This is a genomic window from Acinetobacter sp. CY73, from assembly GCF_059515865.1.
Genome location: NZ_JCAKMZ010000031.1, coordinates 1 through 41,017 on the forward strand (window position 1 = coordinate 1; position 41,017 = coordinate 41,017).

The window sequence follows — 41,017 nt, forward strand, 5'->3', positions numbered from 1 at the left end:
TTTATAAGATTTGGCTATGATTCATTTATCAAATAAACATTTACTCCTTTGGAGACGTTAGCAATGTTAGATCAAAATACTTCAGCACAACTCAAAACACTTCTTGAACGCCTTGAAAGCCCAATTGAAATCGTGGCAACCTTAAATGGCACAGATAAATCAAATCAAATTAAAGAACTGGTTGAAGAAGTGGCGGCATTGTCTGCACTGGTGACTGCGCGTTTTGACGGAACTAACAGCCGTGCACCAAGTTTCGGAATTGCAAAAGTAGGTGAACAACCACGTGTATTCTTTGCGGGTCTTCCAATGGGTCATGAGTTCACCTCTTTGATCTTGGCCTTGCTACAAGTTTCTGGTTATGCACCGAAAGTTTCTGATGAAGTGTTGGCTCAAATTAAAGACTTAGGCATTAAATCAAACTTTGATGTGTTTGTATCACTCAGCTGCCATAACTGTCCTGACGTGGTTCAAGCCTTGAACTTAATCGCGATCAACAACCCAGGCACTACAGCTACCATGATTGATGGTGCATTCTTCCAAGACGAAGTCGAAGAACGTAAAATCATGGCCGTTCCAATGTTGTTCCAAGATGGCGCACACATCGGTCAAGGGCGTATGACTTTGGAAGAAATCATTGCCAAGTTAGACACCAACGCTGCTGCGAAAGATGCGGAGAAGCTCAATGCCAAAGAAGCCTTTGATGTATTGGTGATTGGGGGTGGTCCTGCGGGCAATACCGCAGCCATCTATGCGGCTCGTAAAGGCATTCGTACTGGGATCGTGGCTGAGCGCATGGGCGGTCAAGTGATGGATACCATGGACATTGAGAACTTCACGTCAGTTCAAAAGACTCAAGGTCCTAAGTTTGCAGCTGAAATGGAAGCACATGTCCGTGAGTATGGTGTCGACATCATGAATCTACAACGAGTGAAATCGATTGTGGGTGCAGACCAAACCACTTACGGTAATGTTGAAGTGACTTTGGAAAATGGTGCAAAACTTGAATCGAAAACCGTGATCCTGTCTACAGGTGCGCGTTGGAGAGAGATGAATGTACCGGGTGAAGCTGAATACCGTACCCGTGGTGTGGCGTACTGCCCACACTGTGATGGTCCACTGTTTAAAGGCAAACGTGTTGCAGTGATCGGTGGGGGTAACTCGGGTGTAGAAGCGGCAATTGACCTTGCGGGTATTGTTGAGCATGTAACCTTGGTTGAGTTTGATACCAAACTACGTGCGGACCAAGTACTTCAAGACAAATTGAACAGCTTACCGAACACCACTGTGATCAAAAATGCCTTATCGACTGAAGTGGTCGGTGATGGCAAACAAGTCACAGCACTAAAATACAAAGACCGTACAACTGATGTTGAGCACACTGTAGAGCTTGCCGGGATCTTCGTTCAAATTGGTTTGTTGCCAAACACGGATTTCTTAAAAGACTCGAAGGTTGAGTTAAGCAATCGTGGTGAGATCATCATCAACGAGCGCAACGAAACCAATGTCAAAGGTGTGTTTGCTGCGGGTGACTGTACCACTGTGCCTTATAAGCAAATCATCATTGCAACGGGTGAAGGTGCAAAAGCGTCTCTGTCTGCTTTTGATTATATGATCCGTTCTGGGCAGTAATGCTTAAACTGCATGGTCAATATCCCAAGGATGTTGACCATGAAACAAATTAAAAAGTATCAGATCTATTTGATACGCTCATTTTACAGGAACTTCGGACGCTAACATCCAAGTTCCTTTTTTTATGCCTTAGAGTTTATTCTTGATTTGTAAATGTTTTACTAGCTCATTCACTTTGGCTTCTGCTTCTAAAATAGATTCAGCGAGCATATCGCCGCCATATTCTTGGTATTCAATTGCGATTTCGTGAAATTGCTGAATCCCGATAAAGTTGAAAGCGGTTTTAATCGAAGGCTCTACATGGTTTTGAAATGGAGCATCATCATCAAAGTCATGTCCACCTCGCGAAGATAAGATCACCATGACTTTGTTATTATTTAATAAGCCAATATAGGGTTGATTAAGTGCTTCATCAAAACGATAGGTGATATTGATACGAACAATATTATCGATATATGCCTTTAGATGCGCTGGCGGTCCAAAGTTATACATCGGTACGCCTACAACAATAATATCTGCCCAATGAAGTTCTTCAATCAATTCATCACTGAGTGCAAGATGCTGTTGTGCTTCAGTTTTAGATTTTGCATAACCAAACTGAGAGATGAGCCATTGTTCATCAATTAACTTAGGGGGATTCTTTCCTACATCACGATGCTTGATTACGCTATCAGCTGCTTTGGATAACCAAGTATTGACAAATAATTCGGTGAGTCTTCTTGTTTGAGATCCATGAGGAACTTGACCTGCAATGCCTGTACGTGGGCTTGCATCAATTCTTAAAATATTTGTCATATGCTTTTACTCGAATGAAAATTTCAGTTCAAGTATGGGATTCAGATCATCAGGTCACAAACGATTAAAATGTATGTTATAACTGAATTTGATTCATCTATAAAAATTAAAACCGCTATGCAAATCCAATATTCCCTTGAGCAATTACTGGCTTTTCAATATGTCGCGGAGCAATTAAGTTTTAAACAAGCTGCGGAGCGTTTACATTTAACACCGACAGCACTCAGTCATAGAATCAAGAAATTAGAGTTAGCTTTAGAGCTCAAATTATTTGAAAGAAGAACACGAAAAATTATTTTGACTGCTGAAGGGGAATTCTTACTTAAACATGTTCAAGCAGGTTTTGCACAGATTCAGCAAGCCATTGACCATCTTCAAACACATAAACAACGATTATTTACGATTACGACGATTCCAACTTATGCAACAGAATGGCTGATTCCCTATTTACCAGAGTTACAAAGGCTTTATCCTGAAGTGATGTTTAGAGTTCATGCCAGCTACGATGTGATGAATATGCATACTGGGCAATATGATCTTGCTATTCGGTATGGTATGGGGGGCTATCAAGATCTCAGATCAAACTTATTGGCGAAAGATGAATATATTGCAGTGAGTCATCCTTCCTTACTCAAAGAGCCAGTTCAATGGGATGCTGTGCCACTGATCCACTTTTCATGGGGAGATGAGTACTGTCCTAAACGTATAAATTGGCAAAAGTGGTATCAACAACAGGATCTACACATTGATTCGTCACAACAACAGGTTTTCTACAATGAAGAGGGTCACGCTATACGAGCAGTATTGGCAGGTCAAGGCGTTGCATTGTTGAGTAAAGTCGCAGTGGCACACTATCTTAAAAATGCAAGCTTAGTTCAGGTCTCTCCATTGGGGCTGGAAGCCTTAGATTATTATTTTGTGAGTCCGCTAAATGTAGATCAATTGACGCTAGACATTGAAGCATGGTGTAGAGAAAAATTGGTGAAAACCTTAGAGATATGAAGAGTTCATAATGATGCGAGTTGTTCATGCTAAATCTATTGCTAATGCATCAGTGTAAGCATGAAGGATTTTAGTTTAGGTTTCAGTTTACGTTTAAGTTGGTCATTATTTCTATTTTTAAAAAAATTAAGCCAATTGCATCTCAAATCATCTGTTTAATATAACTCTAAAATAAAGATAATGAGAGCATGGCTTGAATACTCCTGCAATTAAAATTACCCCGCGTGCTGTTGATTTTAACTTTGATCAATCTTCAATACATTGGATTCCTAATGATCCATTTTCATCGCACACTTATAATGCGATAAATTTGCTTTTACCGGCAGGTGAATTCTGGTTTTGCCGTGTGTTCAATAAAGCATTGAGTTCAATCACTGATCCAAAGTTAGCAGAAGACGTTCGTGCTTTTATTCGTCAAGAGGCCATTCATGCACGTGCCCATATTGTCGGTCAAAAGTTTATGCAAGCGAATGACTATGATTTAGAAAAAGGGTTAAAAACAGCTGAAACTATTTTTGGTCAATTGCTTGCTGATCGTCCTTTTGATTTGTCTATTTTCAATTATAAATGGGTTGAATCACATTGGTTGATCGCACGTGTAGGGATTATTGCTGCCATCGAGCATTTTACGGGGATTATTGGTCAATGGACTTTAGATGAAAGTGGCAATTGGGATAAGCATAATGCTGATCCGGAAATGAGTGATTTGTTTCGATGGCATTTAGCTGAAGAAGTTGAACATCGAAATGTCGCGTTTGACTTATTTCATCATTTGCTCCAAAACAAACTCGGTTTCTATATTTCTCGACAAGTGTTGATGGCTGGCGTATTTCCGATGTTCATCTATTTAATGGTGGATATCGTGAGAAGTCTCGCTCAACAAGACAGCTTGGAAGACATGCAGAAACTTGCAAAAGCCAATATATTCAAAATACTTTGGGAATTACAGCGTACAGGGCGTAAAACTGGAAATGTGCCGACATTTACCTTTTTAGCAAAGTCGGTTTTAAGATGGGTGTCGCCAAGTTATCATCCTGAAACAGAGGGCAATACTGCTCAAGCATTAGCTTATTTTGAAATTTCTCCAGCTGTCAATGCAGCCAAGATGAGACATTAATCGAATTTGTTCATCAGCGATTAGATCTAAGTCTAAATCTTCATACTTTTTTGGATCAAAATAGGCGATTCAGAGAATAGATAAAGAAAAGGTCAGCGTATCCCCACGTACGCTGACCTTTTTCTAAGCTTTTATTGATTTTTATTTTTCATGTTGTAGGAACTTGGGTCGCTGTATCCCAGTTCCTATTCTTATTATCGTTATAAATGAAAGTGTCCCCACGCACTTTCATTTTTCTTTCCTCTTTCATTATTTTTATGCCAGTTATTATTCTTTAACTGGTTTTGACTGCGTTATTGTTCATGTTAAACATGCTTTATTTTAGTTTTCACTTTTCTTCTACTTTCCCTCAGGACGTTATTAAGTGATTATGATCAAAACCTTTCCATTTAATGCAAATCCTATAATGCAATGACCATACCGCATTGCTTAAAACTGAATATAAATCTCTTTAAGTGATAGCTATTTAATCAAATAAAGGTCTTATACATTCAAATAGCCTACGAACCAAACAAACTTAATGATTTAAACTTTTCCAATAACTGAACTTTCGTTTCGACGTGTTCAGGATGTGGAATAATGCACTCAATTGGACAAACATCCACACAAGTTTGGTGTTCATAAAATCCTACGCATTCAGTGCAACGATTTACATCAATTTCATAGACTTTTTCGCCTTCAAAAATAGCTTGATTGGGACATTCAGCGACACACATGTCGCAGTTAATGCATTTGTCAGTAATGAGCAAAGCCATTTTTCAATCCTAAACCGCTTGATAAGCCAAAGATGACGCTGAAATATCAGCAGTAGAATTTGGTAAGTTACGAATAAGCAAGGCGAAATTCATATCAACATCAGCGGGAACAGGGATTTCAACAATATGTCCTGAACCTTTGGCATCTTCAATCAGATTGCCTTTTTTGTCTTTGATCTCAGTTAATGTGAACGTAATATTTCCCGAAGTCGTCATGAGCTCTAAAGAATCACCGACCCGAAAGCGGTTTTTCACATCAATTTTGATGTAATTACCATGACGTTCTAACACTTCACCACAGAAAATTTGATGATCAAAACTGGAGGAGCCGTGTTCATAGTTTTGATACTCGCTATGGACATGGCGACGTAAGAAACCTTCGGTATAACCACGGTTTGCTAAACCCTCTAACTGAGTCATCAGCGCTGGATCAAAACTTTTTCCTGCTAAAGCATCATCTATCGCTTTGCGGTAAATTTGTGCAGTACGGGCACAATAGAAATATGATTTTGTACGACCTTCAATTTTAAGCGAATGCACACCCGCTTTCGTTAAACGATCCACATGCTGTACAGCACGTAAATCTTTTGAGTTCATAAAATATGTACCGTGCTCATCTTCTTCAGCGGCAAACATATCTTCTTGATTGCGTTGTAATAAGACAGGCTGATCAAATTGATGCTGTTGTTGCATGTGCATTTCATCTGCATCTTTTGAGCAACAGTTTGATTCAATATTGTGAACAGGAATCACATCACCCGTTTCATCTTCTTTTGCATCTAAAACTTTGTATTCCCAACGGCATGCATTGGTGCAAGCACCTTGGTTGGCATCACGTTTATTCATGTACCCTGAAAGCATGCAACGACCTGAATACGCCATGCACAGTGCGCCGTGCACAAACACTTCGATTTCCATGTCTGGAACTTGGTTTTTAATTTCTTCAATTTCATCAATGGAGAGTTCACGAGACAAGATGACACGCGTCAGTCCCATGTTTTTCCAAAATTTAACGGTTGCCCAATTCACCGCATTGGCTTGAACTGAAAGGTGAATGTCCATCTGCGGGAAATGTTCACGCACCATCATAATCAGACCTGGATCTGACATGATGAGCGCATCGGGTTGCATAGCAACAACGGGTGTTAAGTCTCGAATGAAATTTTTGAGTTTCGAGTTATGCGGTTGAATGTTGACCACCACATAGAATTTTTTACCTAAATCATGTGCTTCCTGAATGCCAATCGCTAAGTTGTCATGATCAAATTCATTGTTACGAACACGTAAGCTATAACGCGGTTGTCCTGCGTACACGGCATCTGCACCATAGGCAAAGGCATAGCGCATATTTTTAAGTGAACCAGCAGGAGAGAGAAGCTCAGTGACATGTGAAATAGTCATTTCAGTAAAGGCTTAGAAAATTTATGGCTTTATTGTAGGGAACAAAAAAAATGATTCAACCTAGTAAATTAGTCGGTATTCGCATGATTTTTAAGCTTCAAGTCGCTTTAAAATTTCACAGTCCATAATCTGAGTGGATTGATTACATGAAGCGCGTAGTGACTCTAGTTGAGATTTGAAATTATTTAATTCCTTAATTTTTTCAGTAGTTTGCTGAATATGTAGATCAATCATATGATTCACTTCATGACAGCTTTGTTGAGGATTTTGTTCAAGTTCGATCAATCTTTCGATCTCATTTAAGCTTAAATCCAAAGCTCGACAGCGTTTAATAAAAATAATTCGTTTGAGCATATTTTCATCATAGTAACGATAATTGTTATCTCCACGAAAGCTCGGTTGGAGTAATTTCCGTTTTTCGTAAAATCGAATAGTGTCGGTACTCAAGCCACTTAAATTAGCGAATTCTTTAATCAAAAAATATTTTTTCATGAGTGATTGACCTTGGACTTACTCCATAGTTTTGAATAAGACTAATACAAGCAAGATCAATTTAAAAGAGGTCAATTATGGCATGTACTTGTAGTCACGAACCTGTACCACAGAAGCCCAGTAGTCGATTTAGAACTGCACTTTGGATTGCCTTGTGGATCAACGTTACCATGTTCTTTGTGGAGATGATTGGTGGAGCATATGCACACTCTTCAGCACTTTGGGCAGATGCTTTAGACTTTTTCGGCGATGCTGTGAACTATGGGGTTTCACTGGCAGTGCTTGGTGCGAGTTTATATTGGCGTGCAACTGTAGCCTTGATCAAAGGTATTGTGATGGCGACATTTGGTTTAGTCGTCATTGCTAAAGTCATTTATGCATATAGTCTTGGTATTCCACCTGAAGCGATTACGATGGGTGCAATTGGTGTCTTAGCTTTAGTGGCAAATGTCGTGTGTGCATTTTTTCTCTATGCTTTTAGAGATGGAGACTCAAACATGAAGTCTGTATGGCTGTGTAGTCGTAATGATGCCATAGGGAATATTGCTGTGATTTGTGCTGCCATTGGTGTATTTGGCACAGGCAGTATGTTACCTGATTTAATTGTTGCAACGATTATGGCCGTTTTAGGTTTAACGGGCGGATATCAGGTGATTAAGCAAGCACTGGCTGAACGTCAGCAAAATAAAGTCATAGATGTCTGAACAATTCCATTAAAAGAAAATTGAAAACCGAAGTAAAAACTTCGGTTTTTGTTTATAGAATTGTCGGTGGAAGATAAATCGTAAATTCATTGATAGGTTCAATTAATACACTATAAGGTTTAAGTTGATCTTCAAAATTCACGAATCCCATACGCTCTAATAGTTCAAATTTTGCATGCAAAAGTTTGGCAGGTTTTGGCTTTAAACGGTCATGCCAAACTCTATACGTTCCTAATTTTCCATCTAAACGATGATAAAATCCAGCAAGAGGATGAGTTAAGAAAACTTGATAAGTTTCTTGATCTGGAAAGCCTTCAAATTGCCATGAATCTGTTTCTGATTGTTCTAAATGAACCACAGATGCAGCCCAATCGCTTAAAGTTTTCATTTTATATTGAGAGTACAAACCTTCTTCATTTTGAATGCAATCGAATTTAATTGATGCTTTATACCAAGGTAATTGCCATATATAACGTGGTACAGCAACTGTCCATGAATCTAAAGTTGTACCAATAAACCAAACGCAACGTTCTTGAGTTGTTTGATCGATTACATATACGCGATAGTTGGTTTGCCCCATGGTAAAATTAGGGAAAGGATAAACCGCTGAAGTAAAGTCGATATCTATAAATGGTACAACAGACATCAGTGCACAAGTTTTACCTTGATATTCAATCGTGTCTAATTTAAAGCGTTTAGGAATAATATGTTCAAAACGAGTAGGATCAATTGCATATGTAATTAAAGCAAAATGTTGAAGGCTACACTTAACATCTATGCCTTTAGGTTTTGGGCGGGGGTGTAAGTAATGTTCAAAACTAAGATCTGGAAATGTCATGAAGTTTTATATTCTTTATATTTGTGTATTTACCATTCTATGTAAAAACAAAAATATCGTCCAATAAAAAACCGAGCTAATAAGCTCGGTTTTTCAGATATTTAAATCTTATTTTTCTACGAAAGCACGTTCAATCACGTAATCGCCTAGAACGCCCATTTTTGGAGATTCTTTCAGACCGTGTTGGTCAAGAAGTGCGGCAACATCGTCAAGGAAAGCAGGGCTACCACAAAGCATCGCACGGTCAGTTTCAGGGTTGAAACGTGGAAGACCAATCTTCTCGAACAAATCACCAGATTCAATCGCTGTTGTTACACGACCTTGAGTGTGGAAATCTTCACGAGTCACGGTTGGGTAATATACTAGTTTTTCTTTAGCGCCTAACTCACTGAAGAATTCGTGATTTGGAATTTCATTTTCGATTAAGTCTTGATACGCCAACTCAGAGACAAAACGCGTCCCGTGAACCACGATAATTTTTTCAAAGCGTTCATACGTTTCAGGATCACGAATCGTAGAAAGAAACGGTGCAAGACCCGTACCTGAAGAAAGAAGATACAAGTTTTTACCAGGATTTAAATCATCTAGAACCAAAGTACCTGTTGGTTTTTTAGAAACTAAAATCTCGTCGCCTACTTTTACTTTTTGTAAGATCGATGTTAAAGGACCATCTGGAACTTTAATTGAGAAGAATTCAAGTTCTTCTTCATAGTTCGCGCTAGCGATGGAATACGCGCGCATTAAAGGCTTACCATTGACTTCAAGACCAATCATCACAAATTGACCATTTTTAAAACGTAGCGCAGTGTCACGAGTCGTTTTAAAACTGAATAACGTGTCATTCCAGTGGTGAACGTGAGTAATCTTTTCGACGTTGAAAGCAGCCATTAAAGGTCTCAATAAATTATCAAATTAGAACAGCTTACTATTCTAATCTAAAATCATTCTCGATAAACTGAATATATTTAATTGAACTTATCAGAAAAAGTGATTATGACTGAAGTAAAAATGCCAATAATCGGGTATACAAGATCTCCTTACCGTGAAAAGTTTGGAATTCCACGGCAACCGAATTTGGTTCAAGTGGAATCCTTCATCGAAATGGTTGAGCCTTATAACGATTTATTGGCTTTTGAAGGGATTAATGAGTTCAGTCATCTTTGGCTGATTTGGCATTTTCATGAGAATAAAAATCTGCATACTGAAAATAAATTCAGACCACAAGTTCGCCCACCGCGTTTGGGTGGGAATCAGAAAATAGGGGTGTTTGCGACACGTAGTATGTATCGACCATCACCGATGGGATTGTCTGTGGTTCAGCTCAAAGAGGTCAAAAAAGTCGGTAAATCTGTACGTGTCTATGTTACGGGGAGTGATTTGTTAGATGGTACGCCTATCTTAGACATTAAGCCTTATATTCACTACTCTGATGCTGTGATAGATGCTCAAAGTGGTTATGCACAGCAACAGCCGATCCGTAAAGAAGTGATATGGTCTGAAGAAGCGATCTTGCAACAACAGTTACTCGTACAAATGAAGCAACTCAGTTTGCAAAATATTGCAGAACTTGAAGCGGTTCTATCACTCGACCCGCGACCTGCTTATCAACATGATGAAACAAGAGTCTATGGAATGTTATTTGCAAATTTGAATGTCAAATTCAGTGTAAGCGCTGAACATATTCAAATTTTGGACATTGTATATACTCAGCTTTAACTGAAAATTTCTCTCAGTGACTAAGGTCAATATTCTTTAATTAATGACGTTTATCATTTAGACGTGGAGTTAAGGTTTTAGGGTATCACCAACTTCTTTGGCATAGTCACTTCACTTCACTTCACTTCACTTCACTTCACTTCACTTCACTTCACTACGCCAAGCTAAGCTATGACGATGTATTTGTTCAAAATCACCTTGGTTTAAAATATACATTTTGATCATAAGCATAGGTTTTTAACTTAGATTAATCTGATGACGGTTTAGAATGAGGCGTAGGATATTTGAACTTAAAGATATCTATGCAAATTAAAGATATCTATGCAAATGGTTTTATTGTATCTCCAACAATTTGTTATAGTTTGCATAAGTTTTGGGGCGAATAAAAATGAACTTTAATTTTGAAATAGATACAACATGGTGTTTAGAACAATTACAACGCGATGGGCGTATTTCTGAACGCGATAAATTATTAGTTCAAACCACACATCGTCAAAGAGAACAGTTGAAATGGCACCCATTACAGTGGATAAGCCATTTTAATTTAAGTGATCAGGCACAACCTGAAAAGCGTTTGACCTTATCTACACTGTGTCAATGGTTGTCGCTTAAAACAAATATTCCTCTATACGTGATTGACCCACTAAAAGCAGATGTTGCAGCTTTAACCGCTGTCATGTCACAAGAATTTGCGGTTAAAAATAAGATTCTGGCTGTTGAAGTCACAGCGGATAAGGTATTGATTGGAACTGACCAACCTTATATTGGGGATTGGCTAAACAATCTGCAACAAAGTTTAAGCCCCAAAAAAATTGAAAAAGTCTTACTCAGCCCTGAGCAACTACAACGTTATCTGATTGAATATTATCAAGTCAGTCGTGCTGTAAATTCATCACAAAATTCATCTGCTTATGACCGTGAAAATAAAGGTGTGGAAGCGTTATTACAATTGGGGGATACACAAAACCCAGACGCCAATGATCAGCACATTGTTAAGCTGGTCGATTGGGTACTCCAATTTGCTTTTGAGCAAGGCGCGAGTGATATTCACCTTGAACCGCGTAAAGAAAAAGGCAAAGTGCGTTTTCGTATCGACGGCGTATTACATACGATTTACAACATGCCTGCAAATACACTGACTGCGGTCATTTCACGCATTAAAATTTTAGGTCGCATGAATGTCGCAGAAAAACGCCGTCCTCAAGATGGTCGCTTAAAAACACGTACGCCTAAAGGTCAAGAAACAGAGCTTCGTTTATCGACGTTGCCGACAGCTTTTGGCGAAAAGTTAGTGATGCGTATTTTTGATCCTGAAGTGTTAGTTCGAAGCTTTAAACAGTTAGGTTTTGGCGATAAATTACTGAATCAATGGAATGAAGTAACCAAACACAGTCATGGCATTATTTTGGTGACTGGCCCAACAGGTTCGGGTAAAACCACCACCTTGTATTCGTCTTTAAAACAGCTCGCGACTGAGCAAGTCAATGTTTGTACTATTGAAGACCCAATTGAAATGATTGAACCCAGTTTTAATCAGATGCAAGTGAATACGGGCATTGATTTAGGTTTTGCAGATGGTGTTCGATCACTGATGCGCCAAGACCCAGACATTATCATGGTCGGGGAGATTCGTGATGCAGATACAGCGAATATGGCGATCCAAGCTGCATTAACTGGGCATTTGGTTTTATCGACCTTACATACCAATGATGCGCCTTCGAGTTTGACACGTTTGCATGATTTGGGTGTACAGCCATTTTTAACCTCAGCAACGATTCTGGGAATATTGGCTCAGCGTCTAGTACGTCAGCTTTGTCCACTTTGTAAAGAGATGGGCAATATTGATGCTCAACAATGGGAACATTTGACCTTTGATTATGTGATGGAAATGCCAAGTCAGATCTATCAAGCTAAGGGTTGTGAAGCCTGTCGACATACAGGTTATAAAGGGCGCATCGGTATTTATGAGTTTATGCCTGTCACTTTAGACACCAAGCAAAAAATTAGCTCAAATGCGACTTTGGATCAACTCCGCCAACAAGCGAAGAAAGAAGGCGTTGAACCTTTGCGAATCGCTGGCGCACGTAAGGTTTTGGCAGGGCAAACCACATTAGAAGAAGTATTAAGGGTTGTGCCATTAAATTAGATGTTTTGAAATGACCAAAGTTAATGTGGTGAGTACTCATTAACCACATTTTTGTTTTGAAATTAATTCTTTGATTAAGTTATTTTCATTGTCTCTGAATGTTGAAAATTCTTTTTTTCCTAATGAATAGTCTTTTGAAACATGACAATTTTCTTCACCATCAGCTGAAGAGTAAACATAGGATTCATTTACGATATAGGCTTGATTGGTTTTAGGTGAAAAACGAATTTTAAAATTGCCTATTGAATTAGCTAATGCATGATTTTTGCCTTCACGACCAACATCTAAGACGAGATATTTATTATCATCTGTTCTAAAAAAAGTCGTATCCACATTTTGGATATAATCAATATCCTCATCAAGTGCTTTTAAAAGGAGTGAATTCTTAGCAATCAATTTCCATTGTTTTTGATCCTGATTCTGCAAAATATATATTTTTCTAGGGTATTTGTATAATTTAGTAAAATCATAGTTTAATTGTTGAGCATCTTTAGATGCCATGGAAACAATCACGGCATCTAAAGCTTTGGAATCTGTAAGTGGTCCGTAAGTAATCGATAAAACAGTTTCTCCTTGTGCAATGAATTTTTGAATATCTTGCGGAACATAGACGTAATTTTGGGCGTGGTTTGTTTTACTTAGGAGTAAGATTGAGAGTGCTAAGATTAATTTATACATTACTCTTCTATCTCCATATGTGTTTCTTCAGAAATTCTTGGAGTTGAATAATGTTGAGGGTTTAAATTTACTGTATCTGCAAATTGAGGATGTTCAATATAGAAGTTATCAATGGTGATGATGTTTTTTCTATCAGCAGGAAGTTCCCACGTGCGGTTCAGGATATTGTAGTATTCATTTGGTTTGTTCTCTTCATTTTTATATGAGTGGACAAATGCTCCTTCATACACGAGATTATTTAAATCATTGTCCCAAATAAACCTGATTGCATAACCATACTTTTTAAAAGATTGCATAAGGTTAAAACCACCTGTTGCATTACGTAAACTATGGTCAGATGTCGGTATCCCAATTTGGCTTTTTTTGGGATAATAAATTAAATTGTCAGTCCCAATACTGTAAAAGTCATAGTAGGAGCTTTTGATACGTTCATCTTCATTTCGAAATAAATAATAATATTCATTATAAAGTTTCCAATTCTCCCCATTGCCTAAGAATATTTTTAAGGTTCGGTGTTGAGGTAGTCTGTTTTGTTGTTTGGCTAGCTTTAATTCACTGTTTGAAACTGTTGCTAAAACAACATCCCAATATTGATCTTGATTTACATGTCCAACACTAAAATCAACAATAAACTCCTGAGTGCTCACGAGTTTTTTAATTTCTAGAGGCAAATGCCTATTTTTCACAAACTCATAATAATTATAAACCTGAGATGCATAACTGAAATGAGAGGATAAATTCAATATAATCAATAGTATTGAATATTTAAAAAAACTTAATGGGAATTTTATTTTCATTATTAGAATTTTAATTACGAATTGAATTTAGTTTAACATTTTATTTAATCAAAAAAGCATTGTCTTAAGATTCACCTCATCTTGCTTTGTTTTAATAGCTTCATCAAATAGACAAACAACACAAGAGGTAAATCACATGAACTTATTTTCTAAAACGTTGATGACTACAGCTTTAATTGGTGCAACGACTTTTGCAATGGCGAATACCACAGTGAACCAAGGGGCGATTGCACCAACCACGACACAGTCGGTTAAACATGCATTGACGTTGAAAGATGATAACAAAGTGAAATTAAAAGGGTATATCGTGAAGTCAGTGGGTGATGAAAAATATCAATTCCGCGATAACACAGGAACGATCACTGTCGATATTGATGATGAATTATGGCAAGGTAAACCAATCTCTGCAAAAACACCTGTGACTATCGTTGGTGAAATCGATGTCGATTACAAACCGACTAAGCGTGTCGAGGTTGATGTAGATCAAGTCGTATTTTAAGCGCTAAGTGGCTGTTTAAACTGATGGTTTAAATTTGCAGATTAAAATGAATGCTAATTCTACGACATGATGAACGATAACCTTCAATAAGAATCGTTCATCAATTGAAGCCACATATCCTGATATGTGGTTTTTCATATTTAGGTGCTTCTAAGTCTTACTCAAGCTCTTTAATACTCAGGCTTGTGAATTTGAGGTAAGTCCTAAATCTTTGTAGCATGAATAAAGTAGACCTGAGATACATGCTATGTTAAAGACTTAAACGCATCTAAAAAACATAACGATATTGGATCATGAAACATGCGCATTTTAATGGCTGAAGATGATATTTCTCAAGCTGAAAGTATTAAGTCGTGGCTAGAGATGGATGGTTATAGTGTGGACTGGGTAGAGCGAGGTGATCACGCCATTCTCGCATTAGAGCAACATCAATATGATTGCTTATTACTTGATCGTGGCTTACCTAAAGCATCGGGCGATGAAATTTTAAAAGCGCTTCGTGCCAAACAATCAGATGCACCCGTGATTTTTATTACCGCACGCGACAGTATTAACGATCGAGTGGATGGCTTAGATTTAGGGGCAAATGACTATTTGGTCAAGCCCTTTAGCTTGGAAGAGTTATCTGCTCGCGTCCGCAGTCAGCTACGCCAGAAGCAATCTGTGATTTCACATCAGATTCACTATGCGAACTTAATTTTAGATACTCAAGCAAAGACTGTGTTGATGGATGGTCAAGCTGTCAACCTCACAGCAAAAGAGTTTCAAATATTATATAAACTCATGCAAAAACCAGAGTATGTGCTGACTCGTGAACAACTTGAAGAATCACTGTATGCATGGGGCGATGAAATTGAAAGCAATGCGATTGAGGTGTTTATTTATCAATTACGTAAAAAAATTGGAGCTAAGCGGATCAAAACATTACGTGGGCTAGGTTATAAAATGAATCAAGAATAAGTCCTTTTGTAATCTAAATTGGATTCAATGATGGTTTAGAGCTTTGATCTATAAACCTTTTAAATTCCAAGTTTGTTAGTTTTTTAAGTTTGTCTTTTTTTCATAGGTCATGATGATGATGCCGAAAGGTGCTGAAATGCCGAAAAGATCTGCAGTTTCTCTACAACATAAACTGGTCAAAACGTCGGTTTTGAGTTCTGTGCTTGCAGGGCTGATTGCATTGACTTTGCTCTTTGCGCTTACGATTTACCAAACCATGACCATTCAAGATGAAATTATGGATGAGATTTCAGATATGTTGTTGGTTGCTGATTTGAGCAGTCGTTCAGGATCTGAAGTAGATGAACTCAGTGAGCAATTCGAAATACAGTATCAACTGTTTTATCAGCAAAATTTATTAACCCAATCCAATGAGTTCGACCCTCAATGGAATCAAAGCTATCCCATCTTTTTTCAGCATGACCATTTGGGATTAGCTTGGATTGATGGAGCTTTGGTACGTGTTTATAGCATGACTAATGATGATCAAACCTTGAAAATGTATCAACCGATTAAGGTTCGGTTTCATGCTGTACTGGAAAGTGTTTTAAGTTTCGCGGTCATTCTGTTGATCTTGTGGTTGTTACAATGGTTAATCTTATATTTTTCAGTTAAAAAACAATTCAAATCGATTCATCGATTATCTCGCGATATCTCAGAAAAAACAGCGCAGGATTTAACACCTATTGTTCAAGATCAACCTGAATTTAAAGAGCTTCAACCGATGGTCAAGCAACTCAATCAGATGCTGATGCGCTTAGATCTATCATTACTAGCAGAGCAACGTTTCACTTCAGATGCCTCGCATGAACTGCGCTCTCCGCTCTCCGCCATTCAAATGCGTTTACAGCTCCTCAAGCGTAAATATCAGAATGAAGGAATTTCCAACGATTTAGATCAAATTCAAGTGGATGTAAGTCGTGGAACGAGTGTTCTTGAAAATTTATTACTTTTGGCTCGCTTAGATCCAAGTCAACAAGATTCTCTACCGCGTACTCATGTTGATCTGAAGCTAGTCATCATTGATGTATTGAAAGCCTTAGAACCTTTTTCCAATGCAAAAAATATCCGTGTGGATTTGAATGTTACATCAACGATTATTCGAGCCAATTCAGAGCTGATTTTCAGTTGTGTACGCAATATTATCGACAATGCCATTCGTTATAGCACTGAAAATGGCTTGATCCATATTGGTATAGAACAACATCAAGAAACTGCCAAAGTTATCGTGCGAAATAATGGTGAACCCGTTTCAGAAGAAACCATCACGCGTATGGGGGAGCGCTTCTACCGTGAGCTAGGGACGAAAACTCAAGGTTCAGGTTTAGGGCTATCAATATGCAAAAAAATTATTGAACTGCATCAGGGCAGTATAGAGTTTAATCATCCGTCTCAAGGTGGACTAGAAGTGATTGTTCATCTACCAAAAGGTTTTGAATGAATTGAAATAGTTTGGCCGTAAAATTCTAACTCTATTGTTTGATAATTTTAAGATTTGAATATGGATTGAATGCTTGAAAATCAATGGAATATGTATTCCAACAGGGAATTGATATTAAGAATAAAAAGTGAGGTTCAATGACTAAAAAGCAGTATGCGCTGATTCATACTGCTTATTTCCACGATTATTATTATGGTGCTTATTCTAATTTTTATTTGGTTAGAATGAGTCGGTTATTGCGGGTCAAACGCAGTCGGTACTCTTCGCCTGCATGCATGATTCTGATTTCACGTCCAAGTGAAAAAAGGTTGTTGGAATGAAGCATGGGTAATGCTTGGTGAGATTCAGTATTACGGGTAAATAAGCTAAATGGTGCGTTCATTCCGTCGACTCCGTGGTATATTGGGGAACGGTTTAAATGATAATCATTATCGAATAGACCTGTCAATGATAATTATTATTATTTATAAAAAAACTAAAATTGCTTACAATTCGTTAAACGTTCGAAGTGTCTGATCATGAATAAACCGATTGTAAATGTGGCTATAGGCATTCTTCTGCACCAATCCAAAGTGTTGATTGGGTGGCGAAAAGCTCAACAACATCAAGGAAATAAACATGAATTCCCAGGGGGAAAGGTTGAGTCAGGTGAAACGCCTGAACAAGCCTGTACTCGAGAGGTATTTGAAGAAGTCGGGATCCGTATTCAAGATTGGCATAGTTTTGATGTCATATGTCATGAATATGAAGATATTCATGTACACCTACATTTATTTCATGCAAGTGTAAAAGATGAGCAACTTCAACAGATTCAAAAACCATGGACATGGTATGAGCGTTCGCAGTTGAGGCAGTTGAATTTCCCGAAAGCCAACGATGCGATTATTGAGAGATTGGATTGGTTGCATTTGATTAAGGTGAGCAACCAACTTTTAGATGTACATGCGCAGGCATCTGATTCACTGATGTATCTTCGACAAAGTGGTGAAGCTTCAGCAGATCTTATTTTAGAAATCGAGAATCTCTCAGCTGAGAAATTAAATCATTTAATTTTGAATATTGATCTATGGAAACAATTATCACCAATTATTCAAAAAAAAATCTCAGCGGTGCACTACAAACAAGATCAATTGATGAACTTGAGTCATTCAGATCGCATTATCGGCATAAGAACAATTGCGGCTTGTCATGATGTGTTCAGTCTAGAGCGAGCAGAACAGCTTGGATTTGATGCGGTTATTTTGAGCCCTGTACTTCAGACAGCAACTCATCCTGATACAAAGCCTTTAGGGTGGGAGCAATTTCAGACATTCGTGAAGAATGTCAATATTCCTGTGTTTGCTTTAGGAGGATTGAGTCCCTGTGATCTTACAATTGCCCAAGCGCATGGCGCATATGGTGTAGCAGGAATCAGTCAATTCTAATCAAACGAATGGTAATTGAGTTGAATCAATTAAATTAAAATACGTTCAATAAGCTTCAATTAAAAAAAGTTAAATTCAGCTCCACTTAAAGCAAAACAAACTTAATAAGATTGAAGCTTGTTTTGTGCTTCTTGGATCAGTTGAGGCTTCTTTTGTAGCTGGCCTGATTTTAAAATCACCATCCAAAGTTGTCGTTTCATTGCATCTGTTTGCGCATAACTCAAACCACGACGTGCAAGCGACTCTGCATTTTTTGCCTGATTTTTATGATTGGCAATCATGGCTAAGTACATGAAAGCTTCAGAACTTTGTGGGGCTAGTCGTTGCGCATTTAAAGCATTTTTTTCAGCTTCATCCCATTTGGCTTGCTTAAATGCATGATGCGTATTTTTAATCAATTGCTGATAGGCGGGTAGATTACGACCATCATCAAAGCGCTGTTGCGACTGTTGTGTAGGAATAACAATTTTTTCACGTTGAATCTCTGGGCGGTCATACGGCGTGATTTTAATGCCATCAGGTGTCGTGACACTTTTTTGCTGTTCTTGAGTTTTTTCAGATGATTTTGCAGGTGATTGAGTATGTGGCGGTGCCATTTGACAAGCAGCCAAGAGTATTGCGGTTAATGTAATGACACTGAATTGACGTAACATAATGGAGCACTCTTTAGTATCAAGCTAAAAAAATCATGAGGAAAATAAAAACGCCTCAACCATAATATAAATGAGGGTTGAGGCGCAAAATTTTCACTAAATTTTACATTTAAGCGAAGTCTATATAGACCTAGCTTAATGCGAAATTATTGTTGAAAGCTTCCACTGGAAATCACACGTCCATTCGACTCAGAGAGTTCTTGTTCCATGTTACTTTCACTTTCGCGGATATAGTTTTCGATACTATCTTCTGTTACAGGCTCAGAACTTGTAGCACCGTCTGGAGTATATGTCGGTTCGACTTGATAGTGAGGCAAACCACATGCAGTTGCACGTTTCGGCACAGTATGTTGTAACATTGGAATATACAATGCACCTTCACATCCTTGCGCGGAGAGTTCACCTGTAGAGGTATCAACCCAATGCCATTGCACATCATCGGTCTGTCGTAAGTTGACGGGTTTTTGACGTAATTGTTTCATTACATTGGTCCAAACAGGAAGTGCACCTGACGAACCTGTTAAACCTGTCACTTTATTATCATCTAAACCAAGCCACACCACAGCCAAATGATTGCCTGAATATCCTGCAAACCATGAGTCACGTGTATCATTGGTTGTACCCGATTTACCTGCAAGATTTAAACTTGTTGGTAAGCTGTTATATGCCGATTTACCTGTACCAGATGACATCACCCGTTGTAAGCCATAATTCAATAAATAGGCAGCCGATGGATCGATGGTCTGTTGAACATTTAAGTTATAACGATCCAATACACGACCTGTTGAATCTACGACTGTACGAATCGATTTGGTTGGATAACTAAAACCACCTGTTGCGAAGTTGCCATAAATGCTCATTACTTCCATCGGTGACATATTTACAGCACCAAGGAAGATAGACGGATAACTTGGAACTTGGGATTTCACGCCCAATTTGATCAGCTGATTACTAAAGGTCGATAAACCAAATTCCTGACCCAATCGAACAGCAGACAGGTTGTACGAATTTGCTAAAGCTTGCAACATCGGCACGTAACCATTGCCACTACCGCTATAGTTTTTGGGTGTCCAAGATTTATTGCCTTCAATGGGGATGCTAATCGGATTATCTTCAACACGACTTGCCCAAGTGTATCGACCAGACTCTAATGCATTCAAATAAATCACAGGTTTAAGCAAAGAACCGACTTGGCGTTTTGCATCCAATGTACGGTTAAAGCCAGTAAATGATCCTGTTGAGCCTACTGCGGCAATCAGCTCACCATTTTCAGGACGAGAAACCAATACTGCACCTTGTAAATTTTTAAGGCGTGCTGGGTTGGCTTTGCTTAAACGAGCCACTGATTCTGCAAACGTCGTTTGAACTTTGGTCTGTGCAATTGGATCTAAAGTCGTAAAAATTTTCAAACCTTGATTGGTTAAATCACCTTCTTGATATTCCGTTTTTAATTGACGGCGGACAATGTCCATAAAGTCAGGGAAGCGAGCCGGGCCTACGTTCGGCTTATCGATCACATTCAAAGCTTTTGCTGATTCGACTTCATATTTTTCTTGGGTTAAATAACCCATGACCACCATGTTTTTTAATACGATATTGCGACGTTTAATCGCTGCTTCAGGATTTTTCCACGGATTATAGAGTGTTGGACCTTGGACTAAACCGACCAAAAATGCTTGTTGAGCAATACTCAACTCACGAAGAGGCAGTCCAAAATAGAATTGCGATGCCAAACCATAACCATTGATTGAATAACTACCGTTTTGCCCTAAATTCACTTCATTTAAATAAGCCTCAAGAATCTCATCTTTGCTGTAATGAAAATCAAGAAGAACCGCCATCATCGCTTCATTGACTTTACGTTTCAACGTACGTTCAGGGGTCAAATAGAAGTTTTTAACCAACTGTTGGGTGAGGGTAGAACCTCCTTGACGACGACCGCCAGTCACATTACTGACTAAAGCACGTGCAGTCCCACGAATCGAGATGCCATGGTGATGATAGAAATTGCGATCTTCAGTGGCGATCAAAGCTTCAATTAAAGGTTTCGGTACTTTATTGAGTTTAATCAGCACTCGGTCTTCATTATGCTGAGGATAAATTCCGCCAATCAGCATCGGCTCTAAACGTGCAATCCCTGTGGTTGAGGGCTTAGTCGCTTTAATTTCTGCAACTTGATTTTCAGTAAATGAGACTTGTAAAATTTGTTCTGGATCAACACTATCGCCGTAGTCAAAACCACGTGTATGTACATAAACGGTATTATTTTGAACCAGATATTGACCAGATTTGGTGTAGTTATCTGAATTTTTATATCCGAGTAAGCCAAGCTCTTTTTGAAAATCTGCTTGCTCAACTGGTGCATTTGCATAAATTTCTAAGGGTCGCGCATACACTTTTGCTGGAATATCCCAACGATTACCCTCAAATTTATCGCGAATGATATTATCGAGACGAATCAGATAAATACTAAAAACAATAAATGCCGCAATGATGAGCAAAGAGAAAATTAAAGCAATAAAGCCAATTCCACGTTCATATTTCATAAATTAAAGAAATAACCCGAATATTTTCACCAATCATGCGAATGTTTTCATTTTTTTGCAATAATGAATCTGTGAATTTAATGAAATAAGTTGTTTAATTAATCATCGGCTTAAAGCATGTTTTCATTATAAAGGATGACTTTGTCAGTCTTTTATGCATATAAGCTACATTTGAAACTTAGTTGAAATATGTAAGTCGCACAATGATAGTGTTATTATACTTTTAATCATTTCGGAGCTTTTGCATACGTGCATCTTTTAGCCAAGACATTTCGTAATATTGGACTCATTGGTCGCCCAGATAAGTCATCTGTGGTGGATACTTTATGTTTGATTCATGATCATTTAGTTAGTTTAGGCTTACATCCAGTCTTCGATTCTGAAACGGCTAAACTTGTTCCCTATGAAAATTCTCAGACAGTGAGTCGGGCTTTATTAGGTGAAGTGGTCGATTTGGTCATCGTGGTGGGTGGTGATGGATCGCTACTCCATGCTGCTCGTGCATTGGTCAAGTTTAATACGCCAGTACTCGGTGTAAACCGTGGTCGCTTGGGTTTTTTAACCGATATCAAACCGACTGAAGTGCTGTTTAAATTGGATCAAGTGCTTAAAGGCGAGTTTCAGTTAGATCGACGCTTTCTTTTGGAAATGGAAGTGCGTAAAAACAACGAGATCATCTACGATGCAATTGCCTTAAACGATGTGGTGCTACACTCAGGTAAATCGGTTCACATGATTGATTTTGACCTGCATATTGATGGTCAGTTTGTGTATCGTCAGCACAGTGATGGTTTAATTGTCTCGACACCAACAGGTTCAACTGCTTATGCATTATCAGGTGGTGGCCCGATTTTGCATCCAAGTATGGATGCAATTGCGCTTGTACCGATGCATCCACATACGTTGTCATCTCGTCCAATTGTGGTGGGTGGGCAAAGCGAAATAAAGATCCAAATTCGTGAAAACCGTGTTTTACCGATGGTCAGTGCCGATGGTCAGCATAGTGTTTCATTGAATGTTGGAGATAGCTTACATATTCGTAAGCATCCGTTTAAACTGGCGTTATTACATCCGCCGGGGTATGACTTTTATATGGCATGTCGTACTAAATTAGGATGGAATCAAGATTTTGAATCATTTCAGCAACAGGATTGACCATGAATATTGAACAAATGCTCGCTGTATTGGACGCAGATATCGTTGCGCGTTTAAGAACAGCTGTCGAAATTGGAAAATGGCCCAATGGTGTTGTTTTAACGAAAGAGCAACGTCAGACTTCTATGCAAGCCGTGATTGCATGGGAAGCACAGAATTTACCTGAAAATGAGCGTTCTGGTTATATCGACAAAGGGCATAAAGAAGAAGGGGATGAGTGCGATTCACATGTACCAGAACCTGAATTTCAACCGATCAAGTTTGTTTAATTTTTCACACCAAACATCGATTGAACTAAAAAAGACACCCAAGGGTGTCTTTTTTATTTCAGGCATTGATTAAATCTGGGCTTATTATTGAGTTAATGATTTCTTAACATTAACAGAGAGCTTATTTGTTTCGATTTAGCCAAAGTTGATTTGCTTTCAGCATCGCATCTTCATACGTGATTGCCTCACCCATCGTATATAAAGCAATGCCTATGGTTTCAGTTACTGCGAGCTCTCCATATGCATGATTTTGTTGACCTAACCAAATTTGTTTGAATGTTTCTAAATCGAGTTCCTCTTCGATTGGACTGCGATCAGGGGTTAATTTAGGAAGTTCATGTTCATAAAGTTCACCTTCTTTAATTCCGCAAATTAAAGTTTTGGCATCAGGGTTGCGCTCAAACTCTCCACCTTCACCTTTAATCACCGCACTATTTTTATAGCCCAATTGAAAGGCCGCTTGTTGATGCGAACTACGATAAGCAGGATGGAAAATCGACTGTAAAGTGGCTTTTGCATTAAATGGGTTAATTAAGCGAGCGAGTGTATGAATGGGTGAACGTAGACCCATGACATTTCGAAGTGAGATTAAATCACTCAAAATCGGTGCAAATGCTTCTAAAGGAATATAAGCAAAATGACGCTGTTGGACTTGGGCTTCAACTTCATCATCGGTACGGCAAATTGGATAATCTAAATATTCTAAAACTTGCTCGGTATAGACCCGATTCAAAGTGTGACCCGCAGCACCATGCATCACGATTCGACAACCATTTTGAGCCAAAGTGAGAGCGGCCAGTAAATACCACGGATAGTGCTTACGCTTTCCTGCATAAGATGACCAATCCAAATCCACTTCAATGGTTTTAAGGTTGAGTTGATCTTTGGTAGCTCGCACAAAACCAGTCAATTCATCTACAGATTCCTCTTTGACTCGTAACAACATCAGAAATGCACCGAGTTGGACATCCAGGACTTCATCTTTCAAAATCATACTAAAGGCTTGATAGGCTTCGTCATAAGTAAGTGAACGAGCACCATTTTTACCTTTACCCACAATACGGACAAATTGGGCAAAAGGATGTTCAAAGTCCTTATAGAGATTTCTTTTGGTATTCATAAAGCTGGAATGTTCAATCAAAGATAGACCAAGACATTAGCATGAATAGGGCTGTGAATTAAATATCTCGACTGAATTAAACGTATCGTCAATGACTCTTTATAAATCGCTTTGGTATAACGTATTTTATGACTATTTTGTCGGAAGAAATTGTACCTTTGCGTTCATGACTTTTATGGAAAAAATGATTAGGATTCGGTTGGACAGAATCAAAAACACATGTAATCACCCAGAAACTTAACAAGCAAAAAATGTAATAACTAAGATAAGGAATCCAACAATGCTGGCATACGATGCAGATCTAGAACTCTTTCGCGACAATTTCAAACGCTTTATGGCGGAACATATTGCGCCCCATTATGAGCAGTGGGAACGTGAAGGATTGATGCCTCGTTCAGTCTGGACATTGTTGGGTGAAAATGGATTTTTATGTGTCGATGTCCCAGAAGAATATGGTGGATATGGAGTGCCAACTGAATATTCTTTAATGTTGGTTGAAGAGTCTGCACGTGCAGGCTATAGCGCATTATCTACAGGGATCTCTTGCCATTCTGAGATTGCTGCGCCTTACATTTTAAATATTGCCAATGAAGAACAAAAACAATATTGGTTGCCGAAAATGGTATCAGGCGAAGTCGTGGGTGCAATTGGGATGACCGAGCCAGGCGCAGGATCAGACTTACAAGCCATGCGTACCAGTGCAATTTTAAATGGTGATCATTATGTACTGAATGGCTCTAAAACATTTATTTCAAATGGTCAGCATGCTGATTTGGTGGTGTTGGCAGTAAAGACTGATCCACAAGCCCGTGCCAAAGGTGTTTCATTGATGTTGGTTGATACGCATTTAGATGGTTTCAAAAAAGGCACCAATCTTGAAAAAATCGGTTTACATTCACAAGATACTTCAGAGTTGTTTTTTGACAATGTGAAAGTGCCAGCCAATCAATTATTGGGTCAAGCAGGGCAAGGTTTTGCTTATCTCATGCAAGAACTGCCACGTGAACGTACCGCAATTGCAGCAACAGCTTTAGGGGCGATTCGTGGTTCGATTGATGTGACTGTTCAATATGTGCAAGAACGTCAGGCATTTGGTCAAAAGATTGGTCAATTCCAAAACTCACGGTTTGTATTGGCGCAGGCCAAGATTGATGAGCTTGCGACGGCAGCTTTTTATAATCAAAATTTAGCGCTTTATAAAGAAGGTAAGCTCGATGTTGAAACTGCGGCTGCATTAAAAAGCTTTAGTACGGATATGCAAATGAAAATTGCCGATAATCTATTACAGCTCTTTGGTGGCTATGGCTACATGAGCGAATACCCAATTTCACGTTTCTTTGTCGATGCACGTATTCAAAGGATCTACGGCGGAACCAATGAAATTATGAAAGAAATTGTCGCGCGTGGCATGTTAGGGCGTTAATAGTTTTAAGCTCATTCAACTCATTTTCTGATGGTTCATCGTTATTCAGTTTGAGTGAGCTTAAATTGATTCTCCCATATGATCTTAGGATTTTCTGATATGAGCTTAACCGCTTGGATTCTCCAATATGCTTTGCAGTCTTTATTTTATAAATGGATTCTTTCATGGGGCGGAGCACAATGGTTAGAGGGAATTAAATCTGCTTTAACTTTAGGTCTGCTTTAACTTTAGGATGGATCACTTGGGATTGGAATGCGGAACAAATTCGTTTTTATATTTTACTCATCTGGATTTTTTCATCTCTATGGCTTGTCGCTGGACTACTTCATCCGTCATTACGTTTTTGAGCTGTATGTGTACATCATTAATAATGAAATTGGGTCAACATTTTTCAATCGATCTAGGAAAGTAATTTATAAGTCCTATGAATAAAATTGATGAATAAATCAACTGTATATTTTTAAATCTGAATGAGACAAAGACTTGTTGCTTAACATTTGAAAGCTAACTATTGTTATACTGTTCACATACGTTTTTTGCAGGGCGACATAACAATGGTCAACGATGATCAAAATGCAGTAGATTCTTTAGATTTAGCTCAGATTCGTGATGGAATTGATTCAGTAGATCAACAAATTCAAGAACTTATTAATCGACGTGCGAAACTTGCTGAGGCGGTTGCTAAAGCGAAATTTGCTTCTGAAGAAAACCCACTGTTTTATCGTCCTGAACGTGAGGCACAAGTTTTACGTAATGTTATGGCACGAAATCAAGGTCCATTGTCAGATACGACCATGGCTCGTTTATTCCGTGAAATTATGTCAGCGTGTTTGGCACTTGAAGCTCCGCAAAGTATTGCGTTTTTAGGGCCGGTTGGAACTTATACGCATTCAGCAGTGCTGAAGCATTTTGGTCAAGATGCGGTGATTCATCCGCTACCAACCATTGATGAAGTCTTCCGTGAAGTTGAAGCGGGCGGTGCACATTATGGTTTAGTGCCTGTTGAGAACTCTTCTGAAGGCGTGGTAAACCATACCTTAGATTGTTTCAAAGCCTCTCATTTGAATGTGATTGGTGAAGTTGAATTACGTATTCATCATCAATTTTTAATTTCTGAAAATACACGTAAAGACAGTATTAAACAGATTTATGCTCATCAGCAAACTTTAGCGCAATGTCGCAAATGGTTAGATGCACATTATCCAGGTGTAGAGCGTGTTGCACTAAGTTCTAATGCAGAAGCGGCTCGTCGTATTCGGAACGAATGGCATTCGGCAGCCATTGCATCTGAAACAGCTGCACAGTTATACAACCTAGAAACGCTACACACCAACATTGAAGATAATCCTGAAAATACCACACGTTTCTTGGTGATTGGTCGTGAAAAAGTACCGCAGTCTGGTAATGATAAAACATCATTATTGGTGTCGGCACATGACCGTGCAGGGGCGCTTTTAGAAATTCTTGCGCCATTTGCAAAACATAATATCAGTTTAACCAGCATTGAGACACGTCCTGCACTTCCTGAAAAATGGGCGTATGTGTTCTTTATTGATCTTGAAGGTCATATCGAACAAGAGCATGTAAAAGCTGCGATCGAAGAAATTCGTCCATTGGTTAAAGAAGTTCGCGTATTGGGTTCTTACCCAATTGCAGTGTTATAAGGTTCGATGCGTTCACATGTCTCAACCGTTATTTAAAAAAGTTGCATTTATTGGTTTGGGTTTGATCGGTTCAAGCCTAGCTCGAGTGATCCAAGCAGGTCAGCTTGCTGAAACAGTCGTGGCTTCTACGCGATCTCAAAAAACCTTGGATGATGCATTGGCTTTGGGTTTGATCAGTGCAGGTTTTAATAATCCGATTGATGCAGTTCAAGATGCTGATTTGATTGTGTTGGCACTTCCTGTACGTGCAACACAAAAGATTCTTGAAACCATTAAACCGTATTTGTCTGAACATGCCATTATTACCGATGTGGGTAGTACCAAAGCTAATGTGGTTGAAGCAGCAAGAGCCGTCTTTGGTGATCAGATTCCTGTTGGTTTTGTACCCGGTCATCCGATTGCAGGTGCAGAACATACTGGTGTGCATGCCGGTAAAGTGGACTTGTTTGTCAATCATAAAGTGATCTTGACGCCGATTCCAAGTAGTGCGGATTGGGCTGTGCAAAAACTCATTCAACTTTGGCAAGCCGCTAAAGCTGAAGTGATTTGTATGGATGTTGAGAAACACGATGAGGTTCTTGCGCATACCAGTCATTTACCACATCTGATGGCATTTAATTTAGTAGGTCAGTTGGCTAATCGTCAGGATAACTTGGATATCTTTCGCTATGCGGCGGGTGGGTTTCGAGATTTTTCCCGTATTGCTGCCAGTGATCCACAAATGTGGCACGATATCTTCTTTGCCAATAAGAAAGCGATTTTAGAGGCTGTCGATGGCTTTGAATCCCAACTGCAAACTTTAAAACAGCTGATTCAAGATGAAGATTCTCATGCATTGATGGGATTGCTTGGAAATGCGCAAGCTGCGCGCCAACATTTTAATCATATGCTTGCTAAGAAACCGTTAATGGAGAAAAACAAAGTGACACAACAATTTACCATTCAGCCCGGTGTTAAATCTTTCCAAGGTAAGTTTACCGTGCCAGGTGACAAATCTGTGTCACATCGTTCAATCATGTTTGGTGCGATTGCAGAAGGTACAACGCATGTCACAGGTTTCTTGGAAGGTGAAGATGCTTTAGCAACCCTTCAAGCTTTTCGTGCCATGGGCGTCAATATTGAAGGGCCTAAAAATGGCGAAGTGACCATTCATGGTGTCGGTATGAATGGATTGAAAGCACCCGTGGGTGAACTCTATATGGGTAACTCTGGGACTTCAATGCGTCTGCTTTCAGGCATGCTGTCTGCACAAAAGTTCGATTCAGTAATGACAGGTGATGCTTCACTCACTAAACGTCCAATGGAGCGTATTGCAAAACCTTTACGTGAAATGGGTGCGCAAATTCAAACCACGGGTGAGCGTGGTACACCACCTGTTTCCATTACAGGTAATCAAGCTTTAAAAGGTATTCATTACGACTTACCGATGGCATCTGCACAAGTTAAATCAGGGATTTTGCTTGCGGGTCTATGGGCTGAGGGTGAAACTGTCGTAACTGAGCCAGAGCCAACACGTGATCACTCTGAGCGTATGCTCCGTGCGTTTGGTTATGACGTAAAAACTGAAGGCAATCGTATCTCACTTCAAGGTGGCGGTAAGCTTGTTGGCACTGAAATTCAAGTGCCTTCAGATATTTCATCTGCTGCATTCTTTATGGTCGGTGCTGCAATTACTGAAGGTTCAGATGTGACACTTGAAGCGGTTGGGATCAATCCAACGCGTACAGGTGTGATTGAAATCTTGAAGCAAATGGGCGCTGACATTACGGTTCAAAATGAGCGTATTGCAGGTGGCGAGCCGATTGCAGATATTCGCATTCAAGGGACACGTACATTAAAAGGCATTCATATGCCTGAAGATCAAGTACCACTTGCGATTGATGAGTTTCCATCATTATTTATCGCAGCGGCATGTGCTGAAGGTCAAACGATTTTAACGGGTGCAGCCGAACTTCGTGTGAAAGAGTCTGATCGTATTCAAGTGATGGCTGATGGTTTGAAAACCATGGGCATCGACTGCACGCCAACTGAAGATGGCATCATTATCGAGGGTAAAGGTCAATCTGGTGAGTGGGGTGCAATCTTCACAGGTGGTGAGATTGAATCTCATCATGATCACCGTATTGCAATGAGCTTCTCGATGGCGGGTTTACGTAGTTCGGGTGAAATCAAAATTGTGGGAACAGAGACGGTAGCGACGAGTTTCCCGACGTTTACTGAATTGACGCAACAAGCTGGACTTTCTATTCAGGTTTCAGAACTTGCATAAGGTTTAAACCTGTTACGGGGCTAAGACATTAGTCGAAGTAGGCTGTCTTAAATCGCCAAATACTGCAAATTTCTTTCAAACCGCCAAGCTTAATGCTTGGCGGTTTTGCATTTATTGCTTATGCTAAAACCATACAATAAAAATGCCTTTGGGTGAAGTAATGAGAAAACTACAATTTATTGCAGATTGTGCAAAGCATGGCGATTCACAAGGTGATTCATGCCAATTAACTCAAGGCTATGTGAAAAATTTATTGACCAAGGAATTGGTGAGTTATGGTTTTGATGTTTCTTCTCAACAAGATCAACAACAATTGGCAGTTCAAGTCGAAGATCATCCAGTTGGACTTGGCGTCAATTGTGATGTTAAAAATGAAAATGGATTGTTGGTCTGTGAAATCAGTGCACATGCTGATGAAGCGCAAGACTGGTTCACTAATATAGAGACACAAAGCGTGATCAAGCAATTAGCCCAAGCGGTTGAAAACACGTTGAAAGAAGATCAAAGTTTTAGTGAATTTCATTGGAAGTGATTCAAATTTAAAACACAAGTTTGGAAATAACGATAGGTCAATGACCCATTCTTCATCCGTGTATTAGAGTACAAAATGTATTTACCTGAACAATTCGAAGAAAAAAGGGCAGAAGTGCTCATCGATTTAATTCAAAAGCATGCACTGGGCTGTTTGATTGTACATGCTCATGGTGAGCTAGAAGCCAATCATTTACCTTTTGAATATGATGCAGATCAGCATCTTCTGTTGGCACACATTGCGAAGAAAAATCCTTTATATCAACGCTTAGAGCAATCACAGCAAGCTCTGGTGGTATTTACGATAAATGATGCTTATGTCTCACCCAATTGGTATGAGGGGAATTTTAAACATCATCGAACAGTGCCGACATGGAATTATGCGGTGATTCACATCAAAGGTCAGGTCAGTCTGATTGAAGATGAGAAAGCGCTTCGAGGCATTCTGGCTAAGCTCACCAGACGTCATGAAGCTCAACAAGATAAGCCTTGGAAGATGGGCGATGCACCTCAGGATTATATCCAAGATCAGTTGCAACAAATCGTTGGAGTTCAAATTGAGATCAAAGATCTCATCGGTAAATTCAAACTCAGTCAGAATCGAAGTGAACAAGACGTTCGAAATGTTGCATCAGCTTATCAGCAAAATGGTCAGTTAAAGCTGAGTGAAATGATGCTAAACGCTTTGGATGAATCAACCCATTCCTCGTAAAACATCTTGTTATTTAAACTCGAGCAACAATGAAATAGACCACCGCTTGGTGGTCTATTTTTGATATAAATTTACGCTGTTAAAAAGCGGGTAATCGCGATACGTAACTGTTTTAAATAACCGGTGAAGAAATGATTTGCCCCAGGTAAAACCGTCAAAATATGACGTTGTGGTTTTGCCCATTCGATCAAGTCAGAAAGTAAGGTAACTTCATCTGCTTCACCATGAATAAACAGGATATCCCCTTTAATCGCAGGTGTTACATAGTGGCGAATCCCTGCAACAGTTGCAGTCGGTAAGCCACAGAGAATCACTTGCTCGGGTTGAATTTCATCTGGTAATGAATGATATGCTTTCGCCATGACATGTGCACCAAAACTAAAACCACCGACATAGAATGGCAAAGTAATGTGTTTTTGACGCACTTGTTTAATGACTTCTAAAATATCATCGGTTTCGCCGAAGCCTTCATCGTGTACGCCATCACTTTGGCCAGAACCACGGAAACTTGGACGATATACCACATAACCGCGCTCTAAGAACATTTGAGCAAGCAGCGTGGGTACTTTGTGTTGTGGGGTGCCACCTTGGAGTGGGTGAGGGTGACAAACGACAGCAAATCCTTTCACATCGCCCTGAGGATAGTCAACAAAAACCTCAATTTTGCCAACAGGCCCTTGAATGAACATTTGTTCAGACATAAATTTACCGATTAAATAGCAGGGGGAATCGGATATTTTACAGTCAATAGTGGCAAAAAACACAAATGGAAATAAAATAAGTCTACTGTTATAGTTTGTTTAATTGTTTTTTGATCAGGTTTCTATGCTCGCCTTAATTTCCCCTGCTAAGACGTTAGATTATGAATCTACACTTCCAACTGATACACATACTTTACCAAGACTCTTAGACCATTCACAACAGCTTATAGACGTAAGTCGTAAGCTTTCAGCGACTGAAATTGCATCATTAATGAGCGTGAGTGAAAAGATTGCAACATTGAATGTGGCTCGCTTTAACGATTGGAATCAAGACTTTAACTTTGCAAATGCACGACAAGCCCTGTTTGCATTTAAAGGGGATGTGTATACAGGCTTAGATGCTTATGCTTTAGCAGATCAAGAGATTGAGTATGCACAGCAACACTTGCGTATGCTATCGGGCTTATATGGCTTATTGCGCCCATTAGATCTCATGATGCCCTACCGTTTAGAAATGGGAACGAAATTGGCCAATCCTCGTGGTCATAACTTGTACGAGTTTTGGGGCAATATCATCACGGATTTAATTAATGAAGATCTTGCAGAAGTAAAATCTGAGTTGTTGGTCAATATTGCATCGGATGAATATTATAAGTCGGTGAAAGAAAGCAAGATTAAAGCTGAGATTATCAAACCAGTATTCCTCGATCAGAAGAATGGTCAATATAAAGTGATCAGTTTTTATGCGAAGAAAGCACGTGGTCTCATAGCTCGATATATTATTGAGAATAAAATTGAACGTGCTGAAGATTTAAAGTCATTTAACACGGATGGCTATTATTTCGATGCAGACAGTTCTTTGAAGGGGGAGCTTGTCTTTAAACGCGACGAACAAGCGGCTTAATCATCGACCTAATGATCTAAGCGTTATTATAAATTTAATGGAATAGAAGAGGCGTAAGCAATGCATATTGATTTGGATCGGTTTATATCACATTGGTTACGCTTTTCATTACTCCTTTCTCTTGATCAGAGATTAAGTCAATCTCTGTTAAATACGCTCATAAAAGCGTACACAGAGCCGCAACGTGCCTACCATACCGTTCAGCATATTGTGGAGTGTTTAGATCATTTCAAAAATGTTCAGTCGGATGTAAATGACCCTATAGCAGTAGAAGTCGCAATTTGGTTTCACGATATTGTTTATGACCCTAAAGCATTAGATAATGAATTACAAAGTGCTGAGTTAATGAAGCGATTTTGCCAAGATATTTTGTCTGGTGAGCAGATTGAAAAAGTTTATGACTGGATTATCTCGACACAAAAACATTTCCCTTCGGATGATCATGACCTGAATACTTTATTGGATATTGATTTAGCAATATTGGGAAGTAGTGCAAAACGATTTGCAGAGTATGAACAACAAATTCAATTTGAATATGCTTGGGTAGATTTTGATATTTACCAAGTGAAAAGAAAACAAGTTCTTCAGCAGTTTGAGCAAATGAATCCCATTTTTCAAACAAGTTATTTTAATCAGCGCTTAGAAAAACAAGCTAAACGTAATTTGGCTGATTCCATGAGTTAACTGATTTAGAAAAAATATCTTTTATTCGCCGTAAACGAAAAATACTTTCATCACAGCGCTAAATTTATGCTTCAAGTTGAAAAAAGGCTATGCCCATGAAGAATAGCCTTTGATTTTTTAGAATTAAAATTCAATCTAAAAATAGTTTAGATTCCTTTGAATGCTTCTATTGCACGAATTCGACTTTGCTTTAAATCAACAATCGGTCTTGGATAATCCAATTTTAAATTAGGATTTTTAGCATAAGGATCATGAATACTTTTGGCATCTAAATGTGAAAGTTCAGGAACCCAGCGTCGAATATATTCACCTTCAGCATCGAATTTCTGAGACTGACTGATCGGATTAAATACTCTGAAATAAGGCACTGAATCAGTCCCTGTAGAGGCACACCATTGCCATCCACCATTATTGGCAGCTAAGTCGCCATCGATGAGATGTTGCATGAACCATCGTTCGCCTAGACGCCAATCAATCAACAAATTTTTACTGAGGAACATCGCAACAATCATTCGAACACGATTGTGCATCCAACCTGTTGCTAACATTTGACGGATCCCTGCATCCACGATGGGCACGCCAGTCAAACCTTGTTGCCAAGTTTCGAGGTCTTCAGGGGCATCTCGCCATTGGATGTTTTGCGTATTTTCTCTAAATGGTAAATGCTTTGATACTCTGGGAAAATCATACAAAATATGTTGATAGAATTCACGCCAAAGCAATTCATCTAGCCACGTTTGCTGACCTTCGGAATCGAAATTTAAATACCCTTGTTGAGCGCTAAAGAGTGCTTGAAGACATTGGCGGATAGAAATCGCACCAACATTTAAATAAGTCGAAAGTTGACTCGTTCCATTGAGAGCAGGGTAGTCACGTTCGGCTTTATAGAATTCCACTTGATCATCAATGAATTGACTCAAAACGTCCAAAGCGTGTTGCTCACCAACCGCAAGTTCATACTCATTTTTTTTAAATTCAGGATAAAACTGTTGGATGCTAGGAATCGGTTCTATTAAGACTTCATCTAAACGAGTTTCATTTTGAATCTGTGGCAAATCATAACAAGTCGGTAGGGAGATGCTGAGTTGTTCATAGCAATTTTTTTTGAATGCACCAAAAACTTGATACGGCAAATTCGATTTATTGCGAATCGATCCAAGTGGAAACAAGGTGCGATCATCATAGCGCTCGAAGCCAACCTTGATGTGCTGAAGTGATTGCTCAACAGCTAAATCACGCTGTATTTCATTGAAGCCCGCTTCTTGATTGGCATGGACAGATTGAATGTTTAGTTGCTGACATAATGCTGAAAGGTGAGCGGGGATATCTTTCCAAAGCGGAATAGATTTCACCAATAGTGGAATGTTGTAGTGTTCAAGGCTGATTTTTAGTTGTTGGAGTTGTTTAAGGTAAAAATCGATTTTGATTGGGGCATCATCGTGTAGCTTCCATTGATCAGGTGTCAGATAAACAATGGCAATGGTTGTTCCTGCTTGTGAGGCATGCCACAAAGCCGTCTGATCATGAACACGTAAGTCTTGTCTAAACCAAATCAAATGCATGTCTAACTTCAATCTTTGAACTTTTCTTGATTATATAAAGATTAAATTCAGTCACCGTTTATGCAATGTAAAGATTTTATCTATTCGAAGATAAATTCGCCGAAAGAATAGAGTCACGGGTTGAGTTAAAAACGAAGCAACAAAAAAGGCAAAGTAAATACTTTGCCTTTTACCTTAAAGATCAAATGATCTTAGTGGTGGTGACCACCTGCACCGTGTACGTGACCGTGATCTAATTCTTCTTGAGAAGCTTCGCGAATTGATACGATTTCAACATCAAACGTTAAGTCTTGACCAGCCAATGGGAAGTTAGCATCAACGATTACGTTTTCGCCTTCAACAGATTTAACAGTTACGATTTGAACGCCATCATCAGTTTGAGCTTGGAATTGCATACCCGCTTCGATGTTTTCAACGCCTTGGAACATTTTTGCTGGAACTTCTTGAACTAAATCAGCATTGTATTCGCCATAACCTTCAGCTGCAGGAACTTCTACAGTGAATTTATCGCCAACTGCTTTACCTTCTAATGCTTTTTCAAGACCAGGAATAATGTTTCCAGCACCGTGCAAATATGCAAGTGGTTCTGCTTGAGATTGGTCGAGAGTCTCGCCTTCAGCATTCGTCAATTTATAGTTAAAAGAAACCACAAGGTCATTTGCAATAACAGTCATGTTAATGATCCATACAATATTTTAAGGGTACATCATAAAGTGAAATACAGTTTTTGTAGACTAAATTTGCTAAAAAAATGCAATTTCCATGGTTTTGCCATGTTTTATGATCGTTTTTTCATTGATTGGGGCATATTTTTGGATTTCAATGCAATTTAATTTTGGGTGCGATTTTGCGTGCGACAAAATCCTTTGCTGTTAACAATCCTGCATGCGCATACCCATAAATCGTGGCTTGATGTAGACGATAGAGTGATACATACATCGATTTCGCCACAAAACCTTGTACATTGACCTGTCCAAGGAGTTCACCGACTGCTTTATTTTCACTTAAAGAAACCAATGAGCCTTTGTCTGAGAAATTAAACATCGGCTGCGGTTTACCTTTAATACGTGCTTTGATCGCCTCCACCATAAAAGTTGCCTGCTGGCTGGCTACTTGTGCACGAGGACCCAGCGGTTGATCACGAGCATCGAGTATACAATGCGCACAGTCACCTAGAGCAAAGATATTCGGGTCAGCTTTGGTTTGCAGTGTCGCAAAAACCTCTATGCGTCCCATACGATCTTTGGTGAAACCTTCCAGCTCTTGAATCACTTTAGGTGTTTTGATCCCTGCTGCCCATACTTTAAGTTCAGCGGGAATGCTGGTGCCATCATTAAAGTAAATATTTTGAGCATCGACTTTCTCAACACGTTTCGCAGTGAGAACATTCACTTTCATCAGTTCGAGTTGTTTAAGGCTATGCTCTGCTATTTTTTTGGACAAAGCCGGTAAGATTCGATCTGCACCTTCAATCAGGCTAATCACCACTTTTTGAGGGTTAATTTTGTTTAAACCATACTTATAAAAATTTTGTTTGGCATGAACCAGTTCTGCTGCTAGTTCAACACCCGTTGCGCCTGCACCAATAATTCCAATATGTAATTCACGATCTGTGTTTTGATTCTGTGCATCCAAATACAGATGTAGTAAATCTTGCTGAAAAATCTCAGCTTGAGTCGGCGTGTCGAGGTAGTGACAAAAATCTTTCACGCCTGTGGTATTAAAATCATTTGAGACTGAACCGACTGCCAAAATCAATGTGTCATAACTGAGCGCCAAGGTTTCATTACTTTGTTCATATTTGGATGCTTGAGATTTCGCTAAAATAATCTGTTTTTGATCACGGTCAACATTTTCTAAACGACCTAATACGAACTCATAATGATGCTTGACTGAATGCGCAAAATAATGGGTTCCTTCATCATGCGTATTCATGGTGCCTGCAGCAATTTCATGCAAGAGCGGTTTCCAGATATGCGTCAGCTTTTGATCGACTAAGGTGATTTTTGCTTTTTGAGATTTGCCGAGCGTGTCACCGAGTTGAGTGGCAAGTTCGAGACCGCCTGCACCACCACCTACAATGACGACATGATGGAGTTTTGAATGATTTTCTTTTGACATAATTGACCTATTATTATTTGATTTAAAAGCATAAAAAAAGAGATGGTATTAATATGCCATCTCTTTTATCTAAATCAGACTTAATTGTTCAACATGTTACAGATTTACAATAAAAAGTTGATCAATTTGATCGGGATTGAATGATTACTCTATTATTTTGAGTACTTTAGGAACTAATGGATTGAATTTCGACCCCAGTATTATAAACAGAATAAAAGTACGATTCTCTTTTCCTTCTCTTTAACAAATCTCATTTCCTTTCCTATAAGCAGAGGGATGTACTGTGGTGAGTTTGCTTTTAGTTCAATAAATGGATTTTAGCCTGACTTTCAGCACCCATTGAAAATAATGATTTAAACCAAATGATTGTTTTTTCAAACCAAGAGGCTTCCTCAAGCTGAACTTCATCTTCAATCATGATGCTTTTAATCAGTTTATGGTCTTGATAAACGTTGACTTGAGCCAGTTGAACCATTTTTGCTAATGGCGCAGTCAATGACGAAGTTACGAGCTCTACATTCAAATGGGTTTTAGTTTGAGTTAGCGGTTCAACAGCACTGAGTACCCCAAATTGATCAGGTTGCATCAGTCGATAATTCACATTATCAAATTGAGTTAAATCAATCATCACGTCTGGATTGAACAGCGCAGTGGTCGCCAGCTTAGGTTGTTTAGATTCAACTTTAAACATTTTCAAAGTCGATTGAATCACAGGAAGTTCAGCAATCAGTTGTTTGTCTTTGATGATCACTTCATTACGACTGTAGGTATAAGCAAGGTTCATTAATTTATGAGCAACTTCAGCACGCTTAAACGCATTCTTTGCGCCTAAAACCACCACGATCAAACGACGATGGGGTGCATCAAAATGGGTGGTCACGCGATTCGCCGTGAGTGCAAGATTATAACCTGCAGCTTTGGTAAAGCCTGTTTTCAAACCATCTACGCTATTGTCTTGCTGTAATAAAATATTGGTTGCACGGTGAAAATGGTGGTTATAGGTAAAACTGGGTTGTTTTGAATAATAAAGATAATCAGGGGTTTCAACGGAAAGTGCCTGACCCAATAGAGCCATATCATGCGCTGTTGAATAATGATCATCCATCGTAATACCTGCAGTATTAGAAAAATGCGTGTCTTTCATGCCCAATGCTTTGGCTTCTTGGTTCATACGTGTAAGAAACTTCGGAATATCGCCTGAAATGCGTTCAGCCAAAGTCACGGCCGCATCATTTGCAGACATCACGATTAACCCTGCCAACAATTGATCTACCGTGATTAGCTCATTGGGCTTTAAGTACATTTGGGATTCATCCCACTGCACGATATTCACCACAGGGGTCGCTGTTAAAATCTCATTCTTATTTAACTTGCCTGCTTGTATATCTTTCAATGCGATATAGGCCACCATCATTTTGGTCAGTGAAGCGGGAGCACGTTGTACATGACTATTATGTTCAGCAATGATTTGACCCGATTGCGGATCAAGTATCGTCCATGCTTCAGCTTCAACGCTCAGTGGATCGATTTTGAGTAAGCTTGCATGTAACAATGTTGTGCAGAAAAAACTGATGAGAACGCAGAGTGAGATGATGATTTTCAACGGTATTACCTTTTAAAGCCGATCCAGTGGCAGTGAGATATCAAGCACCCCGCATGCTATGCCTTTTTTTTTGGCTTCGCTAGTCAGTTTTGTAGACAAATACAACGAACTGAGCAAGTCTTGTAAAAAAAATGATAATCTAGATGCAAATTTTCGCTTTAGTATTTTAAAGACTTATTATGTTGCATTATCAGATCGAATTTGACGATTATCGTCAGCATCTCATCCACGTGACTGTACGTTTTGTCGCAGAACCGACTCAAGTGTTGTCCTTACCGACTTGGATTCCGGGTAGCTATCTTATACGTGAATTTTCTAAGCACATCGAAGGCGTGCGTGCTTATGATGAAGATGGTCGTTTATTGCAAATTCGTAAGAATGAAAAAAATAAATGGCAGTTGTTCAATACCGACTTTGAGCTGATCACTGTTGAATATGATGTCTATGCGTATGATCTGTCTGTACGTGGGGCGTATGTCGATCAAACGCGTTTATATGTCAATCCTGCGTGTGCATGTTTAGGTTTAGATGGTCAGGAAGATAAGGCAGTTGAGGTGGAATTATTTTTACCTCCTGAATTAAAGCACTTTCAACTGGCGACAGGACTTCCTTCTAAAAGCTTAGTCAAAGGTCGTTACACACTCAAAGCAAAAAATTATGCTGAACTGATCGACTCGCCTTTTGAATTGGCAGATCAAACACGTTTTAGTTTTGAGGCCAATGGCATTCCGCATGAGTTTGTGGTTTCAGGCAAACATGCCATGAATGAACAACGCATGAAACAAGATATTGAAAAAATCTGTGCGACAGAAATTTCAATGTTTGGTTCAGCGCCATTTGAACACTATACGTTTATGACCATGGCAACAGGAAATAGTTACGGTGGTTTGGAACATCCAAACAGCACCAGTTTGATTTCTCCGCGTGATGATTTACCTAAAGCCAATGAACCTGTTGAACCATCGAAAGATTACCAATGCTTTTTAGGTTTGTGTAGCCACGAATATTTTCATTCATGGTTGGTCAAATTCATTCGTCCTGAAAACTTTGTGAACTATGATTTAAACAAAGAAGGCTATACCTCTTTGCTTTGGATTTTTGAAGGATTCACGTCTTATTACGATGATTTGATTTTGCTTCGTAGTGGTGTGATCAATCAAGAGTCATATATCAAACTATTAAAATCGCAAATTGATCGTTACTTACAAAACCCAGGTCGTGCAATTCAGACTGTCGCTGAGTCGAGTTTCGATGCGTGGGTGAAGTTTTATCGTCAGGATGAAAACTCAAATAATGCTGGTACAAGCTACTACAACAAAGGCTGTTTAGTGGCGCTTTGCTTAGACTTAGGATTACGTTTACGTGGTTCAAGCCTGGATGCATTGATGCGTAAGTTGTATGAAAATGCACAAAATGGCATTCAGGTGAATGAACGTACGATTTATGAGTTGTGTAATGAACTGACAGGTGATGATTGGTCTGAGCAAATTAATCATTTGATCAATACCACAGATGAATTGCCACTAGATCAGTTGTTCCCAGAGTTTGGTTTAAGCTACAGCTTAAATAATGAAAAATCGCTTCCGTTTGGTTTGAAGTTAGTCGATAAGCCTGAAGGGGTGTTGATTCAATCTGCACGCCGTGATGGTGCTGCGGTACTTGCAGGACTTTCTGCCAATGATGTGATTGTGGCGATTGATGGTTTAAAAGCGACAACGAAACTTGTTGAGCAATACGCCAAGCAAGATGGAACGTATACCGTGTATGCTTTCCGCCGTGATGAGTTTATGCAATTTGATGTGAACGCTTCAGGTAGTTCATTAACTGAAGTTGAACTCAAAGTTGAAGATCAAGCTAAGGCTGAGAAATGGCTGAAAGCTTAATTGCTAAGTTCTAATAACTCATGTAAAACCCATAGTTAGCTATGGGTTTTTTATTGGTGAATAATGAAAGTATATAAGTATAGGTATGGTTCTAAGAGGGATTTGGAAACTCTAGCATCGATGAAATTATTTGCACCAAATCGTAATAAGTTGAATGATCCTTGTGAAGGGGTATTTGTTGATGAAATTGTGTCAGATAAAGGAAATTCTTTACATCCATATTTTAGAAAACAATTTAAAATATTCTACGAAGAATGTGAAAATATAGGTATTTATTCTTTAAGTAAAACACCAATAGATGAATTGCTTTGGGCCTATTATGCTAATTCTCATAACGGTTTTTGTATCGAATATGATTTAGATGAGCTACTTAAAATAAATGATTTAAAAACATATTTTGATGTTAATTAACCCGAATCGCGGATAAGAAATTGACTTGAAAAATAAGAGGACTAGAGCCATCAGTTGAGTTACCACACAAAACTCACAACTCTAGTCCTAATGTTTAATAGTACCGAATTATTCTGCTTAATTGATGATTTCTTTCTCAAATTTGAAGCAACCTATTGAAATTTTCTTAAGCAAAGTAATCGTTCCTTAAGAATCAGAACTGCTCATTTAACCATTTCAGAAATCTGTTTTATCGCTATTTGGTACAAATGTTCTCATTTCACTAATTTCAAAGCCTTTTTCACATGGTTGAAACAGGATAAAAATCATTTATTTAAAAGCTTACCCTGTTACCAACGGATGATTCATCTGATCAATAGGCATCAATTAGCTC

Annotated in this window: 39 protein-coding genes and 1 pseudogene; 23 read left to right on the forward strand and 17 right to left on the reverse strand. The window is 38.9% G+C overall.

Annotation, left to right across the window (positions count from 1 at the left end; genetic code table 11):
- Positions 1-63 precede the first annotated feature (63 nt).
- Positions 64-1,629, forward strand: a complete 1,566-nt coding sequence (ahpF, locus tag AC5YD2_RS13310) for an alkyl hydroperoxide reductase subunit F (protein WP_496126801.1) — start codon at positions 64-66, stop codon at positions 1,627-1,629.
- Positions 1,630-1,758: 129 nt separating this feature from the next.
- On the opposite strand, the gene AC5YD2_RS13315 is transcribed toward ahpF, so the two are convergent.
- Positions 1,759-2,424 (reverse strand): FMN-dependent NADH-azoreductase, encoded by a 666-nt coding sequence (locus tag AC5YD2_RS13315; RefSeq protein WP_496126802.1) that lies wholly within the window; start codon positions 2,422-2,424, stop codon positions 1,759-1,761.
- A 69-nt stretch (positions 2,425-2,493) separates the two neighbouring features.
- Between AC5YD2_RS13315 and AC5YD2_RS13320 the strand changes: the two genes are divergently transcribed.
- Both AC5YD2_RS13320 and AC5YD2_RS13325 read left to right on the forward strand, forming a co-directional pair.
- Positions 2,494-3,426, forward strand: coding sequence for a LysR substrate-binding domain-containing protein (locus AC5YD2_RS13320; RefSeq protein WP_496126803.1), 933 nt, complete (start codon positions 2,494-2,496; stop codon positions 3,424-3,426).
- A gap of 193 nt (positions 3,427-3,619) precedes the next feature.
- Entirely contained in the window at positions 3,620-4,543 is a 924-nt protein-coding gene (locus tag AC5YD2_RS13325) for a metal-dependent hydrolase (protein ID WP_496126804.1), read from the forward strand.
- 500 nt (positions 4,544-5,043) lie between these two features.
- Here the strand turns inward: AC5YD2_RS13325 and AC5YD2_RS13330 are convergent, their stop codons facing one another.
- The 3 genes from AC5YD2_RS13330 to AC5YD2_RS13340 form a co-directional block, all read right to left on the reverse strand.
- A complete protein-coding gene (locus AC5YD2_RS13330; protein ID WP_496126805.1) occupies positions 5,044-5,298 on the reverse strand; it encodes a YfhL family 4Fe-4S dicluster ferredoxin in 255 nt (84 codons plus the stop codon).
- Positions 5,299-5,307: 9 nt separating this feature from the next.
- Complete coding sequence (trhP, locus tag AC5YD2_RS13335; RefSeq protein WP_496126806.1) at positions 5,308-6,699, reverse strand: prephenate-dependent tRNA uridine(34) hydroxylase TrhP; 1,392 nt, start codon at positions 6,697-6,699, stop codon at positions 5,308-5,310.
- A 90-nt stretch (positions 6,700-6,789) separates the two neighbouring features.
- Positions 6,790-7,191, reverse strand: a complete 402-nt coding sequence (locus AC5YD2_RS13340) for a MerR family DNA-binding protein (protein WP_496126807.1) — start codon at positions 7,189-7,191, stop codon at positions 6,790-6,792.
- Positions 7,192-7,268: 77 nt separating this feature from the next.
- Here AC5YD2_RS13340 and AC5YD2_RS13345 point away from each other — a divergent pair, with 77 nt between their 5' ends.
- Positions 7,269-7,895, forward strand: a complete 627-nt coding sequence (locus AC5YD2_RS13345) for a cation efflux transmembrane domain-containing protein (protein WP_496126808.1) — start codon at positions 7,269-7,271, stop codon at positions 7,893-7,895.
- Positions 7,896-7,947: 52 nt separating this feature from the next.
- Here the strand turns inward: AC5YD2_RS13345 and AC5YD2_RS13350 are convergent, their stop codons facing one another.
- Together AC5YD2_RS13350 and AC5YD2_RS13355 are read right to left on the reverse strand one after the other, a co-directional pair.
- Complete coding sequence (locus AC5YD2_RS13350; RefSeq protein WP_496126809.1) at positions 7,948-8,733, reverse strand: DUF2071 domain-containing protein; 786 nt, start codon at positions 8,731-8,733, stop codon at positions 7,948-7,950.
- Positions 8,734-8,841: 108 nt separating this feature from the next.
- Positions 8,842-9,621, reverse strand: a complete 780-nt coding sequence (locus AC5YD2_RS13355) for a ferredoxin--NADP reductase (protein ID WP_496126810.1) — start codon at positions 9,619-9,621, stop codon at positions 8,842-8,844.
- Between the two features lie 105 nt (positions 9,622-9,726).
- On the opposite strand from AC5YD2_RS13355, the gene tsaA reads away from it, so the two are divergent.
- Both tsaA and tfpB read left to right on the forward strand, forming a co-directional pair.
- Positions 9,727-10,449 (forward strand): tRNA (N6-threonylcarbamoyladenosine(37)-N6)-methyltransferase TrmO, encoded by a 723-nt coding sequence (tsaA, locus tag AC5YD2_RS13360; protein WP_496126811.1) that lies wholly within the window; start codon positions 9,727-9,729, stop codon positions 10,447-10,449.
- 388 nt (positions 10,450-10,837) lie between these two features.
- Positions 10,838-12,595, forward strand: coding sequence for a type IV pilus assembly ATPase TfpB (tfpB, locus tag AC5YD2_RS13365; protein ID WP_496126812.1), 1,758 nt, complete (start codon positions 10,838-10,840; stop codon positions 12,593-12,595).
- Positions 12,596-12,634: 39 nt separating this feature from the next.
- Here the strand turns inward: tfpB and AC5YD2_RS13370 are convergent, their stop codons facing one another.
- Positions 12,635-13,273, reverse strand: coding sequence for a hypothetical protein (locus AC5YD2_RS13370; protein WP_496126813.1), 639 nt, complete (start codon positions 13,271-13,273; stop codon positions 12,635-12,637).
- The gene (locus AC5YD2_RS13375; protein ID WP_496126814.1) at positions 13,273-14,070 is read right to left on the reverse strand and encodes a hypothetical protein; all 798 of its coding nucleotides are present in this window, start codon (positions 14,068-14,070) and stop codon (positions 13,273-13,275) included. Before AC5YD2_RS13375 ends, AC5YD2_RS13370 begins: the two co-directional genes overlap by 1 nt.
- A gap of 136 nt (positions 14,071-14,206) precedes the next feature.
- On the opposite strand from AC5YD2_RS13375, the gene AC5YD2_RS13380 reads away from it, so the two are divergent.
- From AC5YD2_RS13380 to AC5YD2_RS13390, 3 genes are all read left to right on the forward strand, one after another.
- Positions 14,207-14,569, forward strand: a complete 363-nt coding sequence (locus AC5YD2_RS13380; protein ID WP_496126815.1) for a NirD/YgiW/YdeI family stress tolerance protein — start codon at positions 14,207-14,209, stop codon at positions 14,567-14,569.
- A gap of 300 nt (positions 14,570-14,869) precedes the next feature.
- Positions 14,870-15,529 (forward strand): response regulator transcription factor, encoded by a 660-nt coding sequence (locus tag AC5YD2_RS13385; RefSeq protein WP_496126816.1) that lies wholly within the window; start codon positions 14,870-14,872, stop codon positions 15,527-15,529.
- A 136-nt stretch (positions 15,530-15,665) separates the two neighbouring features.
- On the forward strand, positions 15,666-17,009 hold the full coding sequence (locus AC5YD2_RS13390) for a sensor histidine kinase (protein ID WP_496126817.1): 1,344 nt from the start codon (positions 15,666-15,668) through the stop codon (positions 17,007-17,009).
- A 211-nt stretch (positions 17,010-17,220) separates the two neighbouring features.
- Here AC5YD2_RS13390 and hemP read toward each other — a convergent pair whose 3' ends face one another.
- Positions 17,221-17,391, reverse strand: a complete 171-nt coding sequence (hemP, locus tag AC5YD2_RS13395) for a hemin uptake protein HemP (RefSeq protein WP_496126818.1) — start codon at positions 17,389-17,391, stop codon at positions 17,221-17,223.
- Positions 17,392-17,527: 136 nt separating this feature from the next.
- Here hemP and AC5YD2_RS13400 point away from each other — a divergent pair, with 136 nt between their 5' ends.
- Positions 17,528-18,433 carry an NUDIX domain-containing protein gene (locus tag AC5YD2_RS13400; protein ID WP_496126819.1) on the forward strand — a complete coding sequence of 302 codons (906 nt, stop codon included), beginning with the start codon at positions 17,528-17,530 and terminating at the stop codon, positions 18,431-18,433.
- Between the two features lie 101 nt (positions 18,434-18,534).
- Here the strand turns inward: AC5YD2_RS13400 and AC5YD2_RS13405 are convergent, their stop codons facing one another.
- Together AC5YD2_RS13405 and mrcB are read right to left on the reverse strand one after the other, a co-directional pair.
- Positions 18,535-19,086 carry a tetratricopeptide repeat protein gene (locus AC5YD2_RS13405; protein ID WP_496126820.1) on the reverse strand — a complete coding sequence of 184 codons (552 nt, stop codon included), beginning with the start codon at positions 19,084-19,086 and terminating at the stop codon, positions 18,535-18,537.
- A gap of 146 nt (positions 19,087-19,232) precedes the next feature.
- Positions 19,233-21,632, reverse strand: a complete 2,400-nt coding sequence (mrcB, locus tag AC5YD2_RS13410; protein WP_496126821.1) for a penicillin-binding protein 1B — start codon at positions 21,630-21,632, stop codon at positions 19,233-19,235.
- A gap of 249 nt (positions 21,633-21,881) precedes the next feature.
- Between mrcB and AC5YD2_RS13415 the strand changes: the two genes are divergently transcribed.
- Both AC5YD2_RS13415 and AC5YD2_RS13420 read left to right on the forward strand, forming a co-directional pair.
- Positions 21,882-22,787: an NAD(+) kinase gene (locus tag AC5YD2_RS13415; RefSeq protein ID WP_496126822.1), complete on the forward strand. Its 906-nt coding sequence runs from the start codon at positions 21,882-21,884 to the stop codon at positions 22,785-22,787.
- 2 nt (positions 22,788-22,789) lie between these two features.
- Positions 22,790-23,056, forward strand: coding sequence for a YeaC family protein (locus AC5YD2_RS13420; protein ID WP_496126823.1), 267 nt, complete (start codon positions 22,790-22,792; stop codon positions 23,054-23,056).
- Between the two features lie 121 nt (positions 23,057-23,177).
- Here the strand turns inward: AC5YD2_RS13420 and AC5YD2_RS13425 are convergent, their stop codons facing one another.
- Entirely contained in the window at positions 23,178-24,176 is a 999-nt protein-coding gene (locus tag AC5YD2_RS13425) for a glycosyl transferase family protein (RefSeq protein WP_496126824.1), read from the reverse strand.
- A 280-nt stretch (positions 24,177-24,456) separates the two neighbouring features.
- Here AC5YD2_RS13425 and AC5YD2_RS13430 point away from each other — a divergent pair, with 280 nt between their 5' ends.
- The 6 genes from AC5YD2_RS13430 to AC5YD2_RS13455 all read left to right on the forward strand — a co-directional run bounded on the left by AC5YD2_RS13430 (position 24,457) and on the right by AC5YD2_RS13455 (position 30,775).
- Positions 24,457-25,599, forward strand: a complete 1,143-nt coding sequence (locus AC5YD2_RS13430) for an acyl-CoA dehydrogenase family protein (protein WP_496126825.1) — start codon at positions 24,457-24,459, stop codon at positions 25,597-25,599.
- 99 nt (positions 25,600-25,698) lie between these two features.
- Positions 25,699-25,824 carry a hypothetical protein gene (locus AC5YD2_RS13435; RefSeq protein WP_496126826.1) on the forward strand — a complete coding sequence of 42 codons (126 nt, stop codon included), beginning with the start codon at positions 25,699-25,701 and terminating at the stop codon, positions 25,822-25,824.
- 329 nt (positions 25,825-26,153) lie between these two features.
- Complete coding sequence (pheA, locus tag AC5YD2_RS13440) at positions 26,154-27,263, forward strand: prephenate dehydratase (protein WP_496126827.1); 1,110 nt, start codon at positions 26,154-26,156, stop codon at positions 27,261-27,263.
- A gap of 16 nt (positions 27,264-27,279) precedes the next feature.
- Positions 27,280-29,532 (forward strand): bifunctional prephenate dehydrogenase/3-phosphoshikimate 1-carboxyvinyltransferase, encoded by a 2,253-nt coding sequence (locus AC5YD2_RS13445; RefSeq protein ID WP_496126828.1) that lies wholly within the window; start codon positions 27,280-27,282, stop codon positions 29,530-29,532.
- A 160-nt stretch (positions 29,533-29,692) separates the two neighbouring features.
- On the forward strand, positions 29,693-30,064 hold the full coding sequence (locus AC5YD2_RS13450) for a hypothetical protein (protein ID WP_496126829.1): 372 nt from the start codon (positions 29,693-29,695) through the stop codon (positions 30,062-30,064).
- 75 nt (positions 30,065-30,139) lie between these two features.
- Entirely contained in the window at positions 30,140-30,775 is a 636-nt protein-coding gene (locus tag AC5YD2_RS13455) for an FMN-binding negative transcriptional regulator (protein ID WP_496126830.1), read from the forward strand.
- Between the two features lie 71 nt (positions 30,776-30,846).
- On the opposite strand, the gene AC5YD2_RS13460 is transcribed toward AC5YD2_RS13455, so the two are convergent.
- Positions 30,847-31,476: an alpha/beta hydrolase gene (locus AC5YD2_RS13460; RefSeq protein ID WP_496126831.1), complete on the reverse strand. Its 630-nt coding sequence runs from the start codon at positions 31,474-31,476 to the stop codon at positions 30,847-30,849.
- Positions 31,477-31,600: 124 nt separating this feature from the next.
- Here AC5YD2_RS13460 and yaaA point away from each other — a divergent pair, with 124 nt between their 5' ends.
- Complete coding sequence (yaaA, locus tag AC5YD2_RS13465) at positions 31,601-32,380, forward strand: peroxide stress protein YaaA (RefSeq protein WP_496126832.1); 780 nt, start codon at positions 31,601-31,603, stop codon at positions 32,378-32,380.
- A 60-nt stretch (positions 32,381-32,440) separates the two neighbouring features.
- Positions 32,441-33,064, forward strand: coding sequence for an HD domain-containing protein (locus AC5YD2_RS13470; protein ID WP_496126833.1), 624 nt, complete (start codon positions 32,441-32,443; stop codon positions 33,062-33,064).
- Positions 33,065-33,210: 146 nt separating this feature from the next.
- Here AC5YD2_RS13470 and phrB read toward each other — a convergent pair whose 3' ends face one another.
- From phrB to AC5YD2_RS13490, 4 genes are all read right to left on the reverse strand, one after another.
- The gene (phrB, locus tag AC5YD2_RS13475; protein ID WP_496126834.1) at positions 33,211-34,626 is read right to left on the reverse strand and encodes a deoxyribodipyrimidine photo-lyase; all 1,416 of its coding nucleotides are present in this window, start codon (positions 34,624-34,626) and stop codon (positions 33,211-33,213) included.
- Between the two features lie 191 nt (positions 34,627-34,817).
- Positions 34,818-35,300, reverse strand: coding sequence for a peptidylprolyl isomerase (gene slyD / locus AC5YD2_RS13480; protein ID WP_496126835.1), 483 nt, complete (start codon positions 35,298-35,300; stop codon positions 34,818-34,820).
- Between the two features lie 145 nt (positions 35,301-35,445).
- Entirely contained in the window at positions 35,446-36,747 is a 1,302-nt protein-coding gene (locus AC5YD2_RS13485) for an NAD(P)/FAD-dependent oxidoreductase (RefSeq protein WP_496126836.1), read from the reverse strand.
- A gap of 298 nt (positions 36,748-37,045) precedes the next feature.
- On the reverse strand, positions 37,046-38,350 hold the full coding sequence (locus tag AC5YD2_RS13490; RefSeq protein ID WP_496126837.1) for a D-alanyl-D-alanine carboxypeptidase family protein: 1,305 nt from the start codon (positions 38,348-38,350) through the stop codon (positions 37,046-37,048).
- Between the two features lie 179 nt (positions 38,351-38,529).
- Between AC5YD2_RS13490 and AC5YD2_RS13495 the strand changes: the two genes are divergently transcribed.
- The 3 genes and pseudogenes from AC5YD2_RS13495 to AC5YD2_RS13505 all read left to right on the forward strand — a co-directional run.
- Positions 38,530-40,233, forward strand: a complete 1,704-nt coding sequence (locus tag AC5YD2_RS13495; protein WP_496126838.1) for a M61 family metallopeptidase — start codon at positions 38,530-38,532, stop codon at positions 40,231-40,233.
- A gap of 120 nt (positions 40,234-40,353) precedes the next feature.
- Positions 40,354-40,644 (forward strand): DUF2971 domain-containing protein, encoded by a 291-nt coding sequence (locus tag AC5YD2_RS13500; protein WP_496126839.1) that lies wholly within the window; start codon positions 40,354-40,356, stop codon positions 40,642-40,644.
- A 90-nt stretch (positions 40,645-40,734) separates the two neighbouring features.
- A pseudogene (locus tag AC5YD2_RS13505) lies at positions 40,735-41,017 on the forward strand (IS982 family transposase); the annotation flags it as partial.

Excerpts from the sequence above, each read along its gene's own strand:
- ahpF (WP_496126801.1), top strand. The coding sequence starts at position 64 with ATGTTAGATCAAAATACTTCAGCACAACTCAAAACACTTCTTGAACGC.
- AC5YD2_RS13315 (WP_496126802.1), bottom strand. The coding sequence starts at position 2,424 with ATGACAAATATTTTAAGAATTGATGCAAGCCCACGTACAGGCATTGCA.
- AC5YD2_RS13320 (WP_496126803.1), top strand. The coding sequence starts at position 2,494 with ATGTATGTTATAACTGAATTTGATTCATCTATAAAAATTAAAACCGCT.
- AC5YD2_RS13330 (WP_496126805.1), bottom strand. The coding sequence starts at position 5,298 with ATGGCTTTGCTCATTACTGACAAATGCATTAACTGCGACATGTGTGTC.
- trhP (WP_496126806.1), bottom strand. The coding sequence starts at position 6,699 with ATGACTATTTCACATGTCACTGAGCTTCTCTCTCCTGCTGGTTCACTT.
- AC5YD2_RS13340 (WP_496126807.1), bottom strand. The coding sequence starts at position 7,191 with ATGAAAAAATATTTTTTGATTAAAGAATTCGCTAATTTAAGTGGCTTG.
- AC5YD2_RS13345 (WP_496126808.1), top strand. The coding sequence starts at position 7,269 with ATGGCATGTACTTGTAGTCACGAACCTGTACCACAGAAGCCCAGTAGT.
- AC5YD2_RS13350 (WP_496126809.1), bottom strand. The coding sequence starts at position 8,733 with ATGACATTTCCAGATCTTAGTTTTGAACATTACTTACACCCCCGCCCA.
- AC5YD2_RS13355 (WP_496126810.1), bottom strand. The coding sequence starts at position 9,621 with ATGGCTGCTTTCAACGTCGAAAAGATTACTCACGTTCACCACTGGAAT.
- tsaA (WP_496126811.1), top strand. The coding sequence starts at position 9,727 with ATGACTGAAGTAAAAATGCCAATAATCGGGTATACAAGATCTCCTTAC.
- tfpB (WP_496126812.1), top strand. The coding sequence starts at position 10,838 with ATGAACTTTAATTTTGAAATAGATACAACATGGTGTTTAGAACAATTA.
- AC5YD2_RS13370 (WP_496126813.1), bottom strand. The coding sequence starts at position 13,273 with ATGTATAAATTAATCTTAGCACTCTCAATCTTACTCCTAAGTAAAACA.
- AC5YD2_RS13375 (WP_496126814.1), bottom strand. The coding sequence starts at position 14,070 with ATGAAAATAAAATTCCCATTAAGTTTTTTTAAATATTCAATACTATTG.
- AC5YD2_RS13380 (WP_496126815.1), top strand. The coding sequence starts at position 14,207 with ATGAACTTATTTTCTAAAACGTTGATGACTACAGCTTTAATTGGTGCA.
- AC5YD2_RS13385 (WP_496126816.1), top strand. The coding sequence starts at position 14,870 with ATGCGCATTTTAATGGCTGAAGATGATATTTCTCAAGCTGAAAGTATT.
- AC5YD2_RS13390 (WP_496126817.1), top strand. The coding sequence starts at position 15,666 with ATGCCGAAAAGATCTGCAGTTTCTCTACAACATAAACTGGTCAAAACG.
- hemP (WP_496126818.1), bottom strand. The coding sequence starts at position 17,391 with ATGAACGCACCATTTAGCTTATTTACCCGTAATACTGAATCTCACCAA.
- AC5YD2_RS13400 (WP_496126819.1), top strand. The coding sequence starts at position 17,528 with ATGAATAAACCGATTGTAAATGTGGCTATAGGCATTCTTCTGCACCAA.
- AC5YD2_RS13405 (WP_496126820.1), bottom strand. The coding sequence starts at position 19,086 with ATGTTACGTCAATTCAGTGTCATTACATTAACCGCAATACTCTTGGCT.
- mrcB (WP_496126821.1), bottom strand. The coding sequence starts at position 21,632 with ATGAAATATGAACGTGGAATTGGCTTTATTGCTTTAATTTTCTCTTTG.
- AC5YD2_RS13420 (WP_496126823.1), top strand. The coding sequence starts at position 22,790 with ATGAATATTGAACAAATGCTCGCTGTATTGGACGCAGATATCGTTGCG.
- AC5YD2_RS13425 (WP_496126824.1), bottom strand. The coding sequence starts at position 24,176 with ATGAATACCAAAAGAAATCTCTATAAGGACTTTGAACATCCTTTTGCC.
- AC5YD2_RS13430 (WP_496126825.1), top strand. The coding sequence starts at position 24,457 with ATGCTGGCATACGATGCAGATCTAGAACTCTTTCGCGACAATTTCAAA.
- AC5YD2_RS13435 (WP_496126826.1), top strand. The coding sequence starts at position 25,699 with ATGAGCTTAACCGCTTGGATTCTCCAATATGCTTTGCAGTCTTTATTT.
- pheA (WP_496126827.1), top strand. The coding sequence starts at position 26,154 with ATGGTCAACGATGATCAAAATGCAGTAGATTCTTTAGATTTAGCTCAG.
- AC5YD2_RS13445 (WP_496126828.1), top strand. The coding sequence starts at position 27,280 with ATGTCTCAACCGTTATTTAAAAAAGTTGCATTTATTGGTTTGGGTTTG.
- AC5YD2_RS13450 (WP_496126829.1), top strand. The coding sequence starts at position 29,693 with ATGAGAAAACTACAATTTATTGCAGATTGTGCAAAGCATGGCGATTCA.
- AC5YD2_RS13455 (WP_496126830.1), top strand. The coding sequence starts at position 30,140 with ATGTATTTACCTGAACAATTCGAAGAAAAAAGGGCAGAAGTGCTCATC.
- AC5YD2_RS13460 (WP_496126831.1), bottom strand. The coding sequence starts at position 31,476 with ATGTCTGAACAAATGTTCATTCAAGGGCCTGTTGGCAAAATTGAGGTT.
- yaaA (WP_496126832.1), top strand. The coding sequence starts at position 31,601 with ATGCTCGCCTTAATTTCCCCTGCTAAGACGTTAGATTATGAATCTACA.
- AC5YD2_RS13470 (WP_496126833.1), top strand. The coding sequence starts at position 32,441 with ATGCATATTGATTTGGATCGGTTTATATCACATTGGTTACGCTTTTCA.
- phrB (WP_496126834.1), bottom strand. The coding sequence starts at position 34,626 with ATGCATTTGATTTGGTTTAGACAAGACTTACGTGTTCATGATCAGACG.
- slyD (WP_496126835.1), bottom strand. The coding sequence starts at position 35,300 with ATGACTGTTATTGCAAATGACCTTGTGGTTTCTTTTAACTATAAATTG.
- AC5YD2_RS13485 (WP_496126836.1), bottom strand. The coding sequence starts at position 36,747 with ATGTCAAAAGAAAATCATTCAAAACTCCATCATGTCGTCATTGTAGGT.
- AC5YD2_RS13495 (WP_496126838.1), top strand. The coding sequence starts at position 38,530 with ATGTTGCATTATCAGATCGAATTTGACGATTATCGTCAGCATCTCATC.
- AC5YD2_RS13500 (WP_496126839.1), top strand. The coding sequence starts at position 40,354 with ATGAAATTATTTGCACCAAATCGTAATAAGTTGAATGATCCTTGTGAA.